Source organism: Acinetobacter sp. NBRC 110496 (assembly GCF_000876115.1).
Lineage (GTDB): Bacteria > Pseudomonadota > Gammaproteobacteria > Pseudomonadales > Moraxellaceae > Acinetobacter.
Window position 1 is genome coordinate 1 of sequence record NZ_BBTF01000010.1, and the last position, 57671, is coordinate 57671.

54 protein-coding genes, 1 tRNA gene and 1 pseudogene (1 of these 56 running past the window's edge) are annotated in these 57671 nt (G+C 40.2%); 28 read left to right on the forward strand and 28 right to left on the reverse strand.

Annotated features, from left to right (window positions below; genetic code table 11):
* From Aba26S_RS07065 to Aba26S_RS07075, 3 genes are all read left to right on the forward strand, one after another.
* Window positions 1–818, forward strand: an 818-nt coding sequence (locus Aba26S_RS07065; RefSeq protein ID WP_043971024.1) for a TonB-dependent siderophore receptor, incomplete at its 5' end; no start/stop codon positions are given.
* A gap of 104 nt (window positions 819–922) precedes the next feature.
* Window positions 923–1510 carry a cob(I)yrinic acid a,c-diamide adenosyltransferase gene (locus Aba26S_RS07070; RefSeq protein WP_005244207.1) on the forward strand — a complete coding sequence of 196 codons (588 nt, stop codon included), beginning with the start codon at window positions 923–925 and terminating at the stop codon, window positions 1508–1510.
* A 21-nt stretch (window positions 1511–1531) separates the two neighbouring features.
* On the forward strand, window positions 1532–2251 hold the full coding sequence (locus tag Aba26S_RS07075; RefSeq protein WP_043971026.1) for a glycerophosphodiester phosphodiesterase: 720 nt from the start codon (window positions 1532–1534) through the stop codon (window positions 2249–2251).
* 30 nt (window positions 2252–2281) lie between these two features.
* Here Aba26S_RS07075 and Aba26S_RS07080 read toward each other — a convergent pair whose 3' ends face one another.
* Window positions 2282–2806, reverse strand: a complete 525-nt coding sequence (locus Aba26S_RS07080; RefSeq protein WP_005244211.1) for an META domain-containing protein — start codon at window positions 2804–2806, stop codon at window positions 2282–2284.
* A gap of 211 nt (window positions 2807–3017) precedes the next feature.
* Between Aba26S_RS07080 and Aba26S_RS07085 the strand changes: the two genes are divergently transcribed.
* The 3 genes from Aba26S_RS07085 (at window position 3018) to Aba26S_RS07095 (ending at window position 6361) form a co-directional block, all read left to right on the forward strand.
* Window positions 3018–4187 carry an acyl-CoA desaturase gene (locus tag Aba26S_RS07085; protein ID WP_005244213.1) on the forward strand — a complete coding sequence of 390 codons (1170 nt, stop codon included), beginning with the start codon at window positions 3018–3020 and terminating at the stop codon, window positions 4185–4187.
* Between the two features lie 137 nt (window positions 4188–4324).
* The gene (locus Aba26S_RS07090; protein WP_043971120.1) at window positions 4325–5767 is read left to right on the forward strand and encodes a YdiU family protein; all 1443 of its coding nucleotides are present in this window, start codon (window positions 4325–4327) and stop codon (window positions 5765–5767) included.
* 12 nt (window positions 5768–5779) lie between these two features.
* Complete coding sequence (locus Aba26S_RS07095; RefSeq protein ID WP_043971028.1) at window positions 5780–6361, forward strand: murein L,D-transpeptidase family protein; 582 nt, start codon at window positions 5780–5782, stop codon at window positions 6359–6361.
* Window positions 6362–6866: 505 nt separating this feature from the next.
* On the opposite strand, the gene Aba26S_RS07100 is transcribed toward Aba26S_RS07095, so the two are convergent.
* Together Aba26S_RS07100 and baeS are read right to left on the reverse strand one after the other, a co-directional pair.
* Complete coding sequence (locus tag Aba26S_RS07100; RefSeq protein ID WP_004652437.1) at window positions 6867–7553, reverse strand: response regulator; 687 nt, start codon at window positions 7551–7553, stop codon at window positions 6867–6869.
* Between the two features lie 45 nt (window positions 7554–7598).
* Window positions 7599–9269, reverse strand: a complete 1671-nt coding sequence (baeS, locus tag Aba26S_RS07105) for a sensor histidine kinase efflux regulator BaeS (protein ID WP_043971030.1) — start codon at window positions 9267–9269, stop codon at window positions 7599–7601.
* 131 nt (window positions 9270–9400) lie between these two features.
* Between baeS and Aba26S_RS07110 the strand changes: the two genes are divergently transcribed.
* The 4 genes from Aba26S_RS07110 (at window position 9401) to Aba26S_RS07125 (ending at window position 14452) form a co-directional block, all read left to right on the forward strand.
* On the forward strand, window positions 9401–9775 hold the full coding sequence (locus tag Aba26S_RS07110) for a hypothetical protein (RefSeq protein WP_005244222.1): 375 nt from the start codon (window positions 9401–9403) through the stop codon (window positions 9773–9775).
* A 311-nt stretch (window positions 9776–10086) separates the two neighbouring features.
* Complete coding sequence (locus tag Aba26S_RS07115) at window positions 10087–11889, forward strand: acyl-CoA dehydrogenase C-terminal domain-containing protein (RefSeq protein ID WP_005244225.1); 1803 nt, start codon at window positions 10087–10089, stop codon at window positions 11887–11889.
* A 162-nt stretch (window positions 11890–12051) separates the two neighbouring features.
* On the forward strand, window positions 12052–13833 hold the full coding sequence (locus Aba26S_RS07120) for an acyl-CoA dehydrogenase C-terminal domain-containing protein (RefSeq protein ID WP_005244226.1): 1782 nt from the start codon (window positions 12052–12054) through the stop codon (window positions 13831–13833).
* Between the two features lie 121 nt (window positions 13834–13954).
* Window positions 13955–14452 (forward strand): phosphate-starvation-inducible protein PsiE, encoded by a 498-nt coding sequence (locus Aba26S_RS07125; protein ID WP_005244229.1) that lies wholly within the window; start codon window positions 13955–13957, stop codon window positions 14450–14452.
* 41 nt (window positions 14453–14493) lie between these two features.
* On the opposite strand, the gene Aba26S_RS07130 is transcribed toward Aba26S_RS07125, so the two are convergent.
* Both Aba26S_RS07130 and Aba26S_RS07135 read right to left on the reverse strand, forming a co-directional pair.
* Window positions 14494–14865 (reverse strand): RcnB family protein, encoded by a 372-nt coding sequence (locus Aba26S_RS07130; protein WP_043971033.1) that lies wholly within the window; start codon window positions 14863–14865, stop codon window positions 14494–14496.
* 153 nt (window positions 14866–15018) lie between these two features.
* Window positions 15019–15510 (reverse strand): RcnB family protein, encoded by a 492-nt coding sequence (locus Aba26S_RS07135; protein WP_043971035.1) that lies wholly within the window; start codon window positions 15508–15510, stop codon window positions 15019–15021.
* A gap of 239 nt (window positions 15511–15749) precedes the next feature.
* Here Aba26S_RS07135 and Aba26S_RS07140 point away from each other — a divergent pair, with 239 nt between their 5' ends.
* Window positions 15750–16127 carry a hypothetical protein gene (locus Aba26S_RS07140; protein ID WP_227541469.1) on the forward strand — a complete coding sequence of 126 codons (378 nt, stop codon included), beginning with the start codon at window positions 15750–15752 and terminating at the stop codon, window positions 16125–16127.
* A 76-nt stretch (window positions 16128–16203) separates the two neighbouring features.
* Here Aba26S_RS07140 and Aba26S_RS07145 read toward each other — a convergent pair whose 3' ends face one another.
* The 4 genes and pseudogenes from Aba26S_RS07145 to Aba26S_RS07160 form a co-directional block, all read right to left on the reverse strand.
* Window positions 16204–17010 carry a hypothetical protein gene (locus Aba26S_RS07145; protein ID WP_043971037.1) on the reverse strand — a complete coding sequence of 269 codons (807 nt, stop codon included), beginning with the start codon at window positions 17008–17010 and terminating at the stop codon, window positions 16204–16206.
* Between the two features lie 25 nt (window positions 17011–17035).
* On the reverse strand, window positions 17036–18499 hold the full coding sequence (locus Aba26S_RS07150) for a phospholipase D family protein (RefSeq protein WP_171248930.1): 1464 nt from the start codon (window positions 18497–18499) through the stop codon (window positions 17036–17038).
* A gap of 79 nt (window positions 18500–18578) precedes the next feature.
* A pseudogene (znuD, locus tag Aba26S_RS07155) lies at window positions 18579–20627 on the reverse strand (zinc piracy TonB-dependent receptor ZnuD).
* A 214-nt stretch (window positions 20628–20841) separates the two neighbouring features.
* Window positions 20842–22092, reverse strand: coding sequence for an O-antigen ligase (locus Aba26S_RS07160; RefSeq protein WP_005244245.1), 1251 nt, complete (start codon window positions 22090–22092; stop codon window positions 20842–20844).
* A 204-nt stretch (window positions 22093–22296) separates the two neighbouring features.
* Between Aba26S_RS07160 and Aba26S_RS07165 the strand changes: the two genes are divergently transcribed.
* The 4 genes from Aba26S_RS07165 to Aba26S_RS07180 all read left to right on the forward strand — a co-directional run bounded on the left by Aba26S_RS07165 (window position 22297) and on the right by Aba26S_RS07180 (window position 26272).
* The gene (locus tag Aba26S_RS07165) at window positions 22297–23067 is read left to right on the forward strand and encodes a DUF4184 family protein (RefSeq protein WP_005244247.1); all 771 of its coding nucleotides are present in this window, start codon (window positions 22297–22299) and stop codon (window positions 23065–23067) included.
* A 144-nt stretch (window positions 23068–23211) separates the two neighbouring features.
* On the forward strand, window positions 23212–24993 hold the full coding sequence (aspS, locus tag Aba26S_RS07170; RefSeq protein ID WP_005244249.1) for an aspartate--tRNA ligase: 1782 nt from the start codon (window positions 23212–23214) through the stop codon (window positions 24991–24993).
* Window positions 24994–25182: 189 nt separating this feature from the next.
* Window positions 25183–25404 carry a hypothetical protein gene (locus Aba26S_RS07175; protein WP_005244251.1) on the forward strand — a complete coding sequence of 74 codons (222 nt, stop codon included), beginning with the start codon at window positions 25183–25185 and terminating at the stop codon, window positions 25402–25404.
* A gap of 4 nt (window positions 25405–25408) precedes the next feature.
* A complete protein-coding gene (locus Aba26S_RS07180; RefSeq protein ID WP_043971040.1) occupies window positions 25409–26272 on the forward strand; it encodes a lysophospholipid acyltransferase family protein in 864 nt (287 codons plus the stop codon).
* An 18-nt stretch (window positions 26273–26290) separates the two neighbouring features.
* Here the strand turns inward: Aba26S_RS07180 and Aba26S_RS07185 are convergent, their stop codons facing one another.
* The 6 genes from Aba26S_RS07185 to Aba26S_RS07210 all read right to left on the reverse strand — a co-directional run bounded on the left by Aba26S_RS07185 (window position 26291) and on the right by Aba26S_RS07210 (window position 31574).
* Window positions 26291–27097 (reverse strand): glycosyltransferase family 25 protein, encoded by an 807-nt coding sequence (locus tag Aba26S_RS07185; protein WP_005244255.1) that lies wholly within the window; start codon window positions 27095–27097, stop codon window positions 26291–26293.
* Between the two features lie 87 nt (window positions 27098–27184).
* Window positions 27185–27958, reverse strand: a complete 774-nt coding sequence (locus tag Aba26S_RS07190; RefSeq protein ID WP_043971042.1) for a glycosyltransferase family 25 protein — start codon at window positions 27956–27958, stop codon at window positions 27185–27187.
* Window positions 27959–27966: 8 nt separating this feature from the next.
* Window positions 27967–28746, reverse strand: a complete 780-nt coding sequence (locus tag Aba26S_RS07195) for a glycosyltransferase family 25 protein (RefSeq protein WP_043971044.1) — start codon at window positions 28744–28746, stop codon at window positions 27967–27969.
* A 77-nt stretch (window positions 28747–28823) separates the two neighbouring features.
* Window positions 28824–29738, reverse strand: a complete 915-nt coding sequence (locus tag Aba26S_RS07200) for a glycosyltransferase family 32 protein (protein WP_043971046.1) — start codon at window positions 29736–29738, stop codon at window positions 28824–28826.
* 75 nt (window positions 29739–29813) lie between these two features.
* Window positions 29814–30572, reverse strand: coding sequence for a glycosyltransferase family 25 protein (locus Aba26S_RS07205; RefSeq protein WP_005244259.1), 759 nt, complete (start codon window positions 30570–30572; stop codon window positions 29814–29816).
* 3 nt (window positions 30573–30575) lie between these two features.
* A complete protein-coding gene (locus Aba26S_RS07210; RefSeq protein WP_005244261.1) occupies window positions 30576–31574 on the reverse strand; it encodes a Stealth CR1 domain-containing protein in 999 nt (332 codons plus the stop codon).
* Between the two features lie 374 nt (window positions 31575–31948).
* On the opposite strand from Aba26S_RS07210, the gene Aba26S_RS07215 reads away from it, so the two are divergent.
* Genes Aba26S_RS07215 through Aba26S_RS07225 form a run of 3 tightly spaced genes read left to right on the forward strand, consistent with a single transcriptional unit; the run spans window position 31949 to window position 35058 of the window.
* The gene (locus Aba26S_RS07215) at window positions 31949–32830 is read left to right on the forward strand and encodes an ATP-grasp fold amidoligase family protein (protein ID WP_005244263.1); all 882 of its coding nucleotides are present in this window, start codon (window positions 31949–31951) and stop codon (window positions 32828–32830) included.
* 36 nt (window positions 32831–32866) lie between these two features.
* Window positions 32867–34036, forward strand: a complete 1170-nt coding sequence (locus Aba26S_RS07220; protein ID WP_005244265.1) for a nucleotide sugar dehydrogenase — start codon at window positions 32867–32869, stop codon at window positions 34034–34036.
* Complete coding sequence (locus Aba26S_RS07225; RefSeq protein ID WP_043971050.1) at window positions 34033–35058, forward strand: NAD-dependent epimerase; 1026 nt, start codon at window positions 34033–34035, stop codon at window positions 35056–35058. The genes Aba26S_RS07220 and Aba26S_RS07225 overlap by 4 nt, the downstream gene beginning before the upstream one ends.
* A gap of 81 nt (window positions 35059–35139) precedes the next feature.
* Here the strand turns inward: Aba26S_RS07225 and Aba26S_RS07230 are convergent, their stop codons facing one another.
* The 7 genes from Aba26S_RS07230 to Aba26S_RS07260 all read right to left on the reverse strand — a co-directional run bounded on the left by Aba26S_RS07230 (window position 35140) and on the right by Aba26S_RS07260 (window position 43288).
* Window positions 35140–35895, reverse strand: coding sequence for a hypothetical protein (locus Aba26S_RS07230; RefSeq protein WP_043971052.1), 756 nt, complete (start codon window positions 35893–35895; stop codon window positions 35140–35142).
* 176 nt (window positions 35896–36071) lie between these two features.
* The gene (locus Aba26S_RS07235) at window positions 36072–36998 is read right to left on the reverse strand and encodes a branched-chain amino acid transaminase (protein WP_005244271.1); all 927 of its coding nucleotides are present in this window, start codon (window positions 36996–36998) and stop codon (window positions 36072–36074) included.
* Between the two features lie 30 nt (window positions 36999–37028).
* Complete coding sequence (glnE, locus tag Aba26S_RS07240) at window positions 37029–39776, reverse strand: bifunctional [glutamate--ammonia ligase]-adenylyl-L-tyrosine phosphorylase/[glutamate--ammonia-ligase] adenylyltransferase (protein ID WP_043971054.1); 2748 nt, start codon at window positions 39774–39776, stop codon at window positions 37029–37031.
* 73 nt (window positions 39777–39849) lie between these two features.
* The gene (locus Aba26S_RS07245; protein ID WP_043971056.1) at window positions 39850–41121 is read right to left on the reverse strand and encodes a sensor histidine kinase KdpD; all 1272 of its coding nucleotides are present in this window, start codon (window positions 41119–41121) and stop codon (window positions 39850–39852) included.
* Window positions 41122–41462: 341 nt separating this feature from the next.
* Window positions 41463–42257, reverse strand: coding sequence for a hypothetical protein (locus tag Aba26S_RS07250; protein WP_043971058.1), 795 nt, complete (start codon window positions 42255–42257; stop codon window positions 41463–41465).
* Window positions 42258–42424: 167 nt separating this feature from the next.
* On the reverse strand, window positions 42425–42655 hold the full coding sequence (locus tag Aba26S_RS07255) for a hypothetical protein (protein WP_252322552.1): 231 nt from the start codon (window positions 42653–42655) through the stop codon (window positions 42425–42427).
* 366 nt (window positions 42656–43021) lie between these two features.
* Window positions 43022–43288 carry a helix-turn-helix domain-containing protein gene (locus Aba26S_RS07260; protein ID WP_005244281.1) on the reverse strand — a complete coding sequence of 89 codons (267 nt, stop codon included), beginning with the start codon at window positions 43286–43288 and terminating at the stop codon, window positions 43022–43024.
* Window positions 43289–43447: 159 nt separating this feature from the next.
* Here Aba26S_RS07260 and Aba26S_RS07265 point away from each other — a divergent pair, with 159 nt between their 5' ends.
* Window positions 43448–44221, forward strand: a complete 774-nt coding sequence (locus Aba26S_RS07265) for a zinc-ribbon domain-containing protein (protein WP_010589790.1) — start codon at window positions 43448–43450, stop codon at window positions 44219–44221.
* A gap of 31 nt (window positions 44222–44252) precedes the next feature.
* Window positions 44253–44573 (forward strand): NINE protein, encoded by a 321-nt coding sequence (locus Aba26S_RS07270; RefSeq protein ID WP_005244286.1) that lies wholly within the window; start codon window positions 44253–44255, stop codon window positions 44571–44573.
* A gap of 57 nt (window positions 44574–44630) precedes the next feature.
* Here the strand turns inward: Aba26S_RS07270 and Aba26S_RS07275 are convergent, their stop codons facing one another.
* The 5 genes from Aba26S_RS07275 to Aba26S_RS07295 all read right to left on the reverse strand — a co-directional run bounded on the left by Aba26S_RS07275 (window position 44631) and on the right by Aba26S_RS07295 (window position 48546).
* Window positions 44631–44876: an AlpA family transcriptional regulator gene (locus tag Aba26S_RS07275; protein WP_005244289.1), complete on the reverse strand. Its 246-nt coding sequence runs from the start codon at window positions 44874–44876 to the stop codon at window positions 44631–44633.
* A 175-nt stretch (window positions 44877–45051) separates the two neighbouring features.
* Entirely contained in the window at window positions 45052–45375 is a 324-nt protein-coding gene (locus Aba26S_RS07280) for a hypothetical protein (protein WP_005244290.1), read from the reverse strand.
* Window positions 45376–45600: 225 nt separating this feature from the next.
* Complete coding sequence (locus Aba26S_RS07285) at window positions 45601–46335, reverse strand: hypothetical protein (protein WP_043971060.1); 735 nt, start codon at window positions 46333–46335, stop codon at window positions 45601–45603.
* Window positions 46336–46990: 655 nt separating this feature from the next.
* Window positions 46991–48295, reverse strand: a complete 1305-nt coding sequence (locus Aba26S_RS07290) for an integrase arm-type DNA-binding domain-containing protein (RefSeq protein ID WP_005244294.1) — start codon at window positions 48293–48295, stop codon at window positions 46991–46993.
* A gap of 164 nt (window positions 48296–48459) precedes the next feature.
* A tRNA-Leu gene (locus tag Aba26S_RS07295) sits at window positions 48460–48546 on the reverse strand.
* 180 nt (window positions 48547–48726) lie between these two features.
* On the opposite strand from Aba26S_RS07295, the gene queA reads away from it, so the two are divergent.
* From queA to secF, 8 genes are all read left to right on the forward strand, one after another.
* Window positions 48727–49764: a tRNA preQ1(34) S-adenosylmethionine ribosyltransferase-isomerase QueA gene (gene queA / locus Aba26S_RS07300; RefSeq protein ID WP_043971062.1), complete on the forward strand. Its 1038-nt coding sequence runs from the start codon at window positions 48727–48729 to the stop codon at window positions 49762–49764.
* Window positions 49765–49874: 110 nt separating this feature from the next.
* A complete protein-coding gene (locus Aba26S_RS07305; RefSeq protein WP_227541432.1) occupies window positions 49875–50813 on the forward strand; it encodes a hypothetical protein in 939 nt (312 codons plus the stop codon).
* A 102-nt stretch (window positions 50814–50915) separates the two neighbouring features.
* Complete coding sequence (locus Aba26S_RS07310; protein WP_043971066.1) at window positions 50916–51944, forward strand: hypothetical protein; 1029 nt, start codon at window positions 50916–50918, stop codon at window positions 51942–51944.
* 31 nt (window positions 51945–51975) lie between these two features.
* Complete coding sequence (locus Aba26S_RS07315; RefSeq protein ID WP_043971068.1) at window positions 51976–52545, forward strand: LemA family protein; 570 nt, start codon at window positions 51976–51978, stop codon at window positions 52543–52545.
* Between the two features lie 442 nt (window positions 52546–52987).
* Entirely contained in the window at window positions 52988–54118 is a 1131-nt protein-coding gene (gene tgt, locus Aba26S_RS07320; RefSeq protein ID WP_043971069.1) for a tRNA guanosine(34) transglycosylase Tgt, read from the forward strand.
* Between the two features lie 108 nt (window positions 54119–54226).
* A complete protein-coding gene (gene yajC / locus Aba26S_RS07325) occupies window positions 54227–54556 on the forward strand; it encodes a preprotein translocase subunit YajC (protein WP_005206306.1) in 330 nt (109 codons plus the stop codon).
* A gap of 51 nt (window positions 54557–54607) precedes the next feature.
* Window positions 54608–56509, forward strand: a complete 1902-nt coding sequence (gene secD, locus Aba26S_RS07330; RefSeq protein WP_005244309.1) for a protein translocase subunit SecD — start codon at window positions 54608–54610, stop codon at window positions 56507–56509.
* A 10-nt stretch (window positions 56510–56519) separates the two neighbouring features.
* Entirely contained in the window at window positions 56520–57488 is a 969-nt protein-coding gene (gene secF, locus Aba26S_RS07335; protein WP_005244311.1) for a protein translocase subunit SecF, read from the forward strand.
* A gap of 123 nt (window positions 57489–57611) precedes the next feature.
* On the opposite strand, the gene Aba26S_RS07340 is transcribed toward secF, so the two are convergent.
* Window positions 57612–57671, reverse strand: the end of a protein-coding gene (locus tag Aba26S_RS07340; RefSeq protein WP_043971071.1) for an aspartate/glutamate racemase family protein. 654 nt of this gene lie beyond the right edge of the window; only the last 60 of its 714 coding nucleotides appear in the window; its start codon lies beyond the right edge, outside the window; the stop codon is at window positions 57612–57614.

Here is a 57671-nt window from a genome sequence, read left to right on the forward strand (position 1 = left end):
ATGTTAAATACAATGAATCTGTAGATACCATTGGTTATTTTGCTCAGCACCAGTATCAACACAACGGCTTAGAGACTCAGGTTGGTGTTCGTGTTGAAGATAATGATAAATTTGGTACACATACTGTCGGTCAGGGTGCTATTCGCTATCAGTTATTGCCCCTTACAAGCATATATGCCAATGTAGGTTCAGCCTTCCGTGCACCAACTACAAATGACTTGTATGCCTTATCTTGGGGTGCAAATCCTGACTTAAAACCAGAAGAAAGTTTTTCTTATGAAATCGGTGTAGATCAAAAGTTAAATTACAATATCGACTTAGGCCTATCAGTTTATCGCAATAAAGTGGACAACCTCATTAGCTTCCAAGCAGGAAAGTTAATTAATGTCAATAAAGCAACCTTTACTGGTGGTGAAGCGTCATTTAAATGGCAACAAGATGAACTCTTTTTAAGCACCACTTATGCTTATGTACAAGCAAAAGATGATGAAACTAAAAAAGACTTAACTCGTCGCCCACGTCAAAGCCTAACTCTTACAACGGGATGGGATGATGGAGAATACGGTGTTTCAGCTTCTGTTGTTGCGAAATCAAATTCAAAAGACTTTGCGGATTGGCCATCAACAACACCAACAACGACTCCAGGCTATGTCACCACGAATGTAAATGTGTATTGGCAACCTATCCCAATGATTAAACTCTTTGCAAACATTGAAAACATTGGTGATGTAAATTATAAAACTGCTTATAACGGTAACGGCGTGTACTACATCAACGGCGGTCGCCTAGCTTCTGCGGGTGTCACATTCCGTTATTAATTGCGTGATAAAATCATAAAAAATATTTTCTTAACTCCAGTTTCGGGGTAATGTTCTGACCGACATTATCCCCTTTTTATTTTCAGGATCAGAGAAACAGCACTATGGGACATCGTTTAAGTAAAATCTATACCCGTACAGGTGACTCAGGCACAACTGGCCTAGGGGATGGCTCACGCGTTGCCAAAGATGATTTACGCATTGCAGCTTTGGGCGATGTCGATGAACTCAATGCCACCATTGGCGTGCTTCGTGCACAAATCAGTGCCAGCCAAGTTGCAGATAAAGCACGTTGGGACAAAAGTTTAAGTCTGATCCAACACTGGCTATTCGATTTAGGCGGTGAGGTGTGTATTCCAAACTATCATTTACTGCAGCCCGTATGCATTGATTTTCTTGAAAAAGAAATCGACCACATGAATGAATCGCTGCCGATGTTAAAAGACTTCATTTTACCATCAGGCACTTTAGCTTGTAGTTATGCACATCAAGCTCGTGCAATGTGCCGTCGTGCAGAACGTGCTTTATTGTCAGTACATCATCGTGACCAAAATATTCAGGCAACCGCATTACAATTACTCAATCGATTATCGGACTGGCTGTTTGTTGCTTCACGTGCCTTACAACGTGCTGAAGGTGGTAACGAAGTGTTGTGGCAAAAGAATATTAATGACAGTATCGATCAAGCATAATCATTTGTTGGATAGATAAAGATGCGAATTATTGGTCATCGTGGTGCGCGTGGCGAAGCGCCCGAAAACACATTAGGTGGATTCCGCTATCTGCATGATTTAGGTGTACGTGCCGTTGAATTTGATGTGCGCCAACTGAAAGATGACCACTTGGTGGTGATTCATGATGAGGACTTTGTACGTACGGCAGGTCGTTCACAACAGGTAGAAAGTAGCACCTTGCTTGAAGCCCAACAATTTGATCATCGACATCAGTGGCAAGCATGGGCCTTTGAAGAATATACTCCTAGCCTGCAACAAGTACTGGATTGCCTCACTGACTTTGAACATATCGAAGTGGAGATTAAGGCAGTTGCAGACGAAGCAGCCGCAGAGCGCTTGATTATACAATTGCAGCATGATTTAAAAGGTTTTGAAGCCACCGCAACCATTACCAGCTTTGATGTCAAAATCCTGTCTGCCCTACAGCAACAACAGAGTTCGTTTAAACGTGGACTACTGGTTGAAATTCCCATTGGTGAATATGCGATCGAGTTAGCGCAGCAGTATGGCTGTTGCCAGATTGGTTGGGGAGATTTATTGGCAACAGATGAAATCATTCAACGGACTCAACAGGCTAATCTTGAGATCAGTGTCTGGACTGTGAATGAAGTTGAACGTGCCAAACATTTACAACAACTCGGCATTCAAGGTCTAATTACCGATATCCCAAGTACCATGTTGCAGTATTTCAAATCATAAAAAGGCGGAAATCATTCCGCCTTTTTATTGTCATTTGCGTTGTGCCTGAATCAAACGCTGCCCTTTGGCATCTAATAAATATAAGTTTGTACCCTCTAACTGAAAGCGTTCAACCCGTTGAATCGCATCCATCAAGTCCGCCTCTTGCGCTAGAGCACGATTACAGCTCTGATGCTGTGCCATCACATCAAAATCCAGTTTACGTTGTGCAAAGTCATATTTATAGCGCCCATAGATATTGTTACAGCCAGTATGACCTGTCACCATCTTTGAGGCCGAGTTAAGCGAGAAACTTGGGTACTGATTAAAGAACAATGCCTTTCTATTCTGGATACTGATGATCTGCCATTCAATATCTTGAACACCATCCACGCTCTTACGCACTTGCATTGTAGGGGGTTGAGCCACTCGCTTAGGTTGTAAGCTATGTTTCTGCACTGGTTTCGGTTGGCTTTGGCAGGCTGCAAGCATGACCGCAGCAGAGAATATTAAAGTTTTGTTAAAAAATGCCTTCAAAGAAAAAATCGGATTTTTCATGGTAATTTGCTCAGACATTGATTTATTTCACCTTTTAATTCATTGATCAAATTTATGAATGAATTCTGTTACTGTTCTTTCGATACAACTGTAGAATAATACTAGTGCTAACTGATTTGGACATGCTAATATCAGTGATAAAATAGCAATATATCGTCATGATTGGTTTTGCTATCTCGTTTAGTTTTATTATCTTGTGCAAACAAGGTTTTTAGGAGCGCTGACGGATATGACTTCCGCCCCACTCAAAAAGGCACCCATCAACTGGACTGCTAGCATTACCTTAATTGGAACACCAATTCTTGCCGCTATTTTAATTCCTTTGTACGCTTATTATTATGATTTTAGTGTAAGTGCGTGGGTAAGCATGATCTTCTTGCTTGCACTCAGCAGCTTGGGAATTACCGCAGGCTATCACCGTCTTTGGGCACACCGTGCTTATGAAGCGGCATTACCGCTTAAAATTTTATTGATGATTGGTGGTACCTTTGCCGTTCAAAACAGTATTTTGTTCTGGGCTTCGGGGCACCGTACGCATCACCGTCATGTCGATGATGTCGACCAAGATCCTTATTCAATCAAACGTGGATTTTGGTATGCTCACCTAGGTTGGATGATCCGCGACCACTCTCCATCAGAACCCGATTTCAAAAATGTCCCTGATTTGCTGAATGATAAACTGGTGATGTTTCAACACAACTACTATGTACCAATGGTGATTGCGGTTCATGTTGGTGTGCTGGGCTTAATTGGTTGGGCAACAGGCGATATCTGGGGCGTCATCTTGCTTGGTGGTTTATTGCGTTTGATCATTAGCCATCATGTCACCTTCTTCATCAACTCGCTTTGCCACATGTGGGGCAAACGTCCTTATACCGATGAAAACACCGCACGTGACAACTTTGTGTTGGCGATCTTCACTTGGGGTGAGGGCTATCACAACTATCACCATATCTTCCAGTACGACTATCGTAATGGGGTGAAATGGTGGCAATATGACCCAACCAAATGGTTAATCTGGACCAGTTCTAAACTCGGTTTGGCAAAAAATCTACGTCGTATTCCAAGCTTTAATATCAAGAAAGCTGAACTTGCGATGAAGTTTAAATATGCTGAACGTGACTTGGCGATTTATGGTCATGATGTCAATACCGACATCGTGCAAATGAAACAACGTATTGCCCAAGAATATGAAGCTTTTACCCATACCTTAAATGATTGGGCAAAGCTGAAAGAACAAGAACTTCACGCGAAGAAAGCCGCGATGGCTGAAAAAATCCATCAGATGGATCACAAACTTAAAGTTGATTTTCAGTTGCTTGAACATCGCTTAAGCCATCATCGTGAATGTTTAGAAACCTTGATGCGCAACATTAAAAAAGCGCCTGTTTCTGAATAACAAATTGCTTAACGAAAATGGTCTCTCATGAGGCCATTTTTTATGTCTACTCATCCACACGCTCTTCTCGCAACGGCTCACCATTTCATGCTGATATTTGCTATAGTCATGATTCAGCCCTCTCTGATGTTTCGTTTATGCAATTCAATTCCCGCTATGCTTCACTTAACCCTAAACTCTATCACCAGCAACAACCAAGTCCGTTGCGTGGTGCTAAAGCAGGCCATTTTAATGAAGCTTTGGCTGATGAGTTGCAATGGAACGAAGAAGATAAAGCCAACTGGGTTGAGATTTGTAGAGGTCAAAAAACTTTTGCTGAATTTCCTCCACTCGCGATGGTCTATGCGGGGCATCAATTTGGGCAATGGGCTGGGCAGCTCGGTGATGGTCGTGGCCTATTGATCGGACAAATCCTAAATCGGCAAGGACAAACCATCGACCTCCATCTCAAAGGTGCAGGTTCAACCCCCTACTCACGCATGGGTGATGGCCGAGCAGTCCTACGCTCCGTCATACGTGAATACTTAGCTGGGCATGCATTAAATGCGCTGGGTGTTGCATCCAGTCATGCTGTGGGTTTTACCACCTCGACTCAAGGCGTGCAGCGCGAAACCCTCGAACTCGGTGCAATGCTGTTGCGTACTTCTGAATGTCATATTCGTTTGGGGCATTTTGAGTGGATCAATCAATATGCCCCTGAGCTGTTAGCTGAATTCACGCAGAAATGTATTGAATGGCATTATCCAGAATGCCTAGAAGCTGAAAATCCGATTCTTGCATTTGCCCAGGCAGTGATTGAGCGCACTGCCATCATGATTGCCAAATGGCAATTGGTGGGTTTTGCACATGGGGTGATGAATACTGACAATCTAAATATTACAGGTTCAACCTTAGATTTTGGTCCATATGGCTTTATGGAACGTTTCCGCCCGAATTGGATTAACAACCATTCCGATTACCAAGGCCGTTATACCTATCAGAATCAACCCAGTATTGGTCATTGGAATCTATGGACGTGGCTGAATAATTTAATTCCATTGGCAACAGCAGAAAATAAAGAACAATTCAAACTCGATCTAGCAGCATGTTTAGAACGGTTTGAGCCAACCTTCTTACAACATTATGGGCAAGGTCTATGCCAAAAAATGGGGCTGCCAGAGTTTCATAAAGACAGTCTGGATTGTAGTTTTGCCTTTCTCGGAATTTTGCAAACCGAGCAATTGGATTACACCCAAAGTTTTCTGCGTTTACAACAACAGGATTACAAAGCTTTAAGAGATGATTGTATCCATGTGCAGCAGTTCGATGATTTCTTGACCCGCTATCAAAATATCCGACAGCATCAAGATACCGATGCCTTGGATGCGCTGATGCAACAAGTTAATCCACAATATACCCTGCGTAATCATATGGCACAAAAAGCCATTGAGCTTGCGCAGCGTGGTGATTTTAGCGAAGTTGAGCGTTTGTTTAAGTTACTGAATCAGCCTTATCAAAAACAGCCTGACTTAGAAACAGAAGCAGATATCGCGCCATTGCCAAGTGACATGCCTGAAATTTCTGTCAGTTGTTCATCTTAGCAGAAGAAATCTATGAAAATTGGGCTGATGATTGGATGTGCGATTTTAATCCTGTTATTGGGACTGGCTTACTTCCAGTATGGCAAGTTCATTCCGACATTGGGATCGGTACATCAGCCCCTTTCAGCCCAAGAAATACAAAAGCTCCAACAGAGTAAACCCGTGACCTCAATTGAAGTGTTTAAAAGCCAGCGCATTTTACAATTGAAACATCAACAAGAAGTCATTCGCAGCTATCCAATCCGTTTAGGCTTTGATCCAATCGGACACAAACAGTTTGAAGGTGATGGTAAAACCCCTGAAGGTAGCTATTCAATTGACTGGCGCAATCCACAGAGTGCTTACTATAAATCTTTGCATATCTCCTACCCCAATAAACAAGATAGTGCTTATGCCCAACAGCAGGGCCGATCTGCGGGTGGTAATGTGATGATTCACGGTACTGTGCCAACACGAGCCACATCCGTTCCTGCAAGCGCAAGCTATATGCCACGTAAAGACTGGACATTGGGTTGTATCGCGGTGACCAACTCAGATATGGATGAAATATGGCAATTGGTCTCTGACCATACCTCTATTATTATTCACCCATGATGAGATAACCGTTCAGGTTGGTTTTGCGGATAAAGGCAATGATCAAACTGCACAAGGCTTATGCAGAGGATAAGTTTATCATCTGAAATCAGTCACAGTTCACCGTCACAATACATCACAAGCAATTGTAAAGTAATGTAAAATTCCTCTACTTATAAAAAGCTGATACTTAAGTTATCACCAGAAAAGAAGATAATTTCGACAAAAGCTTTGCGAAACTATCCACATTTTCTGTGGATAACACTGTGGTTATCCACAGGATAAAACTTTTTACCTATCTCATCCTTATTATCTTCAAGACTCATCTTATTTTCAGGCTTTCTACACCAAGAACAAATCATGAGTTAATTTGTGAAAACTGTTCCACATTTTCTTGGATATGAACTGCGACTATAGCAGTGCAAGGCGTTGAAGCGGCACAAGGGACTATAGCAGTGCAAGGTCTTGTAACCGCGCAATCGGAGCGAAAACAACCCAAGCGATATTATCGGATAAGGTAAATGATTTACTCATCTGGATATTCAAAACGATAACCGACGCCGTACACTGCTTGAATCCATTCATGACGATTTCCTGTATCCGCAGCCTCTGAAATCTTACGACGCAGATTTTTAATATGGCTATCAATCACACGGTCTGCCACATCAAAGCTGTCTGGATTGATATGATCGAGCAACTGCGCACGTGAATAGACCTGTCCAAGATGTTCTAAAAACAGCTCCAATAAACGGAATTCTGTTGGCGTCAAGGTCAGTGCTTTTTGCTGATACCAGATCCGTTGCTGCGCTTTATCAATACGGAACAGATCATTTTGCTCAGGTTCCGCTTTACGTTCTAACCGACGTAATACCGCCTGTACACGGGCAACCAGTTCTTTTGGACTAAAAGGCTTACAGATATAATCATCTGCACCCATATTCAGACCCAAAACACGATCAATTTCTTCAGTACGTGCAGTCACCATAATGATCGGCAAATCAGACTGCTCACGTACTTTACGGCAAATGGTTAGGCCATCCATACGTGGCACCATTAAGTCCAGAATCATGAGACTCGGTTTACGTTGTTGAAACTGGGTATAGGCGTCTTGACCATCATGGAACATACTGACTTCAAAACCAGCAGCTTCTAAGTAATCACGAACCAACTGTGCCAGTTCAACTTCATCTTCAACCAACATAATATGTTTCATGGTTTTCATCCTATCCATCATCCTCAACACAAGAGGATCTAAAAGTTATTTGATCTGTTTTGGGAAAGTCAGCACACAACGTAATCCACCTAAAGGTGAATGCTCAAAAGTGAGTGAGCCACCTAAGGCTTGTGCCAGTTTACATGATAAAGCCAAACCTAAGCCGGTTCCGCCTGTACTACGGGTACGTGAATCATCAACACGATAGAAACGCTCACCAAGACGTGCCAGTTGCTCATCATTCACACCCAATGGACTGTCATCCACATACATTATCCATTGTTGCTCATCTTGTTGAGTATGAATCTGTATTTTTCCACCTTGTTCCGTGTAACGAACGCAGTTACCTAGCAGATTGACAATAATCTGTTTAAAGCGATCACGGTCTAAAGATAAGGTTGTACCTTCTCCTGACAACATCACCTCAAGCTGGTTTTGCTCAAATGTCGATTTGAAATTTTCGACTTCTTGTACGACCACATCCCATGGATTGACTTCAGCAAAATAGCATTTCAGCTGTTGTGCATCGGCCTGAGCCAGATCAGCCAAGTCTTGGGTCAACTTTTTCAAAGTACTGACCTGACGCATCATGGCATTCAGATGCTCAGGCGTACCTTTACGAATCCCATCCTGCATGGCTTCAATTTGGGCCTGTAATACCGCCAAGGGTGTTTTCAGTTCATGTGACGTATCTGACACCCATTGACGACGAGATTCTTCATGCTGATGTAAAATATCGGCCAAATGATTAAGCTGATTAGACAAATCACCCAACTCATCATTACGCTTAATCATCACCTGATGCTGATAATTACCACGGGTCAATTCTAACGTTGCATTCAATAAGCGTTGAATTGGCTTTTTAAAGTACGTTGCCATCAATAAGGCAGCCACCAAACTTGAGAGCACCGTTAATGCATAGACCAAAAGTAAATAGCGTTTTTGATTACTAAAGAAGTTAATACTGGATGCATCATCCTGATCTAATACAGGTTTTAGTCCTAGATAGCCCACCACCCGATCATCCACAATAATCGGACGGAACGAGATCTGATCCGTGGCGGGTTCACCCACAATAAACTGCTGCTTTTCATCATATAAAGAGAGGCGTGAACTCAAACCCAAACGGTCAGGAATCGAGACAAAACGCTTTTTGCCGTGTTCCATCGAGGTATTTAATTTGCTTTCCTGCCTGTCCTCTTTTCCATCTTTCTTTAAACGGAACTGACTTGGGCTTAAGGGAAAGCGTAGCCCCTCAAAAGGCTGATATTCAGAAGGTAAATTTTGTTTCAGAATTTTGAGTTCTTCATCATTGAAAATCTGCCGATTTCTGATCTCCACATTATTTTGTGCTAAAGAGGGAGACATACTTAACAGGGTATGATCATTAAAATAACGTTGCTGCAAGGCAATATCATACTGACGACGTAACCACCATTGAGACAGTCGATCATAGTCATCTGGCGCCGCTGTGCCTTCAATCTGTAAAATTTGTGCCTGAATTGCATTGCCCCAGTCATGATAAACCGTATAGACATTACCTAGGTTGGCAATCAAACGATCCAGCTTTTGCATTTCCACATCAGCCACATAACGGGCAAAGTTCTTTTGCATGGTCCAATGCAAAACTCCCAGACTGATCGTTGCAATCAGCAAGGTAGTGAGTAATACCGTTAAAAACAGGCGTAAGGCTAAGGGCACGCGACGAACATTCAAAAGCTGGGTCTCAATAGTGTTCTATTTGTGGATTGTAACCAACATGGTCGAAAAAAACTCTCCATTGTTTCTTCATCTTTATTATCTAATCTTTAACCATCACATCTCAACTGATAACGCTGGATAAAACAATGAATAAGACAAAAATCGTATTGATGACCACTCTACTCAGTTCTGTTTTAGGCTTGGCTGCATGTCAATCGACCGCGCCAGCGGAACAATCGATGGATCGTGATCATCACCGCCATAATATGCAACGTGCGCCTCTAACACCAGAACAACGTGCTGAATGGCAAGCCAAACGTGAGCAACGCTTAGAACAACGTGAACAAATGCGTCAGGAACATCAGGCTCAACGTGCGCAGATTGAACAGGCTTGCCAAGGTAAACGTATCGGGGACCGTGTCAATGTTCAATGGAATAATCGTGTCATTCAAGGGACTTGTGAGGTCCGCTTTACCCCAGACAAATCCCAATTCAAGCGTCAAACTAACGCAACCACTTAATCCCCTCTTCCTCATAGGCGCTGTTCAAGCGCCTTTTTTTCATTGAGATAAAAGCTATATTTTTAACTACACAGCTGCTTACGATTTTACCTCTGCAATTTAAGTCAAAATCCAGAAAACCACCTACAATCTACACGCTTAAACAGGTTGAACCATAAACTTTGACTTCACAGTCACTAAGAAATGACCTGCAAAAGCTTGTACCGAACTATAACTTGTTGCACGATTAGCGTTACCAAATGGTGCTCTTGGGCACATTAAACATTGACTAAGATTATAACTCTGGTTTAACCAGTATTGAGGAACCCGCTATGCCACAATACAAAGCACCCTTACGTGATATGCAGTTCGTATTGCACGAATTATTAAATGCTGAAGCACATTACGCGAAACTTCCTGCATTTCAAGACACAGTAAGCCGTGAATTGGTTGATCAATATTTAGAAGCAGCGGCTGATTTCTGCGAAAACGAACTTTCTCCTTTAAACCAAGTGGGCGACCGCGAAGGTTGTACTTGGAATGACGGCGTTGTAACAACACCTACAGGCTTTAAAGAAGCGTATCAAAAATATATCGAACTTGGTTTCCCTTCTCTTTCTGCTGATGAAGAATTTGGCGGTCAAGCATTACCAAACTCTTTAGGGATTGCGATCTCTGAAATGGTCGGTACAGCTAACTGGTCATGGGGTATGTACCCAGGTCTTTCTCATGGTGCGGTGCGTACGTTAGAACATCACGGTTCTGACGAACAAAAGAACACTTACTTGCCAAACCTTGTTTCTGGTGTTTGGACTGGAACCATGTGCTTAACTGAATCTCATGCAGGTTCTGACCTTGGTATTATCCGTTCTAAAGCTGAACCAAATGCAGATGGCAGTTATGCAATCTCTGGCGAGAAAATCTTTATCTCTGCTGGTGAACATGATATGGCTGAAAACATCATCCATATCGTACTTGCACGTTTACCTGGCGCGCCAAAAGGTACAAAAGGGATTTCATTATTCATCGTGCCTAAATTCCACGTGAATGCTGACGGTTCTATCGGCGAGCGTAATGCGGTTCGTTGTGGTTCGATTGAACACAAAATGGGGATCCATGGTAACGCAACTTGCGTGATCAACTTTGATCAAGCAAAAGGTTACTTGATTGGTCCTGAAAACCGTGGTTTAAACTGTATGTTCACCTTCATGAACACAGCACGTATTGGTACAGCGGTTCAAGGTTTATCTGCATCTGAATCGTCTTTCCAAGGCGCTTTGGCTTATGCGAAAGACCGTTTAGCCATGCGTTCTCTTTCTGGTCCTAAAGCACCTGAAAAAGAAGCTGATCCAATTATCGTTCATCCTGCTGTTCGCAACATGCTTTTAACGCAAAAATCATTTGCTGAAGGTGGTCGTGCACTAGTTTATTTATTGGCTCAATACGCAGACATCGTTGAAAAAGGTGCCACTGAAGAAGAGCGTAAGTTTGCTGACAACATCCTGTCTTTGTTAACGCCAATTGCAAAAGCATTCTTAACTGAAACGGGTTCTGAATCTGCGAAGCACGGTGTACAAGTCTTTGGTGGTCACGGCTTCATTTCTGAACACGGTATGGAGCAAATCGTACGTGATACGCGTATTGCTTGCTTGTACGAAGGTACCACCGAGATTCAAGCGCTTGATTTGTTAGGTCGTAAAGTATTGCAAACTCAAGGTGCAATGTTGAAAGACTTCACCAAGATCATCCATAAATTTGTTGAAGCAAACAAAGACAATGCGGCAATGCAAGAATTCATTGCGCCATTGGCTGCTGCCAACAAAGAATGGGGCGATATCACCATGCAAATCGGTATGCGTGCGATGCAGAATCCAGATGAAGTGGGTGCAGCTGCAGTTGATTACCTCTACTTCGCAGGTTATGTCACGCTTGCTTACTTATGGGCGCGTATGGCACTTGTTGCGCAAGAGAAATTGGCTGAAGGTACGACTGATGTTGACTTCTACAATGCGAAAATCACTACAGCTCGTTTCTACTTCAAGAAGATCTTGCCACGTGTTCGCTCACATGTAGACGTACTTTCAACTGGCGTTGCGCCATTGTTTGAACTTGATGCGGAACACTTCGCTTTCTAAACATAGTTTAGAATGAGATGCAACGTTCATCACAGAAAAAGGACTGGTCAGTTTTGACCGTCCTTTTTTTGTTTAATCAATGCTAAATTGATACCATTCAATTTATTTGTTCGTTTTATTTGATCACTTTGCACATGACACTGTGCCTAGAAGGGAACGATTATGCCAATTTACAATGCGCCTTTAGCAGACATGAAATTCATCTTGAATGATGTATTTAAAGCAGAACAATTCTGGCAGTCTAATGAGAAACTGGCTCATGTAGATGCTGCAACAGCTGAAGCAATTTTAGAAGAAATGGCGAAGTTTGCCCAAAACGTGACACATCCGTTAAACCGTACGGGTGATGAAGAAGGCGCACGTTGGGAAAATGGTGAAGTTTTCACCCCGGCAGGTTTTAAAGAAGCATTCCGTCAATACGCTGAAGGCGGTTGGATCGGCTTAGGTGCGGACGAAGAATGGGGCGGTCAGGCCATGCCAAAAATGCTGACTGTCCTGTCTGATGAGATGTTATTCGCGACCAACCCATCATTCATGCTCTACCCGCTTCTTTCTGTGGGTGCAGGTATGGCTTTAAACAGCTATGCATCACAAGAGCAAAAAGAAACTTATTTACCTAAAATCTACTCTGGCGAATGGTCAGGTACCATGTGCTTAACTGAACCACATGCGGGTACGGATTTAGGGATCATCAAAACTAAAGCTGAACGTAATGAAGATGGTACGTATAACATTACCGGTACTAAAATCTTCATCACTGGCGGTGATAATGACCTCGCTGAGAATATCATTCATCTTGTTCTTGCGAAAACACCGGATGCGCCTGCGGGTTCACGCGGTATTTCGTTATTCATCGTACCGAAATTCTTGGTCAATAAAGATGGTTCTTTAGGTGAGCGTAACCCGGTTGGCCCAGGCTCAATCGAACACAAGATGGGCATCAAAGCCTCTGCAACATGTGTGATGAACTTTGATGGTGCTAAAGGTTACCTCGTAGGTAAAGAAAATGAAGGCCTTGCTGCGATGTTCGTGATGATGAATTACGAACGTTTGTCGATGGGTATTCAAGGTCTTGGGGCTTCTGAATTTGCTTATCAAAATGCAGCACAATATGCGACTGACCGCTTACAAGGTCGTAGCGCGTCTGGCGTTCAATCACCAAACAAGCCAGCGGATAGCATTTTAGTACATGGTGATGTACGTCGTATGTTGCTCAATGTCCGTGCCAACAACGAAGCTTCTCGTGCATTTGCAGTATATGTCGGTCAGCAACTGGATATCACCAAGTTCTCAACCGATGCGGAAGCCGTGAAGAAAGCCAACGACCGCGTTGCCTTATTAACACCAATTGCAAAAGCGTATTTGACTGACACGGCTTTCCAAGCAACTCTAGATGCACAAATGGTCTTCGGTGGACACGGTTATATCCGTGAATGGGGTATGGAACAATGTATCCGTGACCTTCGTATTGCTCAAATTTACGAAGGAACCAACGGCGTTCAATCTCAAGATTTAATTGGTCGTAAAACCATTAAATGTGGTGGTGCATTCATCGCAGAATACATCACAGAGATTCGTGACTTTGCCAATGATTTAGATACGGACTTGAACTTTATTAAAGATGCAACTTTAGACGCTGCAACTGAAATTGAAGCGATCACGCAGTTCATTATTGAGCAAGCAGCTGAAAACGTAGATTTCCCAAATGCTGCTGCGGTTGATTACCTACATGCAGTCGGCCTACTCAGCTTCGCCTATATGTTTGCGAAAATTGCTGCCGCGGCTAAAGACAAGTCTGGTGATTTCTACCAAAACAAACTGGCTTTGGCACAATATTTTGTAGACCGTATCCTGCCTGAAATTGATGCGCGTTTAGCGAAGATCAAAGCGGGTTCTGACTTGATCATGAACTTCAGCGAAGATTACTTCACCAATCAAGCTTAATTTAGCTTGGTCATAAAAACTGCTTCGGCCATTTGGTTGAGGCAGTTTTTTTATCGCTATAATAAAATCAGCATAAAACTTGCATAATATTCTAATAATCATGTTGAGCATCTGAATCGCTATGTCGAACCCTAAAGAGAAACTTGAAGGTTTATCTCGCCTATTCGACCGCTTCGGTCACTATGCGGTTGAAGCCTTTCATTATTTAGCCTTATTTATTATCGGCTGTATGATTGCATGGTCAGCCGTGCATACCGTGATCGAAATTCTGACGGTGAAACAGTACGCCAGCATTGATGACATCTTACTCTTATTTATCTATTTAGAACTGGGCGCCATGGTGGGGATTTATTTCAAGACCAACCATATGCCAGTGCGCTTTTTGATTTATGTCGCGATTACCGCCCTCACTCGCCTGTTGATCGCCGATATTCAGCATAACCATAAAGCCTCGATGGATTTAGTCATCACCACAGGTTCGATCTTAATTTTAGCGGTGGCGATTTTGGTGGTTCGTTTTGCATCATGGAACTACCCTTCTGTGATTCGGGGCAAAGATCAAGAACAACAATTGCCTTCCAATAAAACACCTCGACCACAAGATGACGAACTGGCATAAATAAAAAGCAGGCATTTGGCCTGCTTTTTATATTCGCGATTTTATCCAACCCGGAAGATACGATATTGGGAATCAACCAGCACATATTTGCCTTGTACTTGCATCCAGTTATAACCACGCGGTGGCTCATACAAACGATGGTAGCGATAATTTGAGACGATATAGCGGTTATTACGGAACTCGGAAGGTAAACGCTCACCACGTTTAAAATTAATATATTGACCATAATGCTTACCACGATCTCCATTCGACCAACGTGGTTGTTCACGATGATCATAACGGTGGTCATAACGATCATAGCGCTGATCGTAACGATCTTTATAATCATGACTCCAACGATTTGAATCTGCCATTGCCGAAGCAGATATACCGAGCATTAAAGTCGATACCAATAACACCGCTGTCTTTTTCATTGTTTGATCCTCTATTTTTCGATCTGAAACCAGATTAAGAAAAACTCTAGGAGAAAGCATGAATAAAACCAGTCACATTGCAAAACTTTGTAATGAAATCCAAGAAATTATGGAGAGTTATCAACCACCTAAATATAAGAAAATGATTTAAAATCAGCGAATAATCTCAATAGTAAAACTATCATCCGTCACCAAAAGATAACGTCCATCCACCATCACCCAATGACGACCGCGCGGCGGTTCACGTAATGAATAATAATCCCAGTCCCGAACGATATAGCGTTCATTCCTGAATTGACCGGGTAATTCATTGCCAACCACAAAGGAGCCGCTTCGGTAACTGCGCTCATACTGTGTCTCTGGATAATATTCAACACGCACACCAGGACGGTGATTCGGACGAGGATAATAGTTATTTTGATTGGGCTGATAATAATAGCCTTTTGGCGGTGCTGTTGGCGTATCACGCTGATTCGAGAATGCGAATGGATCTTGTGCAGGTGGCTGATAGGAAGATGAGGTTTGATGAGAAGAGTGACGTTCTACGCCACGATAACCCCCCCATGCATTATCTGCATAGCTCATCACAGGCAGAAAGCCCAATAGAACCGCTAAGCCATAAATATAGCGTTTAGATTGCATCATCATGATCTCCCTAAAATCAGAGTATGTTTTTATTTTAGAATAAAAAACCAGCACTGATGTTGTAATAATATTTTTTCAGATCAGCTGTTGCATTGCATTGATAAACAGCAGCTGCCTAAAGCCATCATTAGATATGCTAAAATCAATTTTTTGGTTTTGAGGCAACATCTGTGGCTGAAATGAATTTTGATCGTCTCTATCAATTTTTCTGTAAAGTTCCCAGCGTATAAGAATCTCGTATCGTTGCGCATGGTGCAGATGGTCAACATGCGTGGTGGTTTAAATTCAACATTGATGTTGAGCATCCGCTGGCATGGCAAACGGTTCAAGAACTCGGGCACGTCCTCAATTATTTATCCACCAATGAACGTTTACCCACTCAGTTCTTTCCCGTGTCTCCTCCCCCGTACATGAACGGTGAAGCTAAAGATTTCTTGGCGTGGGTAATCCAGTGTAATCATCCAGAATTCACACCAGATGTGGTCTGTGACTGGCTAGAAGCCCGTTTACCCAATCCAGTCGAAGATGAAACTCAGTGGAAAATCAAAACAGATTTAAGCGAACTTGAGCAATTGGCCGATAAGGATTTGGATCAGTTGATTCCTCCGAGCCCTTGATCTGAAGACTTGTCATCTTTTCAACGAGCTTAATGATCAATGATACCTAAGCTCGTTGAGATGCGGCTGTGAAGCACTATAAGTCGTAGCCCAAATACTCTTGTGGTGATTCCGAATAAGGTAAAATCAGATAATCATTTTTTAAAATCAGGGCTTTTATTTTTTCCTGATGAGAAATATCTAAAGGGTAAATCAAAGCAAGATCCTGAACCAAGTCATCAATCGTATTCACTTTAAACGCTGATGTTTTGATCCACCCCAATAAAGCCGCCCCGAGGCCGATAAACTCAAAACCATAGTGCTGCATTTTTCCAATGATGGCAAAGTTTTCAAATGGATCAAAATCACAAGAAAAATAACCGTTCGGTAACATCGCCAATTTCAGTGCTTCGGTTTCAACATCCGCGACTTTCACTTCAATCACACTCTCCATTGAAATCAATAGATTTTGATTAAAATAAATGATCGCCTCTAAATCACTTTCATCGTAATGCTGCATTTTCTCAGCAAAGTTTTCAAAGCGCAGCTGATGAGCTGGATCACTCAACTGTTGAAGATAATGCCGCAATTGCTTGGGTACACAAACATTTTGATAGGTCTGTTCCCAACTTGGATCACCAACCTCAATCCCGTTCAGATCATCACTAAAATCAACATACAAGCGGTCATCCTCAACTGCATGCATCGAGGTATATTTTGCCTGTGCTGCATCATCTAGAATCAGAAACACTTTTTTGGGATAAACGTCTTGTTTCAGGCTCAGATAGCATTCCAGCAATTCAGCCCAACTGTGAATTTCAACAATATCAGCATAATGCTGGAGTTGATGCACAGCTAAATCAAGCTGCTGATCCTGCCTAGTAGTCAGTTTAATTTTTGCCATTCCGTCGAACACCTGCTCTGCTCAATTAAAACGTCGATAACCCCGACCATTCCATAAAACGATACAGCCAGTATTTCGCCTTTGATTCATCCGCATATTTTGCATAATCAACCGTAATTTGACGACCATTGGCATTGGTCCATGCTGCATCAAAATACTGTCCTGCATCTTTAAACACTGGCGCTTGTGCTGCACCAATCACCCGTATATCAGTCTCAAGATTATAATTTTTCAAATTCCGTGCAGTTAAGTTGGCTGAACCCAGAATAATTTCTGCTTGCTGCGCATTATATTTCAACAGCATTTTGCTATGGCACTGCTCGCCACGCGTGTCACACCAACGAATTGGAATGCCAGCGGCATGGAGTTCCGAAGCCACTTGACGATTTGGGATACCATTCTTTTTCAGACCGAACGCATCTTTGTTCGGATCAATCATGATGCGAATATTGACACCACGTTGCTGTGCTTGCTTCAGCGCATCAATGATATTGCGTTCCGACAAATAGAACATGGCCATATCCAGATGCTCTTTACTTTTCGCAGTCTGAATCATATTTAAGACAGCCTCATAAATGGCCTTTTCAGTCAGCACTTGGACTTGAGGTAAGCTTTTATCTTCTGCCAGCCCGCCCATGATCACAAATGGACTAGAGCCATTAGACATATTGGCCACTGCTTGTTCGGTTTGCAGTATATCAATCGCGGTTGGGCCATCCACCACCAACGCCACATTGCTATGATGCGAACTACCATCATGTGGATTGGCTGAAGTTACCAAACTTTTCCAGCCGTCCACCGTATCCACGACCAAGGTTTTACGATGATTGGCTTTAAAATTAAAGAGTTCTAAATAGCTACGCAAAGTCACTTTATCTTTGCCAAATGGACTGCTTAACCACCCCCCTTCTGGATTATTCCCCAAGTTCTGGCAACAGATATACCAGAAACCTGACCAGAGTGGATTCGAGGCACGGAGCGGTTTTAAATCGGTCTCGATGACTTCTACCCCCGCCTGACGTAACTGCTGATAATGCTGAGGTGTCATACCGCCATAAACCGAGTTAATCGGATCGGTAATCACCACAATTTCAACCGTTGGATGCAAACGACGCTTCACAACCAAGGCATCCGTCAATTCTTGCATCAAAGGAAACTGTTTGACTTTGGACTTTCCGACTTCCTGATTAAACAGGAACATATCCAGTACAATCGTCGTTTGTGCCTGGTCGATCAACTGAAACACTTCTTTGAAAATATGCTGATCAACCTGCTGTTGACCTTGCGTATCAATATAAGTCTGATCCGCCAAAAACTTCACATTGGCATGACGCAACTGACCCGTAAAATCCAGTCCTTTCGGGAGTGGTTTTACCGTGTGATAGATTGCCGAAGCAATGTATCCAATCGCAAAAATACACAATATGACTGCCATGTAACGACGACCTGACCAGTTTAATTTCCGATGAATTCGTTGGAAGATACGCATATAAACAAAAAAAGCCCTAGCCTAATGTGCTAAGGCTAGAGCTTATACTTTGATTTTTCAATAAGATTTAAGTGAAAAATTAGAAGTTAAAATTTACCCCAACGGTAAAGTTACGGCCCACTTGCGGAATCGTCGACAAGAACGATGCATGTTGATAAACCTGATCGTCAAGCAGGTTATTCGCATTCAGGAATACGCGGTAATCACCAACATTGCTATATTTACCCGTATATGCCACACCCAGATTCACCATGTTATAGCTTTGGGTATCCGTCTCATAGGCTGCAATTTTGTCTTGCTGGAACACATGATAATATTCCGCTGAACCACTAAAACCATCACCAAAGTCCGCATTTACTTTGGTACCTAGACGGCCTGCTGGTACTCTTGGTGCATTTTCATTGTCGATCTTGCCACGAACATAGTCTCCAAATACACCAACTTTATAAATTGGCGAAATTTGATAGCCAGCCTCAGCCTCGGCACCGTAGAAACGTGCCTGATCTTGTGTATATTTCACCAAGCGGAAATCTTTATAGCGGTCTAGAGTTTGTGCGTAGATATAGTCATCAAACCAGTTGTGATATACATGGACATGATAGTCAAACTTGTTATCGTCATAATGGAAGCCTAATTCCACATTATTAGACTTCTCTTACTTCAATTGATCATCACCTAACTCATAGGTGTTGGTCGCAAAATGTCCGCCATTCGCATATAACTCTTGTGCCAAAGGCAAACGTTCTTGATGTGAAGTTACCAATGAAAGTTTATAGTTCGGTGCAAATTCCCAGTTGGCGGCACCTGAAACAGAAAAGGCCGAACCACTGAAATCTTTTTTCGATGAGTCATCAATATCAATTTTTTGCTGGTCTGCACGTGCTGAGACTTCCACATGTACATCATTAAATTGAGCATGCTCCAAGGCGAAAACACTCCACTTCTTGGTGGTATTTGGTGCCAAGAACGCTTCTTCACCCGTGAGTTCCAGTTTTTGCTGACCATATTGGGTTCCAATCACACCTTCCCAAGGACCGAGGGGATTGTGTACCAATTCCAGACGCCCATCATAGCCCTTGTTTTTAAAGCGCGTAGCAATCGTGCCTTCTTCAATTTCATCATGCTTATAATCGGTATAACTGGCTTGAGCACGTAACTTTTTAAAACCCGCAAATGGATCGTTTAGTTCAGTACGCACATCATAACGCTCAGATTTTAAATCGATCCAAGGACCAGACTCATCTGCGTGATCATGGCTGTGATCATTCCCGTCATTATGATCATGATCTCCACAATGCAAGCTTAAACCATGTAAATGGCAACTTTCATATTCATGGCTATGGCCTGGTAAACCATATTTATCTTGACGATTGCTATATGAAATTCCTGTAAAACCACGGTCATAAATCCAGGATAAACCGACATTCACCGTTTCACCTTTAGCAAAAGTATTGCCTACACGACGCTCTTTTTCACCTTCATGGAAATAGTCTGGTGCAATGTAGTCATTTGCTTCTCGATTTAAACCTTCCACACGTAAAGCCACCTGATCACCTAAAGCAACCGTGACACCAGCGGTCGCCAGTTTTTCATCGCTACCCGTGTTATAGCGTAATCCAACATTCCCCTCGTAACCATTTGCAGGCATTTGCGTTGGAATTTTACTGTCCGTAACATTGACTAAACCACCGACCGTTCCAGCACCAAACAATAAGGTTGATGACCCTCGGATCACTTCGACCTGCTTCGCCAATGCTGGATCAACCGTCACCGCATGATCTGGAGACAAGGTAGATACATCAATGTTTTCAGAAGAGTTTTGTAGAACCTTCACACGTGGACCATCCTGACCGCGAATCACAGGACGACTTGACCCAGCACCGAATTGATTGGAATAAATACCAGGCTCACTACTCAGTGCGTCACCAATGGTTACGGCCCCTTGCTGTAAATGTTTTTGGTCCACAACCGTATCGGCAACCGCAAAATCTTTAGAGGTTTGCTCAAGTGGATGTGCTTTAATTCGAATTGTATCTAGGGTTGAAACCTGTTCAGTTTCTGCTGCAAATGTGGACACAGATACAACAGCTAAAATAGATAAGGTCAGAATATTTTTGGAAAATGACATACCATGTCTCAAATCAGTTGTTTGCTATATTGTAATATTATAACATTTCATTTATTTTGCAATAAGAAACCGTCTCATAAAAAACATTTGCCACACAACTTCTCCATGATTCCATGAATAGTCATTTTTCAACACTATGCTATGACAAGTTAACCAACATTTTTTAGAAAAAACCGACATTATCCTTCGACATATCGGTTGATTCCATCACAATTTATTTCATATTTTTCAAAATGATAAAACTCATCAAGCTTGCTGTTATAAAAAAGAAAATATAAGTGACATAAGGGAAAAACAGATAATATTCTGTCAATCCACTCAGAAAGAATGAAAAAACAAATAAAAATCCTGCAAGTGCCAAATTTCGAACCAATTCGTTTCTGCTAGAAAACTGAGAAAAGAAAAACATCAGCGGAGTAAGTAATGAAATAATAAGCCCCATTAAACCGATCAAACCATTTGCAGCTAAATCCTGAAAGAAAATATTATGCTTATGTTGGAAACAACTAGGTAAAATCCCTTGCTCTGCTAGGCGACATTGCTCTTGCTCAACACCATAGGCACTGACCCCGATCAAAGGGTGTTTTTCAAACAATTCAATTGCATTCTCCCACATCACCAATCTTGCACCGGTACTATTTTGATAACTTTGATTTTCTATTGCATTTTTATCATTTTGAAAATCATCGAGACGACTAAACAACGGAGAGTTCGGAATAATGGCATTGATAATTACAAAAAATAAAAATGCTCCGCCAACAAATAAAAGCTTTTTTTTCTGAGTTTTATAGTAAAACAATATTAAAAATAAAAGTAAAAAAGGAACAATTAACCAAGTTCCTCTAGAACCATGTAATATAAAAATAAATAAACTCAGCAAGCTAATGCTGCATAATAGATATGCCCAATAGCCTCTTAAATAAAATGAGAAAACCAAAGCCACAATGCTTAAAGATACGAATACAATATCATATGAAATAATCGGATTATAAAACTGTGCAAACAAGCCTCGGTCAAAATCAAGTTGAAATCCAACAGCCCAGCTATAAAACATCAAGAAACCAATTACAATATAAAGAATAATAAAAAAATTCTTAACCCTATAGCCAAAGTAACTATAAATAGTAGGTAAAAAGCACAATGGAATTACCCACAAGTATTGATTGACAATATTTTTATAAGTCCGATAAGGCCCACCTGGAGGGATATCATCTAACCGATCAAAAAGATAATAACTTAGACTGAACGTAAAAAAACTGATCAGACAAAACAGAACCAATGGAATATTAACAACCACTTTTTTATTTTTTATTAAAACATAAATAAATGCTAGCAAATAAAAAATTGAAAGATACCAAACTCTAAAATTTTCATTAAAAATATAATAAAAAAATAAAATTAATATCGTTAATGAAATCAGCTTCGAAACTCTAGTTTCACCCAAGAAGTTTAAATAAAAACCCATAATAAAATTAAACCCCTACAGCACCCAAGTTAGATTATCAACCAATCAACAACATAAAAAAACAACGTGCTATTGAAACAAAATTACAATTATAAAACAACTGAGTACAAGGGCAGAATAGTAATCATCGTTTATTTACAGAAAAACATTGTTGCCGCTTTTTCCCCGATGTAGCATCTAATTATCTTTATTGGCTATCTTATTATGCCTTTTACCCTTTCACATGCTGTTCTTGCGCCGCCACTCTCTAAACTCAGTCAAGGACATTTACCTGTCGCTGCTTTAGCCATTGGCTGTATGACTCCTGATCTATACCGGTTATTCACGCAGGAAACTATTGCCATTACGCATCAATGGTCTGGTCTTTTATTTCCCAACTTGCCGATGGGTCTATTGTTTTGCTTGTTCTGGTATTTAATTTACCGACCTGTCATCTACCGCGTTCTGGGCATTCAGCATCCTTTACATATCAATTCCTTTGATCAAGCTGTTAATTTCATCTTGATGAGTTGCTTTGCCATTCTTTTAGGGAGTGCAACACATTTAATCTGGGATGGGCTAACTCATCTCGACTTTCGTACGTTTGCATTTAAACAACTTCTTGCACAAAACATATCTCTACTGGGTGTTAATTACCCTCTGCATTTTGTCTTACAGATCGGTTCATCTCTCATCACACTCCCGATTTTAATGCAGATGTGCTGGCATTATTATCAGCAGCATAAAGGCACTCAGCCAAGTTCAACTCAAGAGAGATGGTTTTTCGTGATTAGCCTGATCATCTGTACCGCTTCAGCACTTCTCTCTGTATGGGACTATAGCAGATATATACCTTCCTCACTTTGGCATAGCGAACGCTATTTCTTCATTGGAAAATCCATCAATGAGTTTACACAAACGGGCTTAAGTCTATTCACGGTCTCATGTTTATTCTTCTTATTTTTGTATCGCAACCATCGGCTGAAATCGTTTTAACAAAAAGCATCCGTTTTAAATTCTCTTGAAAATATTAAGACTTGAGACTCTACGTTCAACAAGGCATAATCTCCCCTTCATTGGTGCTGCGCTGTTTACGCATTCACCTTCTACAGCCAATATAGTTTGGATACATAATTCAATATGATGCGCACTCATTACTGTGGCTCTTTAACTGAAGCCCAAATCGATCAAACCGTTACGTTATGCGGATGGGTTCACCGTCGCCGTGACCATGGCGGTGTAATTTTCCTTGATATGCGTGACCGTGATGGTTTAGTACAGGTGGTGATCGATCCAGATACCCCTGAAGCATTCGCAACAGCCGATAAAGCACGTTCTGAATTTGTATTAAAAATTACAGGCCGTGTGCGTCGCCGCTATGAAGGTACTGAAAATGCCAACATGGTGAGTGGTCAGATTGAAGTTTTAGGTAAAGAAATCGAAGTTCTTGCAGCTTCTGATACTCCGCCATTCCCATTGAATGACGAAAACACCAATATTTCAGAAGAAATTCGTTTGAAATACCGTTTCTTGGACATTCGTCGTCCAGAAATGCTCGAGCGCTTGCGTTTCCGCTCTAAAGTGACCAACTTGATCCGTAACTATTTTGAAGATCATGGTTTCTTAGACGTTGAAACCCCAATTTTGACACGTGCTACACCAGAAGGCGCACGTGACTATTTAGTGCCAAGCCGTGTTTCAAATGGGAGCTTCTACGCACTTCCACAATCACCACAATTGTTCAAACAATTGTTGATGGTTGGCGGTATTGACCGTTATTACCAAATCGCAAAATGTTTCCGTGACGAAGATTTACGTGCGGATCGTCAGCCTGAATTTACCCAAATCGACGTTGAAACATCGTTCATGAGCGACGATGACATCATGGATTTAATGGAAGGCTTAACCGTTAAAATGTTCAATGAATTATTGAATGTAAAATTCGATAAATTTGAACGTATGACTTACGCTGACGCAATGCGTGACTATGCATCTGACAAACCAGATATGCGTATTCCGCTGAAACTTGTTGACGTTGCAGACTTAATGCAAGACGTTGAGTTCAAAGTGTTCGCTGGCCCTGCTAAAGATCCGAAAGGCCGTATTGTAGCTTTACGTGTACCTGGTGCAGGTTCACTGCCACGTAGCGCGATTGATGAATATACCAAATTCGTAGGTATCTACGGTGCTAAAGGCTTGGCTTATATCAAAGTCAACGAACTTGAAAAAGGCATCGAAGGTCTGCAATCACCAATCGTTAAATTCATCGAGCCAATCGTGCTTGATCTATTAAAACGTGTTGGTGCCGAGAATGGCGATATCGTGTTCTTTGGTGCTGATAAAGCCAAAGTTGTAAACGATGCAATGGGCGCACTACGTGTCAAAATCGGTCATGATCTCAACCTTGCAACTTGTGAGTGGGCACCACTTTGGGTTGTTGACTTTCCAATGTTCGAAGAAACTGATGATGGCAAATGGACTTCTGTTCACCACCCATTCACACTTCCAAAATCAAGCGTTGAAGAAGTGAAGAGTAACCCTGGTGCAGCACTTTCTGTTGCCTACGACATGGTATTGAATGGTACTGAAATCGGTGGCGGTTCACTTCGTATCTATACTTTAGAGATGCAAAAGGCAATCTTTGAAGCTTTAGGTATTGGTGAAGAAGAAGCTGAAGAGAAATTCAGTTTCTTACTCAATGCATTACGTTACGGTGCGCCTCCACACGGTGGTTTGGCATTTGGTCTTGACCGCTTAATTATGCTGATGACAGGTGCATCTTCGATTCGTGATGTGATTGCATTCCCGAAAACCAAGACTGCTGAATGTCCGTTGACTCAAGCACCAGCGCCAGTTGAAGCAAATCAATTGCGTGACTTGGGTATTCGTTTACGCGAAAAACCTAAAGCTGAAGAAAAATAAACTCTGAGTTTATGCTTCAACAAGAACCCTGCCCCGTGCAGGGTTTTTTTATATCCCTACAACTCCCCTCCTTTTAGGAGATGAGGAACGATTATAGTCCCGCAACGGGAAGGTAAAATAAGGATTTATACTTTGAGATCATGTCCGCTAATGGCATAATAGACTGCTTTTTATTGAGAGGTCAGTCTTATGGCAATGCGTCCTGATGTACGTCGACATGCAATTATCATTATTGTGTTTTCACTTGCTCAATGGTTCTTTATGCGTTACATCTTGGCAAATGAACTCTTCAACATGGATACCAATCAACGTATTTTATACTTCTGTGTCAGTAGCTTAGCAGGTGCCTTACTGATTTTCGTTGCATTGATCTACATGGTACTTAAAGGCAACGCCGATAAACAAGATTAAAAGCATGTCGTTTTATCCTACACTTCTTCGTCTTCTACCTTTAGCATTTTTGCGCAGTATCGCAAAAGTGGCAGCTTACGTTATTAATCAAAATCCGAATAAAAGTATGCTGTGGAAAACCAGAGTCAATCTTGGGCTGGCTTATCCTGAACTCAGTCAAGAGCAGAAAGAACGGCTGGCTCGAGAGAGTGTGACCAAGCAATGTCTCAGTTATGTCGAATCTGGTAAATGCTGGGCAATGCCTCCTGAATGGAGCATTCAGCAGATTCAGAAGGTACATCATTTAGAGGTATTAACAGATGCACTCAGTGATCCAAGAGGTGCATTGATTATTACCCCTCATTTAGGCACTTGGGAAATGATGAATGCATGGGTGCATCAATATGGTATACCGACCATCATGTATAAGCCAATGAAAGACTCAGGCTTTAATGCATTTGCCCTGCACGCACGTCAGCGTCTTAACGCCACTTTGGTTCCTACTGATGCATCTGGCGTCAAAGCCTTGTTTAAAAACTTAAAACAAGGTGGTTTCAGTGTCATTCTACCTGATCATGTACCTGATCCATCTGGTGGAGTTGTCGTTCCTTTTTTCGGAATCCCTTGTCTAACCAGTACTCTGGCCAGCAAAATGGCACAGAAAACCCAATGCCGTTTAGTTGGTCTCAGTTGTTTCCGTCGTGAAGATGGTGATGGTTTTGATGTGTATTGTGATGATCTAAATGATCCTCAGCTCTATGATCGCGATATCGAAGTTGCCACAACCGCGCTCAATCAAGCGGTTGAACAAATGATTAACCGCTTTCCTGCTGAATACATGTGGGGCTATAAACGGTTTAGAGGTGGAGATGAATCTCTCTATAAGTGAAGACTTATTTGATTCACACTATTTAAACTTCACCCTCCGATAAGCAGAAAAATCTTTAAGTTTCAAAATTTGCCGAAATAATCGAAAAAGCTCTCTCTTTATTTTGACAGATAGGCTCATATTCTGTTTTTGTTGAAGTCGTAGCAGCTTCTCTGCATGATGGCGAACCGAACGTTCCACTTCCAAGTGGCTCGGCAAGTTATCATATTTATTATAAATATAGAAATCTTGCGCGCAAATGGCTGGCGTCATTTGATAGACTTTATATTTTCCATTTTTAACATCACAGCCAAATAAAATATGATCTACAGGCACTAACTCTGGCATATCTACAATCAACTTAAGATAATGTTTGGCTGCAGTTTTTGATAAAATATAGCCAGCCCCTCCCAAATGCATTGCTTTTAAATGATATAAGCCTCTACCACTTTTTGATAATTTTGAAAAAAATGAAAGATCAACTTCCTTATCAAAAGCCTCTAGCTTTATGATATGGATATCATCAGGAATCCATGCAAAATCTTTAAAAAAACTTTGTATATCTTCACCTAGATAAACATCATCTTCAAAAATTGCCATGTATTCGAGATTTTGATCAACAATTTTTTTCCAAAGCATAACATGGCTTAACAAGCAGGCAAGTTCACCATCCGTTAAGACACCTTTACGAGTTAAATCAATCTGGACACTGTCTGCAGCACAAGATAGGGTTTTTGGTGTAATTGCATCATAAAAATTAAAAACAACTGAGTTTTTACTAAACTCCTCCCTGATATGTTGTCTTCTTTCATGTGCTGAATCTAAACTAATAACAAAAACGCTCACCTATGGAACCATTATCCTTTAGACTATAAATCACAATTATATACAATTAAAATGTAAAATTTAAAGCTGTACACAGAACTCAGTAAGCTAATCCTGCTGCTTCTTTATGAATTTCAAGCTGGTCTTGTAAGGGGCTTCAAACAATTGAGTAAAAATTCGGTTGAATTCTCTTAACAACTTTTTCCATCCCTGTGGTTTGACCTTTTTTTTATCACGCCACTGAAGTGTAGTCTTAAATTTCTGATCCTCAGGGTTGAGTATGTAGTCTTGAATACATAGCGTTGGATTTAACTGATAAATGCCCAGTCCACCCTCGTTGATATAGTTGCGAAAAACAATTTGATCAACATGATCAAGAGTATCCTGTTGCTTTATATAATCCAGTAATGCTACAGCGCCATTGTACGTTAAAATATATCCAGCAGCGCCCAAATGTGGCTTTTTAAGTTTTCGCAACACAAAATCTTTATCATCAAAAACCTGTAGCTGATCTAAATCTAAAATCACACTTTTATAAGACTTTTCTAGCTTAACAATATCGACCTTTAACCAATTTGCATCTTTTAGAAATAACTCAGCATCATCACTTAAATGGATATCATCTTCAAAAATCGCAATCGCAGCTATTTTCTCATCAAGAACTTTTTGCCATAGAGAAACATGACTTAATAAACACGCCAGCTCATTTCTGGTTAAATCTCCTTGGTGGAGCGTGAAATTAATTTTTTTAGCCTGACTCTCAATCTGAACAGGCTCAATTGCATCGAAAAACTGAAAGGGAATACTTTGATTGCCAAACTGATTTTCAATATGAGTTCTACGATCAGATGCTGACTTTAAGCTGATGACAAAGTTTTTCACATACGTCCCTATTTAAATCCGACTGACTTTAAAAAAATTAAATTTCTTATTTGCAAAATAATCCTTTGCAGCTCAATAAGAATTTTACTCATTCCTCGTTTCTTATTATATTGCATTCGTACCAAACGCTCTTTATACAAATGACTTGCAAACTTCACACTGTCTTTTGTTGAATAAAGTGTTACATCTTGAATACATAGGGCAGGTTTCATCTGAGATACAGATAAGATTTTATCTTGAATAAGCTTTTCAAACATAAGGTGATCTAATGCAATCAGCTGATCGAGAGATTGAATATAATTGATTAACTGCTTAGCTCCATGCAAGGATAAAATATAACCTGCGGTGCCAAGATTCTTGCTTTTAAGCTCAAATAACGCTCTATCTGGAGTGCTATTAAATTCTTTAATTTTTTGGCCTAGAGCGACCTTCGGAGTGAATTCTTCAATTTTGATCAAATGCCAATTTTGCTCGATCCACAACGCATCTGTTAAAAAAACACTTACATTATCGCCCAAATAAATATCATCTTCAAAAATAGCCATATGTGGAATATTGTCGTCCACCATCTTTTTCCACAAAAACACATGACTCATGAAGCATGCCACTTCACCTTTTGTTAAAGCATACTCATCGATATTTAAACCAAGCTCTTGGGCAAATAATGCTGCTGGTTCAGGTGTCAAGGCATCAAAAAATTCAAAATCGATACCTTTCTTACTGAATTCGCTATTGATATGTACCCTGCGCTCATGTGCAGTAGATAAACTGATAACAAATTTTTTCATGGCAATAGAAACATTGGTCTTACTGCTATTCTACTTGCTTCCATGCTCCCTTTCACCCTCAATTTCTTCGAGTCTTGTTAAGAAATGTCCAACAATGAACCTTTTAAATACATTCCCTTTTCATAATAATGGCTCAAGGTTTTCCTCTCCTTCCCAGCAAGCTTGATTAGTCTCGGCATTTCTACGGGTGGTGAGTTGATCGCCATATCGATAAGAACTTTCTCTTTACTCCATTGGTGTTTTACTTGAATAAATAATGCGTTTTTATCACAGTTAATTAAGCTCATACTCGGCAAATGATCGCGCATCACCTTCTGACAAGCCACGTAAGCGACCAAATATTCCAGACGGCCAATCTCTTGGAACAAGTCTAGATAATGCGGCTCAGTCTTCTTGAGCTGTTGAAGGTAGTTTTTAGGACTCACTTCAATGGCTTTAGTAAACTCTTCAAGCCAATACTTAAAAAAAATGTTCTTTTCTTCACTTGCCAACAACCAATTCTCCAATACAGGAAAGTCATTGATGGTGGTATTTTTGGCGCGATAATAAGCAAAACTATTGGTCTGGTTTTTCGTCACCAGGCTCTGAATCCAGTCCAGGCTTTCATATACAATAATACTGGCATCCAACCAAATTCCACCATATTGATACAGCAGATCCAAACGAATCAGGTCAGCCTTTTGTTGTGGGGTGATGTGTTGAAAACGATCAAAATCAATATTACAAAAGTCCTTGAGTGTGTCTGGTGTCAAAAAATTGACTTCATAGTGTGGATTGGTTTTTTTTACTTGCTCAACACACTTTTCTATAAACCCAGAGAGAGAGCCCTCCCAATACATCCATATTTTTTTAGGAATGATTGCATTATGCACAATCGGATTTAATAAAATCAGATCTGCATCATTGTCTATGGCTTCATTTGTTCCTCTCTTTTTATTTGCATACATCGTATAAAATTTTAAGAGATAGAATATTTTTTTTAATATTTTCATAAAAGGGACTCAGTCATGCTCTTAAACTGCTTTAGCTTGTTATTTAAACCAGGCAATCTATGCAGACAATTTTCATTAAAAAATTAAATGTTTAAATGCATAAAAACGGTCACGCCACATGCGTTTCTGCTTTTTAAAAGCATGAGAAGAATCACGTTTTTCCAAATCCTTACGCTGAATACCCTGCGTTGCAACGGTACCCAAAATATCACTGTCCAATCCGGCAGGTTTTACAAAAGGGCCCCAAACACCTAAGCCTTTACCATTTTTACTGAGCCAGCCCTGAAAGAAAATATCGACAGGTACATTTATATTTTTACCACGTCTGACAAACTCTTCGGCCCCTTTACGAGACCAAAGCAAGCCGACCCCACGGATTGGAAAATAATAGGCATGCCACAAGTTATAATGCGCCATCTGAACAATATCTTTGGCAAGTTTTTTCTTTTTAGCTGCCAGATTGACCACATACCAATCTAATGCTTTATGCTGATCCAGATAATTGAGCAGCGACTCAAGATTATGTTTAAAGTTGGGCAAAACCTGAATATCATCTTCCAGCACTAGCAAATAATCAGCATCGGTTGCAAGAAATTTTTCCACACAGCCATAATGGCTCAGATAACATCCCAGCTCTGAGTTGATCAGACTACGACCTAAAATTCGTTGAGCCTCTGCATCATCGTACTGTTTGAACTCTGATAAGTCCTTACCTCGCCCATCATAGGCTGCAAAACGAGTAAATGGCCAACCCTGTTGCTGTAATTGGGCTGTTGCATTGGCGAGACGCTGATCACTGCCATCGAGATTAATCAGATAAGTTTCAACTTTCATCATTTATCCTTTGGCCGTTTCAGCCAATAAAACTTTCGGGATATAACCAGCCAATTTCTGGTTTAGGGCTGCATAAATTTCAGCAGCTGCCGCACCATTCAATTGATCCAGACTTTGCATACACCCGTATTTAATCTGTTCATTCCCCAGACTTTGCAAGAAGCGACTTAAACTGCTTTCATTTTTTAAATACGCAATTTCAAGATCAGGTTTCAGCAAGGCCTCATCTTTTTGAATTTTCAGATGATTCATCAATGAAATCGGATTGATTTGTTCTACACTGCGAAACTTATACTGAATCTGTTTTTCTAGAAACTGGGGATGGGCCAGTAAATAGTCTTGTAATATTTTTCGGTCAACTGCATGTGGATAATGATGAATTTCGAAAAACCTGTTAAATCCTAGTATATCTGCACCTAACATTTGTGCAATCATATGCTTAGGTTGTATTGGCTTGGCAAAATACTGATTTAAAAGCTGTCGATACCAAAGCTTGGCCTTGAGCGCAAAACTACTTTGCCAATGCCCGTAAATCACCATTTTCTGATCAACCAGAATATCGTCCAATTGCGCTGGTGCGTTAAAAAAGAAGTCATCATTCAAATAAAAAAAGTAATCAGACAACCCTTGAATATTCCAAATCATGCTTTCAATCGAACGCGTGTTGAAGGTCGGTAAGTATTGCTCATAACCTGCAAAGATTTCACGATGATCAACGATGCGAATTTTATCCGCCTCACAAATCCCATCCTGAACAAATTCATTAATCCACTGCGGTTGCTGACCGTCCGTCACAATATAAATGTATCGACAAAATGGAACATATTTTAAAATCGATGCAACGTTATAGTAAATTTCATGGTTGCTGGCAAAGCGGGTATCACTAATCGCATCAGAAGCTTGGGTTTTACCCTGATACTGCATGCGTTTCTGTTTTAACTTCGGATCATTACCATCCACCCAAGCAATTACCACATCAACCGGTTGCATCATTTCACTCATCAATTCACTCTTAAACGATCAGAAAGCTCGAAAATACGGCTCAGCATGTTTAATCTAGGGCCTATGATAACACCACTGTCCTGTTTACAGGCAGTCTCTTTTCGTAATGGCAGGGGGACAATAATCTCGATCATTTCATATAAATCAATATATTATAATTTTCTAAGTTTTCATAGCGATAAGGCGTTCAGCCAACAAATGATTTCTTTCCATTCAGCAGATTTATTAATCCCAACTTAAAACCTCACAATCTTTAACAAAATCAAACCTTTTTGAATTATTTTACACCTAAACTCTCCATCTTTTTATTAGACGGATTTAGGTATTTTTATTATAATTACAGGTTACTTTGACGGGATTTAATCTTTTGACTGATGATTTATAACTACTTTGAGTATCAAGCAAAAATAATTAGAACTAAATTTGTCTCAGATAAAGCGTACTTGACTAAACGGTTTATCTGCAAATTAGGTTATACCCCTGATTTTTGCTCACCAAAAAGCTTCAATGAAAAAGTTACAGCCCGAATGATTTTCGAGCGAAGTCCCTTATTCACAAAATTAGCTGACAAATGTGCAGTAAGACAACTTGTTTCAGCTAAAGTTGGTGATGCCTATTTTGTTCCACTGATTGGCGTTTATACGTGTTTTGATGAGATTAACTTCGATCAACTACCCGACCAATTTGTTTTAAAATGTACCCATGACAGTGGTAGTGCCATGATCTGTCGTGATAAAAGTAAATTTAATATCACGGCAGCCTCTACTAAAATCAAAAATCATCTCAAAATGAATATGTATTTTAGAAAACGGGAATGGCACTACAAAGATATTTGCCCTAAAGTGTTGGTTGAACAGTATGTTGAGCTCTATGTAGATCCAGTCAGCCAATCCACCATTACGACGTGTCGTGTGCATTGCTTTGAAGGTCGTCCAGAATATCTTGAAATTGATGTCCAAGATGCACAAGGCAAAGACTATTCAAACATTTATGATACACAATGGCAGTTACAGCCATTTCGGGTCGATCTTAAAGATAATTCCCCATCAGCTTTAGCTGTGCCAAAACAATTGCAGGATATTATTCAATTGTCAGAAAAACTCAGTTTAGCATATGGCTATAGCCGGATAGATTTCTTACTTTCTCAAGATCATGTGTATTTTAGTGAAATCACACTCACTCCGAATGCAGGACGTATGGTGATTACACCCGTAGAATGGGATTTTAAATTAGGGTCACTCTGGTTATCCTATTAACCCGTCCATGATGTATATCGAATCTGTTAGGTACTTATGAAAATAGCGATTGCTGGAACAGGATATGTCGGGTTGTCAAATGCAATGCTATTTGCACAACACCATGAAACTATTGCCCTGGATATCCTCCAAAGTAAAGTAGATTTACTGAACAACAAAGTATCACCGATTCAAGATCATGATATTTCAATTTTTTTAAAAGAAAAAAAGTTAAATTTCACAGCGACGACAGATAAACAACTGGCGTTTCAAGGTGCTGACTTTATTATTATTGCCACACCCACCGACTATGACCCTCAAAGCAACTACTTTAATACCCAAAGTGTGGAAAGTGTCATTCAGGATGTACTGGCAATTAATCCGAACGCGACCATGATCGTCAAATCCACCGTTCCTGTTGGTTTTACTGAACAAGTCAAACAGAAATATCAAACCCAAAACATTATTTTCTCACCCGAGTTTTTACGTGAAGGTAAAGCACTGCACGACAACCTCTACCCTTCACGAATTATCGTCGGTGAGCAATCTGAACGTGCACAACAATTTGCAGATCTATTATTAGAAGGTGCAATAAAACAAGATATTCCTGTACTTTTGACTCATTCAACCGAGGCCGAGGCAATTAAGCTGTTTGCCAATACTTATTTGGCCATGCGAGTTGCATTCTTTAATGAATTAGATACCTACGCGCAAAGTTTCGGTCTGGATACCAAACAAGTGATTGATGGGGTTTGTCTTGATCCTCGCATTGGTAATCATTATAACAACCCATCTTTTGGTTACGGCGGTTATTGTTTACCCAAGGACACCAAACAACTATTGGCCAATTATAACAATGTACCTAGCAATCTGATTAAAGCGATTGTAGATGCCAATCGAACCCGTAAAGATTTTATTGCCGATTCTGTTCTTGCCAAAAATCCAAGTACAGTCGGTATTTATCGCTTGGTGATGAAAAGCGGTTCAGACAATTATCGTGCCTCTGCGATTCAAGGCGTGATGAAGCGCTTAAAAGCCAAAGGCATTGAAATCATCATTTATGAACCGACCTTCCATGAAGATAGTTTCTTTAAGTCAAAAGTGACCCAAGATTTAAATGAGTTCAAGCAATCGTGCGATGTGATTATTGCCAATCGCCTCTCCAGTGATTTGCTCGATGTACAAGATAAAGTTTATACCCGAGATATTTTTGGAGGCGATGAATGAAAGTTCTAGTCACAGGTGCTGCTGGATTCATCGGCTTTAGTGTTGCAAAAAAACTGCTGGAACGCGGTGATGATGTGGTCGGTTTTGATAATTTTAATAATTATTATGACCCTTCTCTTAAAGAAGCACGTGCTCAGCAATTACAATTATTGGCTGAACGCCAAGATACAGGCAACTTTAGTTTAATCCGTGAAAACCTAGCCAATAAAGCCATTGTTGATCAATGTTTCCAAGATCATAGTTTTGATCGTGTAATTCATTTGGCTGCGCAGGCTGGTGTACGTTATTCACTTGAAAATCCACATAGCTATGTGGAAAGCAATCTGATTGCCTTTACCAATATTTTAGAAGCTTGTCGTTATGCTGAAACAGCGCACTTGACCTATGCCAGTACCAGTAGTGTCTATGGTGCCAATACCACTATGCCATTCAGTGAACAACACGGCGTAGATCATCCATTGCAGTTTTATGCTGCAACCAAACGCGCCAATGAACTCATGGCACATAGCTATAGTCATTTATTTAAATTGCCAACCACAGGTCTACGCTTCTTTACCGTCTACGGTCCTTGGACACGTCCAGATATGGCTCTGTTCAAGTTCACCAAAAATATTTTTGAAGGCAAACCAATTCCAGTATTCAATAACGGTAATCATACCCGTGACTTCACTTATATTGATGATATTGTTGAAGGCATCATTCGTACTAGCGACAAGATTGCAACACCTGATGAGACTTGGGACAGCAACCATCCAAATCCATCCACCAGCAATGCCCCGTTTAGAATTTTCAATATTGGGAACAACCGTACAGTCAAACTGATTGAATATATTCAGGCCATAGAAAAAGCCGCAGGTAAAGAAGCGATTTTAGATCTACTTCCTCTGCAGCCTGGTGATGTACCTGATACCTTTGCCGACAGCTCTGCACTAGAAAACTATGTGGACTATAAACCAGCGACTTCAGTGATCGATGGCGTGAAAAACTTTGTTGATTGGTACCGCCAATACCACAATATTTAACAAGACTTAAAGCAAAAAATCAGGCGAAATGCCTGATTTTTTTATTCTACCTACCCCTTCTAAGGATACGTAACGCTTGGATTACTGCCAAGACTCTTTAATCCAGTCCGATGGCAACACATAACGATACCATTTACCACCGCCACCACTGATCGCATCTGGTGGATTAATCTCGCCATGGAAAATAATGATTTTCGCACCTTTCGGTTTTACTGGCGGCTGGAAATAAGCAAAGGGAACTCGACGCAAGCAGTGATATTTATAACTCTTGCACCAATCTTTATCCCAATAGCTCAGCTTGCCTTCTTTATGCACAAACCAAGACAGATACTCTTGTTCATTACGGAACTTTTGACTAATCTGTTTAAAGTTTGCACGAAAATACGGCAAAATGTCAGGGAAAGCTCCCAGTTTAAAACGATAAACTGAACTATTACCGGTGATGCGCCAAGGACGTTTCCAGTCATGAATCACCAAGAATTCTCCTTCCGCTTGGAAGAAGCAGTCAATATTATCAATGATCACTACATCCAGATCGAGGAACAGTGCATTACCTTTTAAGCCATAAAGATCCGGTTCAAACGTTGAAAGCTTATTCCAACCACGTTCAGGACTCCCCTCAGGTAAATCCAACGATGGAATCGGGAAACATTGAATATTGGGATCAATGCCCTCTGTACGATCCGTCAGGCAGACCATCTTAAAAGGCAAAGTCAGATGACGTTTGACCATGTTATACAAACGGTTGACATACTCAGCGCCATATTTGGTTCCCCACTTCATGCATAAAATCACATTGTCTTCAGGAGTTGCCGAATTTTGTTGAATCTCTACCATCTGATAACCTTAAATGCTTGAGATATGACGGCTCACTTTGTCGAAAAAAAACAAAAGTGTTCAATCATATGCACTGAATATATGCTCATCTTAGCATAGACCCTATGACTTTTTTTATTATTAATTCGTCAATAAAAAAGCGAAGCCTAAGCTTCGCCTTCGCACATATTAAACGCTTATTTAATATACGTTAACCAGTGTGCATATTTGTCATTGCGGCCTTGTACCGCATCAAAGAAAGTCTTTTGAATCACAGTGGTAATCGGACCACGTGAACCACAACCAATTTCACGGTCATCATATTCACGAATTGGCGTCACTTCTGCAGCAGTACCGGTAAAGAATGCTTCATCTGCGATGTAGAATTCATCACGGGTAATACGGCGTTCAACCACTTCATAGCCCAAGTCTTTGGCAATGGTAATCACGGTTTGACGAGTAATCCCTTCCAATGCACCACCTGCTAAATCTGGGGTATGTAATACACCATCTTTAATCAGGAATACGTTCTCGCCTGCGCCTTGGCAAACAAAACCTTGTGGGTCAAGCAACATCGCTTCGTCATAACCTGAACGTGCCACTTCCTGATGCGCCAAGATCGACACGGTATAGTTACCACATGCTTTTGCCTTACACATGGTTACGTTTGGATGGTGATGCGTGAATGATGAAGTTTTAACACGAATACCACGCGCCATGGCTTCTTCACCCAGATATGCCCCCCATCCCCATGCAGCCACTGCAGCATGAATAGTGTTGTCTGTTGCGGCAATACCGAGTTTTTCAGAACCAATCCAGATCAGTGGACGTAAATAGCAAGAAGCCAGTTTATTTTCACGCACCACATCGATTTGTGCTTGTTCTAATGTCGCTTGATCAAATGGAACATTCATCTGATAAATTTTTGCTGAATTTAATAAGCGCTTAGTGTGATCTTGCAAACGGAAGATTGCGGTACCCTTCGGGGTTTCATAAGCTCTGACGCCTTCAAAGACACCCATGCTGTAGTGTAGTGTGTGAGTCAAGACGTGAATTTTTGCATCACGCCAATCAACTAATTTTCCATCTTGCCAAATAAAACCATCACGATCAGCCAAACTCATCGCACATACTCCATTTTCTTTTTTACACAATTATTCACTTTCCAATGCTTGCGCAGTTGGATCAATTAATCTTTGCCATAACTTGCAAACGATCTCGCGGGTATCGTGCCAATCCGCAGCATTGACTTGCATAGATTGATTTGCAAGCGCTAGACGGTGGCTCTCAGCTCGTTCACGGAGATAAGCGTGTATTAATGCTGTGGCATCTTCACTGGATAAGCAGCCTGCTTGAGCAGCATCTTCTAGAATTCTTACATTGTCGGAAAAATGGGCGAGATCTGTATTCGTCCCACTCCATGCAAGCACAACATACTGTGCCATAAATTCGATATCAACGATACCACCTGAGTCCTGTTTTAAATGAAAAATCCCATGTTTTTTTTGCTCAGAAGATGATCCCAAATGATCTTTCATCTTTTGGCGCATTTTCAGCACTTCTTCACGTACTTCATTTTCATCACGTACTTGGGTCAGGATCTGACAGCGAATCTGTTCAAATTGCGTGCATAATCCACTATCTCCCGCAATCGAACGGGCACGTACCAAGGCTTGATGCTCCCAGAGCCAGGCACTTTTTTGTTGATATTGCTCATAGGCTTTTAGACTGGTGACCAACATCCCTGCTTCACCTGAAGGTCGCAGACGGGTATCAATCTCATAGACACGCCCATCTAGTGTTTGCGTGGTCATTAAGGACATAAACTTCTGCGCAACACGAATCGCAAACTCAGCGCCACTGATACGCTTACGACCATCGGTTTCACCTTGCTCTTCAAGTGCATGGATAAACACCAAATCTAAATCGGAACCATAACCGAGTTCAATGCCACCCAATTTGCCATAAGCAATCACCGCAAAACCTTTTTTATCGAGACTGCATCGTTGCCCATCATTGCCGACTGGATAACCATGACGCTGTGCAACCGCTTCATAAGCCAAGCGTAAAGTCGCTTGTACACTCACTTCAGCAATATCCGTGAGCGCATCGGAGACTTTCATCAACGGACTTTCCGCCAACACATCACTGGCCGCAACCGTGAGTACATTGCTCTTTTTAAATAAGCGTAATACCCGCATCTGATCTTCAACTTGATCAATCTCGATGCGCAACAATTGCTGACGCAAAGAATCTTCCAGATCTTTGCGTTGTGGCAGACCAAAATCCATCGACAGGAATTCATCCAACAGCACAGGATATTGCGCCAGTTCCTCACAAATCCACGGGCTGACGGTTGCCATCTTGACCAACCGCTGCAACGCGCCACGGCTTTCCATCAACATCACCAAATACACGGTACGGCGTAACACCGACTCGATCAAAGGCATCAAGCGCAACAGTGCCACTTGCGGCTGATCCGACTGTAAAATTGCTTCGACCAAATGCGGCCAGAATTTCTTTAAGCGCTCTAAGGCACTGGCTGGAATTTTGCGTAGCGCTTGCCCATGCCAGAAGTTTTGAATCAGGTTCTTGGCATCATCATCCAGTACCGCATTGAGCTTTTGTTCAAGCTGAACAAAATCATCGACCGGCTCAGCAAACTCTTTTTCCTGAATCAACTGTTTAAACTGGACTTTGACTTTGTCACGTTTCTGATTCAATACATCCAAAAATGCAGGCCAATCGGCAAAGCCTAATGTCTCCAGCATACGTTGTCTCAGCTCGGGTTCAGTTGGAAGAGACTGGGTTTGCTGATCATTCAAGGCTTGAATCGCATGTTCGACTCGTCTTAGGAATAGATAGGCATCTTCCAGATCAATCACCGCTTGCTGATCTAGTAATTCGGCTTCACCCAAGTGATGTAGATTCACGAGACATTGACGATCTTGCAGTTCACGCTTCGATCCACCATAGATCAACTGGAATACCTGCACAATAAACTCGATTTCACGAATCCCGCCTGCACCCAGTTTAATATCCTCTTCGATATTACGGCGCATGACCTCACGTTCGATCATGGCTTTCATTTCACGCATGGCAGCAAAAGCGGAATAATCGACATAACGACGGAATACAAAAGGACGCGACATATCTAACAATTCTTCGCCCGCTTTTCCTCCTGTAATCACCCGTGCCTTAATCCATGCATAACGCTCCCATTCACGTCCATGCTGGCTGAGATACTTTTCCAAACCACTATGACTGATTGCTAAGGCTGAACCATCGCCCCAAGGACGCAAGCGCATATCAACACGGAACACAAAACCATCTGCAGTAATATGGTCGAGCAGATAAATCAGCTTCTGCCCCCACAAAATACAGAACTGCTGTACATCAATACATTTACGCCCATTGGTTTCGCCTTGTTCATCGAAGGCAAAAATCAGGTCAATATCACTGGATAAATTCAGTTCTTGCGCGCCGAGCTTGCCCATGCCAATCACAATCAGATCTTGTAACTGGCCTGAATAACCGATGGGCTCACCGTGTTTGGCTAATAAAGGTGGTAGTGCAAAGGTTTTAGCGGCACAAATACTGGCATCGGCAAAATCGGATAGCTCACGTGTCAGTGTGACGACATTGGTGAGTTGATTGGCATCTTGCCAAATCCAGCGAAACATCAGCTTGGCACGCAAGATACGTAAGGCTTTCATCCACGCCTGTTCGTCTGCGAACTCAGCCACAGCCAGTTGCACTTTTTGATGGATGGTTTCAGTCGACAGCGAGTCCAGAAATTGATCTACGGAATAGTCTTGTTCTAATTCTGCTTGGTATAAATTTAAAACTTGTTCAGCATATTGGCTTGCAACTAAGGTTCTTTGTAGCTGTTGCGCATTCATATAAAAAGGCTCGACTGATGTCAGGTCATCTTGGATTAGTTATATCAGTTACAAGCTTATCTTTAAAATCTCTTTAGACTAATTTCGCTTTGCTTTTTTGTTGATCCGTACATAAATCAACCTGTTCTCGTTCGATTGGCAACAACACTGTAAACACTGTGCCTTCGCCCTCATTGGAGCTGACATTGATTTCACCCAAATTCATTTCCACAAAGCGCTTACATAAACTTAAGCCCAGACCAGCACCCTTTTCCCCCGCTGTACCTTTATAGCTCATGGTAATCCGCGGCTGGAACAAATTTTTGATTTGCTCTGGGGTCATGCCTAAGCCCGTGTCTTTGACATAGATTTCGACATAGGTACCTTTATGTTGCGCTTGGATATAGACTTTGCCTGTACCATCAACATCGGTAAATTTCAGCGCATTGGAGACCAAGTTCTGAATCACCGAGGTGATCATATTCATATCGGCATAGACTTTAAGATTTTCATCTACTTCATTAATCAGTTGAATATTTTTCTTAATGGCCAAGGTTTTGAGAATATCAGTCACGATATTGGTAATTTGGCGCAACTTGAAGTTGATCGGGTGATAAACAAAGCGCCCACCTTCAGCCATCGACCAATTCAGTAAACTTTCTAATAAGTTATAGGTCGATTGTGAGGTATCGTAAAGATAGTCGGCAATATTCTGAATACTGGATTCGTCTAAGGTTTCACGTTCTTTGGCCAAGATTTCCGAGAAACCAAGCAAGCCATGAAATGGTGCACGTAAGTCATGGGAAATAATCGAAAAGAATTTGGTTTTACTAAAATTCAGTGCGGATTCTTGTTCGTATAATTCTTTGAGTTCATCGTGGTTAAATTTTAATTCCAGCTGTTGCATGAAATTGATGCAATGCTCTTGCAGCAGTTGTTTTTGTAATTCACTAAAGCCTTGTGCAGCTTCATCAAACAGGATGATATAACCGAGTGAAGTTTGGTCTGGATGTCTAAGATGTAGAGCGACCGCAGATTGAACTTTCTTTTTCAGGGGGGCGAGAAATGCCAGTAAAGTTGAGTATTGCGGATGACCGCTATCGACCAGATCTCCATTCACAAATAGCGTATTTAAGCTTTTGGTAATTTTTGCGGAATCAATGGCTTTGAGTTTTTCAGGACAACGATGCCACAGGTAAGGTTCTTGGTGAAATGACAACAATGCGGTACTGGCTTGCATCAGTTTTCGGTTGAACTGTAAAAATTGCTCAAGCAAGTTCTGCTCTGAAGTTAGCCCCAAAGAAAGAGAGATTTTACAAGCACTTAACTTTTCAGCTTGCTGTAGTTCTAATAATTGAATCGTCATTCCCGCCTCTCGAATATTTTCGTTATACGGTTCTTTACGTTTTATAAAAAAAATGTGAAAACTATCACTTAGTATTAACAAACTTTAACAGAAAAGGCAATTGTTGATTCAATCAATTCGCAACAAAACGTGAAATTTCATTAAATTTTAACTTAAATCTAGTCTAAAATTAACACCAGATGAGCTGTCTCTATTACTTTGTTTATTATGTCGCTGCAACTCTATTGATTATTCAAGAGCAAATTCGACTCGTTCAAATATTTTAATAACACCTACTACCATCTTAACAACAATAGCTTTTAAGCACTAAGGTCAGAATAATATTTATCGAAATAAAATTACTAATATCTTTTTCTATATTCACTGTAGTTTGACACGCTAGATTGGTTTTTAGCATCAAACTCTAATTCTTCATTATTATTCTGTTCAACATAGTTTTCATATGCCTCATAAAACTTCTCTAAAAATTTACTCGTATTTTCCATAGAGAACTTTAAATTGGGAAAAATAAATGCTAAGAAAAATGTTAAAACTCCAAAAATTAAAGGAAATATAAGATCATAAAAACTTTTAGAATTTAAAACCATATAGAAAAAAAACATTGAATAAAAAATTAAAATGCAAAAAGTAATGAAAAATAATTTCTTAGCTAGGCTTCTGCTTTTACTTATTTTCTCTTGATTTATATAGTAGATTTTGGAATTCTTCTTACTGAAATAAAATCTAAAACTCTCGATCACTCGCTCATCTAAACTCTTATTAATATTGGTATTTTTTTCGTACTTTAGGTAACCATATTTGCAACCATCCTTGAAAAGAAACATCATTTCATTGATATCTACTAAATTTCTTTCGTGAAACTCCAAAAGTAAATTAACTAAAAAAGCATCAACATTCTCACTACCAACCAATGATTGGGCTGCTGCATCATTTACATTTTTTGAATACTGCTTATTTTTGCTATTTTTAAAAAAATTTGTATCGTACTCCATACTTGCTTTAAACCTATTAGTAAGTGTTTGTTCATGCAGATTTTTATGCTCTTTTGTTTTGAAATAAAGCATTGGTATTCCAACTATTGCAGAGACAATCAATCCACTGAAAGCAATTAAATTTTTTATATCATCAGGTTGCATAAATTCTTCCTTACTATAGCCAAAAATTTAAAATTTAAAATTTAAAATTTAAAATTTAAAATTTAATGAGTAAACTAAGATTTACTCATTCACATATCTATTTATTTTTTCCAAAACTCTCAGCAAAATTTCTCACTAAGGTCAGCAAAGTTGCATGCTGTGTAGGGTCAACCCTGATCCCAAAGTTTTAACAGCTTTTTTGCATCGTCTGCAAGCAGATCAGGACGAACATGCTCTCCAGTTAATAAAAACCAAATACCCACACTCTCATGATGTAAAGCTTCCAAATCCTCTTGGTTCATGACCCTTTCACTCTTTTCATAGCGAAAAACAGCCATCGTTTTCTTATTAAACAATGCAGAGAAGTTTTTCTGAGAAAGCCCCAGTCTTGGTCGCATGTACACCATTTAGTTCAACATCTGCCTTCCATTTTTATTAGGACGTTGATAAATAGATTTGCTCGTAAATAATTGGTTATGCTTATTTTCTATCTTTAAATATCGGGTCGAAACCGGGCAGAAAGTTATACCCAATATTCCCGCAAAATACCGTAAAAAAGTATAACAGCCAGAAATGAAAAAACCCCAAGCCTTTAATACCAGCTTGTGGTCTTTGAATCTTGGTCCGAGGGTCGGAATCAAATAAACAATATAAACACATGAAAATATTAAAATTAATTATTTTAAATAATTTTCGGGTACCAATAAGGGGGCCATAAAACAAAAACACCTACCAAGAAAAACATCTAACCAATAGAACTAGAGTTAATTCTTTTCAGTTTTAACACCTTCTGGCATCTCATCAAAAAGCAACTTTGGATCAATTTCTAATGCATCAGCTATCTTAAAAATATTTGCTAGTGTTAAGTTACGCTTTCCTCTTTCTACGTCTCCATAAAAAGTACGTTGTAAATTATTTTCGTGAGCAAAGTTTTCCTGTGACAATCCTTTCTTTTCTCTATACTTACGACAATTATTACCAAAAATTGTAAAGCGAAGATCACTAGTATTATTCTTAAGCTCTTTACTCATGAAGTCTACTTTAAAAGCTAAAAAATCATGTTAAGAACAACCTCCCATATACACCACCCTCATAAAAAATACCCTCATATATAGGACAATACTATTTATTAGAGTATTATGACTTATGTTTAGTCAGAAGGAGTGGTAGCCAAGTCAACATATCATCAGATGAACGGTTATCAACAATATGAAATTCTAAAGAAAATTAACTTTATAATTTCTTTTAAACTTGAATTTAAAATTGAGGGGGAATTTATGGCTTTAGTGCCTTGTCCTGAGTGCAACAAAGAAATTAGTGACATCAGTAAAAGTTGTCCTAGTTGTGGCTTTCCAATGAGTGAATACACTAGAAACCAGCTAAATGCCAGCACACCACCACTTTTACCCCCACCCCTACCAAAAGAATATTTAGACTCTAAAAAATCTTCGGGCCAAATGAATAGCTTAACGAAGCAGAATTTTTTTTATCAAAAAATTTTTTGGGGCTCTTTGGCTACAGTAATCATACTTATATGCTTTATCCCTTTTGGAAAAGAAAATACACCAACAGGATCAAGCAAAGAAACGCAAACTAAGGCTGAACCAGTATTAGAAAGCACTACAACCAATGCTGAACCTAAGATCAATTATCTAAAAACAACAGCGACTAAAATGATTAACACCTATAAAAACAATGAAGTCCGAGCTGATAACATATATAAAGACACTTATATTGAAGTCACAGGAATCGTTGGCTCAATTGATAGCGATTTATCAAATGAAGCTGTTATAAATTTAGCTTCTAAAAATGATTATGAGTTTAACTTTGTAATGGCAAGTGGAGATTTCGACTTCCAAAAGAAGGCTACCAATATAAATAAAGGACAAATAATCACGTTAAGATGCATTGGAGGGGGAGAAGTTATTGGAAACCCAATTCTTAATGAATGTACATTTAAATAAATAGATATTGATCATTATCAAGGAGCACCCTATGTCACTACAGCAAGAAATTTTTATAGAACAAAAGGTTTCAAATCAAAAAAAATCTAAAGGTGTAGCATATTTATTATTAATTTTTTTAGGGGGCCTAGGAGCACATAGATTTTATCTAGAGTGTTCTACATCAGGAGTTCTTATTTTACTTGCAACTATTTTTTCCTTTATGTTTTTACCTCTTATTGCAATTACTGTCATTTGGTGTTTTATTGACCTATTCTTAATCCCAAGTTTAGCGGATAAACATACAGATAAATTAAGACAAGAAGCACGTCTAGAAGCTTTAGGTCTTGATAAGAATGGTCCTTTCTCGTAATTAAAAATAAAAACACGGTATTCCACTAAAGGAATCCGTGTTGCTTCATCATTACATTCATGCAACCAATATGCATTGATCGCTTTCTCTAACTTTTCTTTTCCAGTTTTCATACCAATCCACTATTTCCTGATAATCAAAAAATACTGATGCTTGCCTAGTTACACCCTGTTTAAGTGGTTTAGGAAATGAAGGATCATCTTTTAGATATCCTCTAACCATATCCTGACTACAAGCTAACATTTCACACACTTGCTTCATAGTAAGACGTAAAATTACAGTTTCATTTAAATTAGCAATCATTCATTTGCTCCTTATATCAAATTGTTCACAAACCTCTCTTTTCATCAATTTAAAACATGCTTTTTCAATGCTAATAGCCATCTATGTCACTGTACTAAAGAAACCCTTAGTCAAGATCATAAGAGAATTGTTATCATGCTCAAAACATGTTCGCAGTTAATGTTCCGAACTAAATTTACTTACTCATCTCACTTTTTGGCTCCTTTTTAACAAGTGGATCAAGTAAAGCTAAAATTTTACTGACACATTCTTCCAGAAAAGATTCCAGCTCTTTTAAAGAGTCCACTTGTGACAGTAAAATTTCTCTTCGCAACAATCCGTTGATAAGAGCTCTCAAACTAGGATAATGTCCAACATCAACATATCTAATTTTCCCTATATTCTTTTCTAAGGGTTCTTTAGTCACAGCCTTTACACTTCCTATAACTTTTTTCAGTTGTAATGTAAAGTTGTACTCATCCGTTACAATTCGATATGTATCACCTAAATCTAAAATCATATAAAATCCTCATATTAGTAAATGCCAATTGCTTAATCTTATTCACTACCTTAAAGTAAGTTAAATAAAGACTTTGCTTTTCTACATTGTTTTGCTATTTTTTAAGCACATACTCCCCCTATTGTGTAGAAGATATCGTACACACTATTTAAATAGCTAAATTCATATTAAAAACATATCTAGAAGTAACCTGATCAACTCAACCACAGATATGATTATTTCAAGTTAATTACCCATATTTCTTCTCCTCGTTACATTAAAACTATTCCCCTGCCTAAATCGTTTTGGGAGGAGTTTCTTTTGTTCAGTCTTACACAAATATGAAGCTCTAATAACAGCATCTTCAAAATCAGTGTGCAAATCATGCCAATATAAACTCCTAAAATCACCACAATAAATTTTAGTTTGACGATCTCTTAATTTCAAAAAACCATAGCGAAACTCTCTACCATCCTTAAAACATAATGCACCCTCATATTCGACATAGTCCAACCCCTCTATTCTCGATAAAGCTTTATTAATGATAATCATAATCACTTTAGCACCATAATCATTGTGTCCAATATCAACTATGACCATTAAATGAATATGATGATAAGGGCGTTGATTACATTCATCTAAAAATGAATCGTCCTCACAAACAATTGATGATATCAGCTTCGTTTCAATACTATAGATTAGTTCCAATACTGGAATTTTTCTCTTTTGATATGAGCTACTTTCTTTCTTTCGTTGCTTTTCCCTCCTATTAACCTCACTAATAAAACGCTCCTTAAAAGTCTGAATAAACCTTTTCGGAAAATTATTAACATCCATAATCTCCACAACAAAATGAAGCATCCTTGGGGATATCATTGTTTCTTTTGCTCTGGTTAAAACAGTTAACATTGATGTTAGATTTTCTGGGTTCATATCCTTGTTAAGTACGAGGTAACCCTTAAACATTGTCTCAGCTATCACAATTCTCCTATATACAAAATTTTGAAACAAAAAAAATGCTTATAGAAACATCCCCTTTAACAAAGAAGAGTTCTATAAGCATTAATTGCTATAAATTCGATTGTCACTTCAAAACCGACTGAACTAACAGTCACCCCTGAAGCTACAGATAATATTGCGCTAAAAAAGGAAGTTGTACATGGAAGCTCTCATCCTTGTCTATGCTTTACAGGACAACAAAAGCAAAGAGTACACCAACCTAAACTTTAAACACTAAAATTATCTGCAAAATCCGATTCATTTACTAATATCTAAAACAAAAACACCTGTCAAGTTCTTTAGAAAAAATAAAGATGAATTGACTAAATATTTAAACTAGTAGATATCAGACTACAAATCGATATAAAACATTATTTTACTTCAATTAACCCACACAAGGAAGTCTTAAAGTCAAAAAACAAGGCTTTTTTACGATTAGTTACATTAGACTGTAATAAAAAAATACTCTCAATCCTCTTTATATTAACCATTAAGTATTTTAATAGTTAAATAAAAACCTAACCTATTTATTCTTTTACTTAGCAAAGAAAATACCCCCATAAAAACTTTTCCCTGTACTTTTTAAAATATCTTAACGAATTAATCATAATCTTGTATTTCTATTTTGTTCAATAAATCATAACCCTAGATTTTTATTTTTAATTCTATTTGCATACTCATAAGGTTTTATATATACATTGGTTTCTATTTCTTCAAGCCAATTACTCCAAACATTCATTATTTTCTCACGCTCCTCTAAATATTCAGCTATATGAGTATATGCACCAACCGTATCATTCCGTTCTTGGTGACTCATCTGCTTCTCTAAAGCATCTCTTGAAAATAAAGACATTTCTCCTAATGCAGATCTGGCTATAGCTCTAAAACCATGAATACAGATATCTTTATTCGTATCATACCCCATACGACGTAGCGCATCATTTGGTGTATTTTCACTAATAAAATTTTGATGATTATTAGGACTTGGAAAGACAAAAGCACAATTACCACTATATTGATGCACTTTCTTTAATACCTCAATAGCCTGAGGGGATAGAGGAACGAGATGACTTTCTTTCATTTTTGCTCCCCTATTAGAATGCTTTATACCAGCAATCAGGTCCCGAACAGGAGGAACAGTCCATTGCTTTCTCTCAAAATCTATTTCATCCCATCTTGCAAACCTGATTTCAGAAGATCTTAAGAATGTATGCAAAGCAACTAGTAGACAAAGCTTTGTTAAAGGATGTCCTGTATCTTCTTTAATGCGCCTTATTAGTTCTGGAACACGATCTAAACTCTTAAACGTAGCTCGGTGGTTCTTTTTAGCTGATAAATCCATATCCTCTAAATCCCGAGCAATATTTGTTTCTAGATAAGTATGCTGTACTGCATATGCGAAGATAAGGATTAAATCAGCTCTTATTCTTTGAGCATTATCAGGTGAATGCTCATATATGGCATTTAAGGCATCCTTCAAGGACCTGAGCGTAATCTGGTCAATTTTTTTATCTTTAAATTTAGGAAATAAATGATTTTCAAACTTACGCAATCGTTTGTGTTTAGTATCATCATCTAATGGTTTTCTAATTGCATAAGCATTCAACCAATCCCTAGCAACCATTTCTAAAGTAAGAATATTATTTGCTTTTACCCTTAGAATTTCAATTTGCTCTTTAGGGTCAAGTCCTTCGGCAAGCATCCTCTCATATTCATGTCTCTTCTCTCTAGCTTTCGCCAAAGTTAATGCTGGATAACTTCCTAATAATATTTTTTCTCGTTTTCCTGATTTTTTACTCTGATATCGATATACCCATGTTTTAGCACCTGTCTCTCTTATTCTAAGATACAGTCCATTTCCATCTTGTAATGTATATTCTCTATCTTTAGGTTTGGCTGCTACGCATTTAGCATCTGTTAAAGGTATTACTGATCTTGCCATAAGAACACAAACTTTAAGCAATTAAAAATATAGGGGACCTATGAGGGTACCTATTTTTAGACATAGTAACAAGGGATATAACGTGATATAACAGATAGGTTTAGAGGTAAACTCTTATTTATTAAAGTTATTTTTTTATAATTCTACATACACCGTTAAGCATATGGTCCCGAGGGTCGGACTCGAACCGACACGTCATCTCTGACAGCGGATTTTGAGTCCGCCGCGTCTACCAATTTCACCACCTCGGGAAGAGTGCGATGCTTTGTGTTGCGTATAATAACCTGTTTGATTTTATTGTCAAACACTAACTCACGCTTATTGCTCACTTTTAAATCACTCAGATATTTTTCTCTCAATAAACACACGAACTCAGCGAGAAAACGCAAAAAAGACTATACTACGCCCAATTTTTGCAATGTTTTAGATGTATGCAACTCTCCGACTTTTCGTTTGATCTCCCCGATGAACTTATTGCTCGCTATCCATTAGACAGCCGTAGCGCATCTCGCCTGCTGCATATCGATGCCCAAGGTCAATATCACGACCATAGCTTCACCGATATCCTCGATCTACTCGAAGACGGTGATTTGCTGGTACTAAATGACACCAAAGTCATGAAGGCACGCTTAAAAGGTAAACGTGCTACAGGCGGAGCTATCGAAGTTCTGGTTGAACGCATGTTGGACACCCACACTGCACATTGCCATATCAAATCAAGCAACTCACCTAAAGCAGGCGCAGAACTGTATATCGGTGAAGATGCTGTGCCTGTCACGGTACAAGGTCGCCATGAAAATCTGTTTGTGGTGAAGTTTTCACAACCGATTCTGTCAGTACTGGATCAATACGGTCAGCTGCCGATTCCACCTTATTTCAATCGTGAAGCCGAAGAGATTGATACCGAACGCTATCAAACCGTCTTCCACGACCCTGAAAAAATTGCCAGCGTTGCTGCGCCGACAGCAAGCCTGCATTTCGACCAAAGCTTATTAGACAAACTAGCCGCTAAAGGCATACAAAAAACCTTTGTCACGCTACATGTCGGTGCAGGAACGTTTATGCCTGTGCGTACCACAGACATCACCAATCATATTATGCACAGTGAATGGTGTGATGTACCGCAAGCCACCATTGATCTGATTTTGGCAACCAAAGCACGCGGTAACAAAGTCATTGCGGTAGGCACTACGGCGACCCGTGCCTTAGAAAGTGCAGCACAAGCCAATCAAGGTAAAATTGCAGCTTGGACAGGCGATACCCAGATCTTTATCTATCCAGGTTATCAGTTCTGTATCGTAGATCGTTTGATTACCAACTTCCATTTACCAGAATCGACCTTACTGATGTTGGTTTCAGCGCTCTCGAATCGGGACAATATCTTGGCTGCTTATACCCATGCAGTAGAACAACGTTATCGCTTCTTTAGTTATGGCGATGCGATGTTGGTGGATAAGCTCGACGCTTAATAATGATCAATCGACTAAACTACGGTTTAGTCGATTTTTTTAAAATGATGATTTAAAAAATTATGCCATTTATATCAAAAAAAATTCAAACAAACTTTCAAAATCAATTTATGCATAATCAGACAACCTTAGAAAATATTGAGGCCATTCGCCAGTTGCTTGCAGAGCAGCCCTCCCCCGACACGCTTATTGATCGCTTAAAACACTGGCAAGCCCAGCAAAACCTATATATCAAGAATTATCTTTACTGGGCGCTGACCACCCTGAGTCTCATTTTTTTATTGGCAGGCCTTTTGTTCTCAGCCTACTACCTGATTGTTTGTGTTGTTCTGTTTGGTCTTGGCATCCGTTATCGGATTCCGACAAGTGAACTGGAAAAATTAAAAGAGGAACTTAGGTTTTATATGCTGGAACAGACCTATCAGGTTCGGTTTGATCATGCAAATACGCCATTAAAACATGTATTACAGGACCACCCCTTATTTCAATTCGGTGATAAAGACAATATCGTTACAACTTTGCTTGCTGGACAAATAATAGTTAAAGAAAAAACCTATGATTATTCAGTTTTTAAATATCGTTACGCTTATTCTGTCGAAAAAACCGACGAGCAAGGTCAAACTTTCTATGAAACCCACCATTCTAATTTATGGGGTGTGTTGATGGAAAACTTCCCATTTCAGGGCATCAGTATTTCAGCCGCGCATAAAAGTCGTTGTCATCTTGGCATTGAATGGCAATCCAGTGACATTCGCTTTAATCAAAAGTATCAACAAAGTGGTGTCAATGAGTTTGAGTTTGTTAAATTCTTAACACCAGAGCGGTTACTGGCACTTGAGAATATGATGCTGGCTTTTCATAGTGATTTTTATGTTGATCCACACACAGGCTTAATGTGCTGGTTACTCAATGAATCTCCTTTGGCAGAAAATAATTATTTATTTCAGGCGATTACAGTGAATGAATTGGCTGAAAAACTGGAACAACTGCAAATGCCAAAACTGCAACGTTTACAAGATGCATTTGCCAGTTTACTCAAGACGCTATAATTTTATTTAAAACAATTAAAATAGCTTACAAGGCTTCTTAGTTTCTGAAATTTAAAGCATAATTCAGCTCATACAAAGCAATTATAATGAAATAAAACCTCCATGCCGATCGATACAGTACAACAAGCTCTCCACATCCGACGCAAAAAAAATGCGCAGGTGTTCCGTAATATTGCCCGGTTGTGGGAGGCTGGACAAAAATCACATAGCGATCAGGATTTGTTAGATGCACTGCATCCTTGGCGTGAAGATCATAATCTGTGTTTCTTTAATGCTCTTCCCTACCTACTGGGTATCATCAGTATCGGAACGCTGGTGTTTGGCTATTTTATCCATCCATATATTCAATATATCTGGAGCCTGCTCGGGGCATTTCTTACCGGTTTTCTGGCCTATCTGCTCTATGAACCACAGGAACCATTAACACGTGTGATCAACTATCTGGAACAACGTATGACCGTATTACGCTATGGTTTGCAGTTCCAGCAGCTCCCTGCTTATCTCCCCATTCAAGCGCAACCGATTTTGGTGATGAGCAAATTAAAGCAACATTTCCCACTGTTTAACCGCGGCAGTGAGTCCAATGAAATTACCCACTACGCCTCTACGACTTGGCATGATGGCAACACAGAACATCAGGTTCTCCTGTTTCAATATCATTATGTCAGTGAAATGCCGATTCTTCAGGATCAAAACAGTGATAAAAAAATTGTCAAAGAAATGCATAAAGATTTATGGGGTGCTTTTATTTTTCAAATGCCAGCTTTGGGAATTGCCGTCAGCAATCAGCGCTCAGATTTTTTTGAACCATATACCAGTTCTTGGCAAAGCAGCGACATTTTGATTAATCAAGAATTGAATATCTTTGGCTTGAATCAGCATCAACTCGCCAAAGAAGTCAGCCCGAGCCTCACTTTAAAACTGCATGATTTTTTTCAACATTTTACAGGAGATTTAATTTATCATCATCAAGAACAAATCCTGTGTTACGTGGGCGAACAAAATCTTTTCGAAACCGCCAGTAAACGCAACGACATCCATGATATTCCTGCATTGCGTGGACATTTACGCACCATGACCATGCCGCAATATCAGACGTTTCAACAATGGATGCTGAATTTAATTCGTTAATCATTGAGTAATAACAATAAGGGGAATGGTGATGACTGGTTTACTTATCTTTTTAGGTTTTTTTGTACTCCTGATCGTATGGGGTATTTCTATCCGCAATAACATCGTACGTTATTTTAATGCCACCAAACGGGCATGGTCAGAAGTGGCCAACTTCGAGCGTCAAAAAGTAAAGACTCTGGAAGCCTTGGAAGCCACACTGGATCAATACACCCAGTTTGAAAAATCGACCTTGGAAAAAGTCACCGAGTTGCGGCAGCAGATTCTCAACCTGAATGTGAATGACACTGATATTTCTCAACTACAACAGATCGAGAAAATGAGTAAGGAGCTGATTCGCAGCCTAAATGTGGTGGTCGAGAATTATCCTGAACTGAAAGCCGATGCGTTGTATAGCAAGATGATGGATGATATTCAGGAACAAAACGAAAATGTTGGTGCAGCAATCACCATCTTTAACCGCAATGTGGAATTGTTTAATAACCAGATCGAAGTGTTTCCAAACAACCTGATCAATACCCTGACTTTATCGAAGAAAGCCATTCGCCCATTTAAGGATAATCTGGCGACTGAAAATTTTGACTATAAACCGAATTTTTAGTGCGGTAGTTATAACATTTTAGCGTCTTACAGTTATCTCACTCATTCCAGCAAAAACCTTCGGTTGGAGTTACTTTTGTTTTAGCAAAAGTAACCAAAACCCTTGCACAGCTTTAATCGCTGTTCATAGACTGACGGTACATCCCTGCTACCGCAGTCTAACGCGGCGGCATCCATGCCGCCATCTCGATAGCAAATTCCCTCGCAAATTTCGCATTACAAAATGCAAAAACCTTATTCACTTCAATCAGTATTTGCTCATCAACATTCGAGCAAATATCACCCAAAACTTATCAAACTAAATCTATTTTATCTCTCGCTACATTTAGTAGTAGAACTGCACGCCATAATCGGGGAAAATAGCCGCTTTCGATCAGCGAACTGTTTTTTCGCCTTCTTGCGCTGCAATCATAGTAGCACTTCGATCTTGCTCAGGTTATTACATGAAATTTGAAAAATTAGGCCAGTCGGGGCGCGCCCGTCGTGGTCGACTTACTTTAGAACACGGTGTGGTTGAAACCCCTGTGTTTATGCCCGTTGGTACCTACGGTACAGTAAAAGGCATGCTGCCTCGTGATATTGAAGAAATTCAGGCACAGATTATCTTAGGAAATACCTTCCACTTATATTTACGTCCAGGTTTGGAAGTAATTAAAGAGCATGGCGGTCTGCACGAGTTTATCCAATGGGATAAACCGATTTTGACCGACTCTGGTGGTTTCCAGGTCTTCAGCTTGGGCGCAATGCGTAAAATCAAAGAAGAAGGTGTGACCTTCCGCTCTCCGATTGATGGTTCAAAGGTATTCTTGTCTCCAGAAATTTCAATGGAGATTCAACATGTACTGAATTCAGATATCGTGATGATTTTTGATGAATGTACCCCTTACCCTGCCACGCATGAAGAAGCGCAAAAATCATTGCAGCTTTCTTTACGTTGGGCAAAACGTTGTAAAACCCACCATCATGACGCGCTCAAGAATAAAAATGCCTTATTCGGCATTATTCAAGGCGGCATGTACGAAGACCTACGAGATGAATCACTCAAAGGCTTGTTGGAAGTTGGTTTTGATGGCTATGCGATTGGGGGGCTTTCGGTCGGTGAACCGAAAGAAGAAATGATCAAGGTACTTGATTATTTACCCAACAAAATGCCGCAAGACAAACCACGTTACTTAATGGGTGTGGGTAAACCAGAAGACATCGTGGAAGCGGTTCGCCGTGGTGTCGATATGTTTGACTGTGTGATGCCAACCCGTAATGCCCGTAATGGTCATTATTTTGTCACCGATGGTCTGGTCCGTATCCGTAACAGTAAATATCGTCATGATAAAGGGCCTTTAGACCCACATTGTGATTGCTACACTTGTAAAAACTTTACCCGTGCCTATTTATATCATTTAGAGAAGTGCGGTGAGATGCTGGCATCAATGCTTGGCACCATCCACAACTTGCGTTACTACCAACGTCTGACGCAAGGTATGCGTGATGCATTGGATAACGGCACATTTGATGAGTACGTTCAGGACTTTTATACCCGTCGTGGCTTAGAAGTTCCAGCATGTCCAGAGGACTAAGCTGAACGATTTGCATCAAGATTTGCGCCTGATCGCAAGACAAGGTACATTGCAAAACGAATTGGAATTTATTATTAATTTTTTGCCTTTTAATTTTAGGAAATCGAAATGAGTTTTTTCATCTCTACTGCTCACGCTGCACCTGCTGCGGCACAAGGTCCAAGCCTTATGGCAAACTTGTTGATGATCGCGGTATTTATCGCAATCTTCTATTTCTTGATCTGGAGACCTCAAGCGAAACGCGCTAAAGAACACCGTTCTTTAATCGAAAGCCTGGGTGTAGGCAGCGAGATCGTGTTTGCTGGTGGTTTAATGGGGAGAATTACCAAACTTGAAGGTGACTTTGCAGTTGTTGAACTCACTCGCGGTGTTGAGGTAAAAATCCAACGTGCGAGTGTCATTTCAGTATTACCTGAAGGCACATTAAATAACCTTTAATCATAAAATAGTCGTGCCTCAGCACGACTTTTTCATTTAAGAAGAAAGCGAATGCGTTACCCTGCATGGAAATATTTACTGATCCTTGTGGTACTTGTGATCAGTACGTTATATGCACTTCCAAGTCTGTATCCAGATGAACCTGCTGTCCAAATTTCGGGGGCAAAAGCAGGCACTAAAATTGATCAGACTATCGTGCAAAAAGCGGAGCAGATTTTAAAAACTGCCAACATTAGCAGCCACGACAATAGCTTCACCAATAACGCGGCATTATTACGTTTAAGCTCTTCTGAAGCACAGTTAAAAGCCAAAGAAGTGTTACGCCGTGATTTAGGTGATGATTATGTCGTTGCGCTCAACCTTGCCCCAACCACCCCTGAGTGGTTGCAAAAGATTGGCGCAAAACCGATGAAACTTGGTTTGGACTTACGTGGTGGCGTACACTTCTTGCTCGAAGTCGACATGGATAAAGCCATTAGTCAGCGTATGGAAACATCTGCGACTGATTTGCGTCGTCAATTCCGTGATAACAAAATCAAATTTAACAACCTTGCGTTAAGTAACAACACCATTACCATCCAGTTTGCCAGCAATGCCGACCGTGATGCAGCGACTGATTTTTTACGTCGTAATGGCAATGAGTTTACTCAACAAGCGGTTGCTACTTCATCTGGTGCAACTTTAAGACTGAATTATACCGATGCACGCCGTCAGGAAATTCAATCTTATGCAGTCAACCAAAACTTAACCACCTTACGTAACCGTATTAATGAACTCGGTGTGGCTGAAGCTCTGGTACAAACACAGGGTAGCAACCGTATTGTGGTTGAATTACCGGGTGTGCAAGATACCGCTGAAGCAAAACGTGTCTTGGGTCGTACTGCGAACTTAGAGTTCCGTTTGGTTGCAGATAGCAATGATCAATATATTGATCCATATACGGGTAAATATAATGGCCAGCCACTTCCTCCTGGGACTGAGGTATTTGCCTATCAGTCTTTAGACAGTGGTCGTCAACTCCTGTTACAACGTAACCGTATCTTGACTGGTGAACGTGTACAAAACGCAAGTTCTGGCTTTAGCCAAGACTCTGGCGGTGCTGAAGTAAATATCACCCTCGATTCTTCGGGTGGTAAGCTGATGGCAGATGCCACGCGTGGTGCAGTTGGCAAACGTATGGCGGTTTTGTTTATCGAGAATAAACAAAAAATCTCTTACGTGGCTGATCCAAACACAGGTGTCCAGACTGAAGTTCGTACTCCATATACCGAATCTGTGGTGATCAACGCTGCAACGATCCAAGCGGTATTGGGTTCGCAATTCCGTATTACCGGTCTAGATTCACCACAAGAAGCAGCAGAACTTGCCTTAATGCTTCGTGCAGGTGCTTTGGCTGCCCCAATGTACTTCGTTGAAGAACGTGTGGTGGGTCCAAGCTTGGGTCAAGAAAACATTGATAAGGGCGTGTTATCGACTCAAATCGGCTTCTTGTTGGTTGCGATTTGGATGGTGGTATTCTTCCGTTTATTCGGTTTGATCGCCAACTTTGCCTTGGTGTTCAACCTTGCCATGATCTTAACCGTAATGTCTTGGATTGGGGCTTCCCTCACCCTACCGGGTATTGCGGGTATCGTGATTACCATTGGAATGGCGGTCGATGCCAACGTCCTGATCTGTGAACGAATACGAGAGGAAATGCTCTGGGGTGCCTCGCCCAAACAGGCAATTGTTGCGGGTTATGATCGCGCCTATAACACCATTCTCGACTCGAACTTAACCACGTTCATTGTTGCGTTTATTTTATTCGCGATTGGTACAGGTCCGATCAAAGGCTTCGCGGTGACCTTGATGATTGGTATTATTTGTTCGATGTTTACTGCGATTACAGTAACGCGTGCAATCGTACAGCTCATTTATGGCAAACGCCGTAATTTGAACAAGTTGAGTATTTAAGGAGATTCACATGACTGATCTGACTCAACAAGACTCAAAGCAATACGGTCGCCCAGATGATCTAAAAATCATCCCATTCATGAAGATTGCCACACCTGCGGCCATCTTCTCGATCCTGATTACCATTGCCAGTATCTTCTTTATCGCGACCAAAGGTCTCAATCTGGGCTTGGACTTTACCGGTGGTATTTCGGCTGAATTAAACTACAAGCAAGGGGTTCAACCTGCTCAAGTGATTCAAGCCTTGGATCGTGCAGGCTTCAAAGATGCTGTAGTACAAACTTTGGGGAGTAATACCGACCTGATCGTGCGTATGCCTGTACAAGAAGACCTGAATGTTGAAGACCTGAGCAATAGCATCACTAAAGCGGTTCAATTGCCAAATAACACGGTAGAAGTTCACAAAGTGGACTCTGTCGGTGGTGCGGTGGGTAATGAGCTCTATGTACGCTCTGCTGGCGCAGTCGCACTTGCTTTGATCCTGATGTTGATCTACGTGACCATTCGCTTTGAGTTTAAAATGGCTGTCGGTGCTGTAATGTCATTATTCCATGACATTATCATCATTTTTGGTGCCTTTGCGCTGTTCCAATGGCCATTCGACTTAACCGTATTAGCGGCTGTACTTGCAGTGATTGGTTTCTCACTCAACGATAATATCGTGGTATCGGACCGTATCCGTGAAAACTTCCGTAAAATTCGTGGTGCAAGTCCTCGTGAAATCGTAGACATCGCCTTAACAGAAACTTTACGTCGTACCATTCACACCTCGATGACCTTATTACTCGTGGTTCTGGCCATGATGTTCTTAGGCGGTGATGGCTTACACTGGTTCTCTATGGCGATGTTTGTCGGTATCTTTGTCGGTACTTACTCATCGATCTATATCGGTACCGCATTCGCCTTATGGCGTGGTCTGAACCGTCAGGACTTTATTGTTCAAGTTAAACCTGAATTTGAAGAAGAAGAGATTCCTTAATCTCCCTTCTTTTGATTGAACAACAATGCCAGCGAAATGCTGGCATTGTTGTATGCGCTTTAAGGAAAAGCTGAACTTAAACAGACGCTCATCATCGATATTTTTACACGCAGTTGCGCTTCATTATCCTTTTATTAAGGGATAATCATAATCTCCCCACTTACTGGTTTGAATGCCTAAACC

Bases quoted from the DNA above. Each gene is read 5' to 3' on its own strand.
- Aba26S_RS07070 (WP_005244207.1), top strand. From the start codon at position 923: ATGGGACATCGTTTAAGTAAAATCTATACCCGTACAGGTGACTCAGGC.
- Aba26S_RS07075 (WP_043971026.1), top strand. From the start codon at position 1,532: ATGCGAATTATTGGTCATCGTGGTGCGCGTGGCGAAGCGCCCGAAAAC.
- Aba26S_RS07080 (WP_005244211.1), bottom strand. From the start codon at position 2,806: ATGTCTGAGCAAATTACCATGAAAAATCCGATTTTTTCTTTGAAGGCA.
- Aba26S_RS07085 (WP_005244213.1), top strand. From the start codon at position 3,018: ATGACTTCCGCCCCACTCAAAAAGGCACCCATCAACTGGACTGCTAGC.
- Aba26S_RS07090 (WP_043971120.1), top strand. From the start codon at position 4,325: ATGCAATTCAATTCCCGCTATGCTTCACTTAACCCTAAACTCTATCAC.
- Aba26S_RS07095 (WP_043971028.1), top strand. From the start codon at position 5,780: ATGAAAATTGGGCTGATGATTGGATGTGCGATTTTAATCCTGTTATTG.
- Aba26S_RS07100 (WP_004652437.1), bottom strand. From the start codon at position 7,553: ATGAAACATATTATGTTGGTTGAAGATGAAGTTGAACTGGCACAGTTG.
- Aba26S_RS07110 (WP_005244222.1), top strand. From the start codon at position 9,401: ATGAATAAGACAAAAATCGTATTGATGACCACTCTACTCAGTTCTGTT.
- Aba26S_RS07115 (WP_005244225.1), top strand. From the start codon at position 10,087: ATGCCACAATACAAAGCACCCTTACGTGATATGCAGTTCGTATTGCAC.
- Aba26S_RS07120 (WP_005244226.1), top strand. From the start codon at position 12,052: ATGCCAATTTACAATGCGCCTTTAGCAGACATGAAATTCATCTTGAAT.
- Aba26S_RS07125 (WP_005244229.1), top strand. From the start codon at position 13,955: ATGTCGAACCCTAAAGAGAAACTTGAAGGTTTATCTCGCCTATTCGAC.
- Aba26S_RS07130 (WP_043971033.1), bottom strand. From the start codon at position 14,865: ATGAAAAAGACAGCGGTGTTATTGGTATCGACTTTAATGCTCGGTATA.
- Aba26S_RS07135 (WP_043971035.1), bottom strand. From the start codon at position 15,510: ATGATGCAATCTAAACGCTATATTTATGGCTTAGCGGTTCTATTGGGC.
- Aba26S_RS07145 (WP_043971037.1), bottom strand. From the start codon at position 17,010: ATGGCAAAAATTAAACTGACTACTAGGCAGGATCAGCAGCTTGATTTA.
- Aba26S_RS07150 (WP_171248930.1), bottom strand. From the start codon at position 18,499: ATGCGTATCTTCCAACGAATTCATCGGAAATTAAACTGGTCAGGTCGT.
- Aba26S_RS07160 (WP_005244245.1), bottom strand. From the start codon at position 22,092: ATGGGTTTTTATTTAAACTTCTTGGGTGAAACTAGAGTTTCGAAGCTG.
- Aba26S_RS07165 (WP_005244247.1), top strand. From the start codon at position 22,297: ATGCCTTTTACCCTTTCACATGCTGTTCTTGCGCCGCCACTCTCTAAA.
- aspS (WP_005244249.1), top strand. From the start codon at position 23,212: ATGATGCGCACTCATTACTGTGGCTCTTTAACTGAAGCCCAAATCGAT.
- Aba26S_RS07175 (WP_005244251.1), top strand. From the start codon at position 25,183: ATGGCAATGCGTCCTGATGTACGTCGACATGCAATTATCATTATTGTG.
- Aba26S_RS07180 (WP_043971040.1), top strand. From the start codon at position 25,409: ATGTCGTTTTATCCTACACTTCTTCGTCTTCTACCTTTAGCATTTTTG.
- Aba26S_RS07195 (WP_043971044.1), bottom strand. From the start codon at position 28,746: ATGAAAAAATTTGTTATCAGTTTATCTACTGCACATGAGCGCAGGGTA.
- Aba26S_RS07200 (WP_043971046.1), bottom strand. From the start codon at position 29,738: ATGAAAATATTAAAAAAAATATTCTATCTCTTAAAATTTTATACGATG.
- Aba26S_RS07205 (WP_005244259.1), bottom strand. From the start codon at position 30,572: ATGAAAGTTGAAACTTATCTGATTAATCTCGATGGCAGTGATCAGCGT.
- Aba26S_RS07210 (WP_005244261.1), bottom strand. From the start codon at position 31,574: ATGAGTGAAATGATGCAACCGGTTGATGTGGTAATTGCTTGGGTGGAT.
- Aba26S_RS07215 (WP_005244263.1), top strand. From the start codon at position 31,949: ATGATTTATAACTACTTTGAGTATCAAGCAAAAATAATTAGAACTAAA.
- Aba26S_RS07220 (WP_005244265.1), top strand. From the start codon at position 32,867: ATGAAAATAGCGATTGCTGGAACAGGATATGTCGGGTTGTCAAATGCA.
- Aba26S_RS07225 (WP_043971050.1), top strand. From the start codon at position 34,033: ATGAAAGTTCTAGTCACAGGTGCTGCTGGATTCATCGGCTTTAGTGTT.
- Aba26S_RS07230 (WP_043971052.1), bottom strand. From the start codon at position 35,895: ATGGTAGAGATTCAACAAAATTCGGCAACTCCTGAAGACAATGTGATT.
- Aba26S_RS07235 (WP_005244271.1), bottom strand. From the start codon at position 36,998: ATGAGTTTGGCTGATCGTGATGGTTTTATTTGGCAAGATGGAAAATTA.
- glnE (WP_043971054.1), bottom strand. From the start codon at position 39,776: ATGAATGCGCAACAGCTACAAAGAACCTTAGTTGCAAGCCAATATGCT.
- Aba26S_RS07245 (WP_043971056.1), bottom strand. From the start codon at position 41,121: ATGACGATTCAATTATTAGAACTACAGCAAGCTGAAAAGTTAAGTGCT.
- Aba26S_RS07250 (WP_043971058.1), bottom strand. From the start codon at position 42,257: ATGCAACCTGATGATATAAAAAATTTAATTGCTTTCAGTGGATTGATT.
- Aba26S_RS07255 (WP_252322552.1), bottom strand. From the start codon at position 42,655: ATGCGACCAAGACTGGGGCTTTCTCAGAAAAACTTCTCTGCATTGTTT.
- Aba26S_RS07260 (WP_005244281.1), bottom strand. From the start codon at position 43,288: ATGAGTAAAGAGCTTAAGAATAATACTAGTGATCTTCGCTTTACAATT.
- Aba26S_RS07265 (WP_010589790.1), top strand. From the start codon at position 43,448: ATGAACGGTTATCAACAATATGAAATTCTAAAGAAAATTAACTTTATA.
- Aba26S_RS07270 (WP_005244286.1), top strand. From the start codon at position 44,253: ATGTCACTACAGCAAGAAATTTTTATAGAACAAAAGGTTTCAAATCAA.
- Aba26S_RS07275 (WP_005244289.1), bottom strand. From the start codon at position 44,876: ATGATTGCTAATTTAAATGAAACTGTAATTTTACGTCTTACTATGAAG.
- Aba26S_RS07280 (WP_005244290.1), bottom strand. From the start codon at position 45,375: ATGATTTTAGATTTAGGTGATACATATCGAATTGTAACGGATGAGTAC.
- Aba26S_RS07290 (WP_005244294.1), bottom strand. From the start codon at position 48,295: ATGGCAAGATCAGTAATACCTTTAACAGATGCTAAATGCGTAGCAGCC.
- queA (WP_043971062.1), top strand. From the start codon at position 48,727: ATGCAACTCTCCGACTTTTCGTTTGATCTCCCCGATGAACTTATTGCT.
- Aba26S_RS07305 (WP_227541432.1), top strand. From the start codon at position 49,875: ATGCATAATCAGACAACCTTAGAAAATATTGAGGCCATTCGCCAGTTG.
- Aba26S_RS07310 (WP_043971066.1), top strand. From the start codon at position 50,916: ATGCCGATCGATACAGTACAACAAGCTCTCCACATCCGACGCAAAAAA.
- Aba26S_RS07315 (WP_043971068.1), top strand. From the start codon at position 51,976: ATGACTGGTTTACTTATCTTTTTAGGTTTTTTTGTACTCCTGATCGTA.
- tgt (WP_043971069.1), top strand. From the start codon at position 52,988: ATGAAATTTGAAAAATTAGGCCAGTCGGGGCGCGCCCGTCGTGGTCGA.
- yajC (WP_005206306.1), top strand. From the start codon at position 54,227: ATGAGTTTTTTCATCTCTACTGCTCACGCTGCACCTGCTGCGGCACAA.
- secD (WP_005244309.1), top strand. From the start codon at position 54,608: ATGCGTTACCCTGCATGGAAATATTTACTGATCCTTGTGGTACTTGTG.
- secF (WP_005244311.1), top strand. From the start codon at position 56,520: ATGACTGATCTGACTCAACAAGACTCAAAGCAATACGGTCGCCCAGAT.